The sequence below is a fragment of the Kitasatospora sp. MAA19 genome (genome assembly GCF_029894125.1).
GTDB lineage: Bacteria > Actinomycetota > Actinomycetes > Streptomycetales > Streptomycetaceae > Kitasatospora.
The window spans coordinates 507,004-550,639 of the sequence record NZ_JARXYZ010000002.1 but is presented as its reverse complement, the minus strand read 5'-3'; the positions used below and the strand labels follow the sequence as shown (position 1 = coordinate 550,639).

40 protein-coding genes and 1 other RNA gene (1 of these 41 cut by a window edge) are annotated in these 43,636 nt (G+C 74.9%); 18 read left to right on the top strand and 23 right to left on the bottom strand.

Annotated features, from left to right (window positions below):
• Positions 1-131 precede the first annotated feature (131 nt).
• From P3T27_RS05520 to P3T27_RS05505, 4 genes are all read right to left on the bottom strand, one after another.
• Positions 132-1,061 (bottom strand): hypothetical protein, encoded by a 930-nt coding sequence (locus tag P3T27_RS05520; protein ID WP_280674770.1) that lies wholly within the window; start codon positions 1,059-1,061, stop codon positions 132-134.
• Positions 1,062-1,256: 195 nt separating this feature from the next.
• On the bottom strand, positions 1,257-2,285 hold the full coding sequence (locus tag P3T27_RS05515) for an N-acetylmuramoyl-L-alanine amidase (RefSeq protein WP_280674768.1): 1,029 nt from the start codon (positions 2,283-2,285) through the stop codon (positions 1,257-1,259).
• A 7-nt stretch (positions 2,286-2,292) separates the two neighbouring features.
• On the bottom strand, positions 2,293-3,468 hold the full coding sequence (locus tag P3T27_RS05510; RefSeq protein WP_280674766.1) for a hypothetical protein: 1,176 nt from the start codon (positions 3,466-3,468) through the stop codon (positions 2,293-2,295).
• A gap of 170 nt (positions 3,469-3,638) precedes the next feature.
• The gene (locus tag P3T27_RS05505; RefSeq protein WP_280674764.1) at positions 3,639-4,301 is read right to left on the bottom strand and encodes a class I SAM-dependent methyltransferase; all 663 of its coding nucleotides are present in this window, start codon (positions 4,299-4,301) and stop codon (positions 3,639-3,641) included.
• Between the two features lie 222 nt (positions 4,302-4,523).
• Between P3T27_RS05505 and P3T27_RS05500 the strand changes: the two genes are divergently transcribed.
• Positions 4,524-5,612, top strand: coding sequence for an alcohol dehydrogenase catalytic domain-containing protein (locus tag P3T27_RS05500; protein WP_280674762.1), 1,089 nt, complete (start codon positions 4,524-4,526; stop codon positions 5,610-5,612).
• 73 nt (positions 5,613-5,685) lie between these two features.
• Here P3T27_RS05500 and P3T27_RS05495 read toward each other — a convergent pair whose 3' ends face one another.
• The 6 genes from P3T27_RS05495 to P3T27_RS05470 all read right to left on the bottom strand — a co-directional run bounded on the left by P3T27_RS05495 (position 5,686) and on the right by P3T27_RS05470 (position 15,449).
• Positions 5,686-5,859 (bottom strand): hypothetical protein, encoded by a 174-nt coding sequence (locus P3T27_RS05495; protein WP_280674760.1) that lies wholly within the window; start codon positions 5,857-5,859, stop codon positions 5,686-5,688.
• 166 nt (positions 5,860-6,025) lie between these two features.
• Positions 6,026-7,870 carry an ABC transporter ATP-binding protein gene (locus P3T27_RS05490; RefSeq protein ID WP_280674758.1) on the bottom strand — a complete coding sequence of 615 codons (1,845 nt, stop codon included), beginning with the start codon at positions 7,868-7,870 and terminating at the stop codon, positions 6,026-6,028.
• Between the two features lie 440 nt (positions 7,871-8,310).
• A complete protein-coding gene (locus tag P3T27_RS05485; protein ID WP_280674756.1) occupies positions 8,311-9,966 on the bottom strand; it encodes an ABC transporter ATP-binding protein in 1,656 nt (551 codons plus the stop codon).
• A gap of 169 nt (positions 9,967-10,135) precedes the next feature.
• The gene (locus P3T27_RS05480) at positions 10,136-10,279 is read right to left on the bottom strand and encodes a VenA family class IV lanthipeptide (protein WP_159398410.1); all 144 of its coding nucleotides are present in this window, start codon (positions 10,277-10,279) and stop codon (positions 10,136-10,138) included.
• A gap of 188 nt (positions 10,280-10,467) precedes the next feature.
• Entirely contained in the window at positions 10,468-12,459 is a 1,992-nt protein-coding gene (locus P3T27_RS05475) for an alpha/beta fold hydrolase (RefSeq protein ID WP_280674752.1), read from the bottom strand.
• The gene (locus P3T27_RS05470; protein ID WP_280674747.1) at positions 12,456-15,449 is read right to left on the bottom strand and encodes a lanthionine synthetase LanC family protein; all 2,994 of its coding nucleotides are present in this window, start codon (positions 15,447-15,449) and stop codon (positions 12,456-12,458) included. Before P3T27_RS05470 ends, P3T27_RS05475 begins: the two co-directional genes overlap by 4 nt.
• Positions 15,450-16,318: 869 nt before the next feature.
• Here P3T27_RS05470 and P3T27_RS05465 point away from each other — a divergent pair.
• From P3T27_RS05465 to P3T27_RS05455, 3 genes are read left to right on the top strand one after another with little or no spacing between them, the layout of a single operon-like run.
• Positions 16,319-17,155 (top strand): Nif3-like dinuclear metal center hexameric protein, encoded by an 837-nt coding sequence (locus P3T27_RS05465; protein ID WP_280674745.1) that lies wholly within the window; start codon positions 16,319-16,321, stop codon positions 17,153-17,155.
• 23 nt (positions 17,156-17,178) lie between these two features.
• The gene (locus tag P3T27_RS05460) at positions 17,179-17,922 is read left to right on the top strand and encodes a C4-type zinc ribbon domain-containing protein (RefSeq protein ID WP_280674743.1); all 744 of its coding nucleotides are present in this window, start codon (positions 17,179-17,181) and stop codon (positions 17,920-17,922) included.
• A gap of 4 nt (positions 17,923-17,926) precedes the next feature.
• Positions 17,927-19,066 (top strand): bifunctional RNase H/acid phosphatase, encoded by a 1,140-nt coding sequence (locus P3T27_RS05455; protein WP_280674741.1) that lies wholly within the window; start codon positions 17,927-17,929, stop codon positions 19,064-19,066.
• A gap of 91 nt (positions 19,067-19,157) precedes the next feature.
• Here the strand turns inward: P3T27_RS05455 and yaaA are convergent, their stop codons facing one another.
• Positions 19,158-19,943: a peroxide stress protein YaaA gene (gene yaaA / locus P3T27_RS05450; RefSeq protein WP_280674739.1), complete on the bottom strand. Its 786-nt coding sequence runs from the start codon at positions 19,941-19,943 to the stop codon at positions 19,158-19,160.
• A gap of 215 nt (positions 19,944-20,158) precedes the next feature.
• Here yaaA and P3T27_RS05445 point away from each other — a divergent pair, with 215 nt between their 5' ends.
• The 5 genes from P3T27_RS05445 to rnpB all read left to right on the top strand — a co-directional run bounded on the left by P3T27_RS05445 (position 20,159) and on the right by rnpB (position 24,470).
• Positions 20,159-20,506, top strand: coding sequence for a hypothetical protein (locus tag P3T27_RS05445; protein WP_280674737.1), 348 nt, complete (start codon positions 20,159-20,161; stop codon positions 20,504-20,506).
• A complete protein-coding gene (locus tag P3T27_RS05440) occupies positions 20,503-20,874 on the top strand; it encodes a type II toxin-antitoxin system death-on-curing family toxin (protein WP_280674735.1) in 372 nt (123 codons plus the stop codon). The genes P3T27_RS05445 and P3T27_RS05440 overlap by 4 nt, the downstream gene beginning before the upstream one ends.
• A 61-nt stretch (positions 20,875-20,935) precedes the next feature.
• Positions 20,936-22,393, top strand: a complete 1,458-nt coding sequence (locus P3T27_RS05435) for an RNB domain-containing ribonuclease (RefSeq protein WP_280674733.1) — start codon at positions 20,936-20,938, stop codon at positions 22,391-22,393.
• A gap of 179 nt (positions 22,394-22,572) precedes the next feature.
• Complete coding sequence (locus tag P3T27_RS05430) at positions 22,573-24,060, top strand: MFS transporter (RefSeq protein ID WP_280674731.1); 1,488 nt, start codon at positions 22,573-22,575, stop codon at positions 24,058-24,060.
• A 13-nt stretch (positions 24,061-24,073) separates the two neighbouring features.
• Positions 24,074-24,470: RNase P RNA component class A (rnpB, locus tag P3T27_RS05425), an RNA gene on the top strand.
• Positions 24,471-24,542: 72 nt separating this feature from the next.
• On the opposite strand, the gene P3T27_RS05420 is transcribed toward rnpB, so the two are convergent.
• Both P3T27_RS05420 and P3T27_RS05415 read right to left on the bottom strand, forming a co-directional pair.
• Complete coding sequence (locus tag P3T27_RS05420; RefSeq protein ID WP_280674729.1) at positions 24,543-24,800, bottom strand: Prokaryotic metallothionein; 258 nt, start codon at positions 24,798-24,800, stop codon at positions 24,543-24,545.
• A gap of 101 nt (positions 24,801-24,901) precedes the next feature.
• Positions 24,902-25,300 (bottom strand): ACT domain-containing protein, encoded by a 399-nt coding sequence (locus P3T27_RS05415; protein WP_280674727.1) that lies wholly within the window; start codon positions 25,298-25,300, stop codon positions 24,902-24,904.
• A 175-nt stretch (positions 25,301-25,475) separates the two neighbouring features.
• On the opposite strand from P3T27_RS05415, the gene P3T27_RS05410 reads away from it, so the two are divergent.
• Positions 25,476-26,126: a PadR family transcriptional regulator gene (locus tag P3T27_RS05410; protein WP_280674725.1), complete on the top strand. Its 651-nt coding sequence runs from the start codon at positions 25,476-25,478 to the stop codon at positions 26,124-26,126.
• A gap of 36 nt (positions 26,127-26,162) precedes the next feature.
• Here P3T27_RS05410 and P3T27_RS05405 read toward each other — a convergent pair whose 3' ends face one another.
• Entirely contained in the window at positions 26,163-26,360 is a 198-nt protein-coding gene (locus P3T27_RS05405; protein WP_280674838.1) for a hypothetical protein, read from the bottom strand.
• 43 nt (positions 26,361-26,403) lie between these two features.
• Positions 26,404-26,634 (bottom strand): hypothetical protein, encoded by a 231-nt coding sequence (locus tag P3T27_RS05400; protein ID WP_280674723.1) that lies wholly within the window; start codon positions 26,632-26,634, stop codon positions 26,404-26,406.
• A 426-nt stretch (positions 26,635-27,060) separates the two neighbouring features.
• Between P3T27_RS05400 and P3T27_RS05395 the strand changes: the two genes are divergently transcribed.
• Positions 27,061-27,762 carry a bifunctional DNA primase/polymerase gene (locus P3T27_RS05395; protein WP_280674721.1) on the top strand — a complete coding sequence of 234 codons (702 nt, stop codon included), beginning with the start codon at positions 27,061-27,063 and terminating at the stop codon, positions 27,760-27,762.
• A 66-nt stretch (positions 27,763-27,828) separates the two neighbouring features.
• Here the strand turns inward: P3T27_RS05395 and map are convergent, their stop codons facing one another.
• Positions 27,829-28,674 (bottom strand): type I methionyl aminopeptidase, encoded by an 846-nt coding sequence (gene map / locus P3T27_RS05390; protein ID WP_280674719.1) that lies wholly within the window; start codon positions 28,672-28,674, stop codon positions 27,829-27,831.
• A gap of 104 nt (positions 28,675-28,778) precedes the next feature.
• On the opposite strand from map, the gene P3T27_RS05385 reads away from it, so the two are divergent.
• On the top strand, positions 28,779-29,009 hold the full coding sequence (locus tag P3T27_RS05385; RefSeq protein ID WP_280674717.1) for a hypothetical protein: 231 nt from the start codon (positions 28,779-28,781) through the stop codon (positions 29,007-29,009).
• A 40-nt stretch (positions 29,010-29,049) separates the two neighbouring features.
• Here the strand turns inward: P3T27_RS05385 and P3T27_RS05380 are convergent, their stop codons facing one another.
• Together P3T27_RS05380 and P3T27_RS05375 are read right to left on the bottom strand one after the other, a co-directional pair.
• Complete coding sequence (locus tag P3T27_RS05380) at positions 29,050-30,396, bottom strand: MFS transporter (protein WP_280674834.1); 1,347 nt, start codon at positions 30,394-30,396, stop codon at positions 29,050-29,052.
• A gap of 166 nt (positions 30,397-30,562) precedes the next feature.
• Complete coding sequence (locus P3T27_RS05375; RefSeq protein WP_280674715.1) at positions 30,563-31,168, bottom strand: hypothetical protein; 606 nt, start codon at positions 31,166-31,168, stop codon at positions 30,563-30,565.
• A gap of 46 nt (positions 31,169-31,214) precedes the next feature.
• Between P3T27_RS05375 and npdG the strand changes: the two genes are divergently transcribed.
• Together npdG and P3T27_RS05365 are read left to right on the top strand one after the other, a co-directional pair.
• On the top strand, positions 31,215-31,907 hold the full coding sequence (gene npdG, locus P3T27_RS05370; protein ID WP_280674711.1) for an NADPH-dependent F420 reductase: 693 nt from the start codon (positions 31,215-31,217) through the stop codon (positions 31,905-31,907).
• 116 nt (positions 31,908-32,023) lie between these two features.
• The gene (locus tag P3T27_RS05365; protein ID WP_280674709.1) at positions 32,024-32,215 is read left to right on the top strand and encodes a hypothetical protein; all 192 of its coding nucleotides are present in this window, start codon (positions 32,024-32,026) and stop codon (positions 32,213-32,215) included.
• Here the strand turns inward: P3T27_RS05365 and P3T27_RS05360 are convergent.
• The gene (locus P3T27_RS05360; RefSeq protein ID WP_280674707.1) at positions 32,212-33,027 is read right to left on the bottom strand and encodes a site-2 protease family protein; all 816 of its coding nucleotides are present in this window, start codon (positions 33,025-33,027) and stop codon (positions 32,212-32,214) included. The genes P3T27_RS05365 and P3T27_RS05360 overlap by 4 nt on opposite strands.
• A 181-nt stretch (positions 33,028-33,208) precedes the next feature.
• Here P3T27_RS05360 and P3T27_RS05355 point away from each other — a divergent pair, with 181 nt between their 5' ends.
• Complete coding sequence (locus P3T27_RS05355; protein ID WP_280674705.1) at positions 33,209-36,586, top strand: BTAD domain-containing putative transcriptional regulator; 3,378 nt, start codon at positions 33,209-33,211, stop codon at positions 36,584-36,586.
• 117 nt (positions 36,587-36,703) lie between these two features.
• Here the strand turns inward: P3T27_RS05355 and P3T27_RS05350 are convergent, their stop codons facing one another.
• From P3T27_RS05350 to panB, 3 genes are all read right to left on the bottom strand, one after another.
• Entirely contained in the window at positions 36,704-37,516 is an 813-nt protein-coding gene (locus tag P3T27_RS05350) for an ABC transporter permease (RefSeq protein WP_280674702.1), read from the bottom strand.
• Positions 37,513-38,535 carry an ATP-binding cassette domain-containing protein gene (locus tag P3T27_RS05345; RefSeq protein WP_280674699.1) on the bottom strand — a complete coding sequence of 341 codons (1,023 nt, stop codon included), beginning with the start codon at positions 38,533-38,535 and terminating at the stop codon, positions 37,513-37,515. The genes P3T27_RS05350 and P3T27_RS05345 overlap by 4 nt, the downstream gene beginning before the upstream one ends.
• 145 nt (positions 38,536-38,680) lie before the next feature.
• On the bottom strand, positions 38,681-39,550 hold the full coding sequence (gene panB / locus P3T27_RS05340) for a 3-methyl-2-oxobutanoate hydroxymethyltransferase (RefSeq protein ID WP_280674697.1): 870 nt from the start codon (positions 39,548-39,550) through the stop codon (positions 38,681-38,683).
• Positions 39,551-39,864: 314 nt separating this feature from the next.
• Here panB and P3T27_RS05335 point away from each other — a divergent pair, with 314 nt between their 5' ends.
• From P3T27_RS05335 to P3T27_RS05325, 3 genes are all read left to right on the top strand, one after another.
• Positions 39,865-41,475 (top strand): DHA2 family efflux MFS transporter permease subunit, encoded by a 1,611-nt coding sequence (locus P3T27_RS05335; protein WP_280674695.1) that lies wholly within the window; start codon positions 39,865-39,867, stop codon positions 41,473-41,475.
• 164 nt (positions 41,476-41,639) lie between these two features.
• Positions 41,640-42,290, top strand: coding sequence for a TetR/AcrR family transcriptional regulator (locus tag P3T27_RS05330; RefSeq protein WP_280674694.1), 651 nt, complete (start codon positions 41,640-41,642; stop codon positions 42,288-42,290).
• A gap of 209 nt (positions 42,291-42,499) precedes the next feature.
• Entirely contained in the window at positions 42,500-43,558 is a 1,059-nt protein-coding gene (locus tag P3T27_RS05325) for an endonuclease/exonuclease/phosphatase family protein (protein WP_280674692.1), read from the top strand.
• A 3-nt stretch (positions 43,559-43,561) separates the two neighbouring features.
• Here P3T27_RS05325 and P3T27_RS05320 read toward each other — a convergent pair whose 3' ends face one another.
• On the bottom strand, positions 43,562-43,636 hold the end of the coding sequence (locus tag P3T27_RS05320; protein WP_280674690.1) for an NAD+ synthase. It continues 1,680 nt past the right edge of the window; only the last 75 of its 1,755 coding nucleotides appear in the window; its start codon lies beyond the right edge, outside the window; the stop codon is at positions 43,562-43,564.

Genomic DNA, 43,636 nt, shown 5'->3' with positions numbered 1-43,636 from the left:
AGCTTCCGCGGGCCCTGAGGCGTCCTGTCCTTACGGATCTCGAAGTCCAATGCATCCCCTGAACTGGGGTGTTGCAACGACTCCTAGAACCCAAGGAGATCCGGTCCCGCCCCTTCGTCGTACCGGGGGCGTCAGCCGCGCTGGATGCCCGAGGTGTCGCTCAGCAGGCCGACGTTGCCGTCCTGCAGTTGGGCGACCAGCGCGCTGCCGCGCTGCTCGACCGCCAGGTACCAGGTGCCGGGCACCAGCTCGCCGACCGGGGCGCCCCCCGGGTTGTCCTTCGGGGCCAGCGGACGCGGGGCCGGGACGGCGAACCAGAACGGCGCGAAGTCGGCCGCGGGGGCCGCCGGGGCCGGCTGCTGCTGCGCGACCGGGACCGGCTGCGGGGCCGGGGCTGCCGCGTCCTGCGGCTGACCGGTCTGCACCGGCTGGCCCGGCTGCGGCTGGCCGGCCGCCGGGTAGCCGTAGCCGCCCGGCTGGGCGCCGTACGCCGGGGCCTGGTTCGGGTCCTGGCCCGGGGCCGGGTAGCCGTACTGGCCGGGCTGCGGCTGGCCGGGCTGACCCGGGGCCGGGTAACCGCCCTGGTAGGGGACGGCGGCCGGGCGGTCGGTGACCAGCGGGGCCTTCAGCGCGGGCACCAGCGGCGCGGCCGCGGCCGCACCGGCCAGCACGATCAGCGCGATCAGGCCCAGCCAGGCGCCGAAGCCGTGGCCGAAGCTGCCGCCGGACGGGCCGCCGCCCAGCGACCAGAGCGCCGTCCACAGCGCGATGACGGCGAACGCGATGCCCCACTGGTCCAGCCGCAGGCCGAGCACCTGGCGCCCGGCCGCGGCCGCGCCCTGGAAGCGGTGCAGCAGGATCAGCACCGCGGCGGCGATGCCGAGGAGGTAGATCGAGGGCAGGATGGGGAACAGCTGGGTGCTCCACGCGTTCTGCGACGCACCGTCGCAGTACCGGCCGGTGCAGTCCACCGTCCAGTAAGGCAGGAAGGAGGCGATGAAAAGCAGGACGGCCGCGCCTGCGACGGCGGCGTCTCCCCTGGTGAGAGCGCGCAGATTCACTAACGTTCCCCTCGTTGACGTGTCGTGGACGGCGGTTCGTGCGGTCGGCTGACCGGCCGAAACTCCCGAACGGACCAGAAGCCTAGGCCCAACCGCACCGCCGGTGCACGGCGGGACCGGGAATGGGGCGAACTCGTTGCAAACGGCGCGGGCCGGGCGGGCCGCACACCGCCGGTCGCTCCTGTCCCAACTCCCTTACCGCGTGGTCAGATACGCCGTCAGCGCGTCGGCGATCCCCTGGGCCGCCAGCTGCCGCCACTGAGGATCCGTCATCCGCTTCGCGTCCGTCGAGTTGCGCATGTTACCGCACTCGATGAACACCTTGGGTACCGCGGACAGGTTCAGACCTCCCAGGTCGGAGCGGGTGTCCAGACCCTCGTTCGCGGTGTAGTCCGCGTACGGCTCGCCGGTCGCGGCGCGGAACCGCTCGCGCAGCAGCAGGCCGAGCCGGCGCGAGGGCTCGACGATCGCCGAGTTGTCCGCCTTCCCGGCCACCACCTTCGCCGGCAGGATCACGTGGAACCCGCTGCCGGCCGCCGGACCGCCGTCCCCGTGCACCGACAGCGCCACGTCGGCGTGCGCGGCGGCGCCGGCCCGGGCGCGCTCGTCCACGCACGGGCCCCAGGGGCGGTCGCCGTCCTGCACCAGCACCACCGCGGCGCCGCGGGCGGCCAGGATCGCGCGGGCCCGGCGGGAGACGTCCAGGGTGTACTCGGCCTCGGTGTAGCTGGAGTCGGTCTCGGTGCCGGTGGTGTCGCACTCCTTGCGGGAGTTGCCGACGTCGACCTGGCGGTTGATCTCGGTGGAGTGCGCGAAGTTGCCGGGGTTGTGGCCGGGGTCGAGCACGATGGTGCGGCCGGTGAGCGCGGTGGGGGAGACCGGGGCGGCGGGGCCGGCGGCGGACGGGGTGTCCGACGGGGTGTCCGACGGGGCCGGGGCGGGGGTGCCGGGTGCGGCGCTGTCGGGCGCGGTCCCGGGTGCGGTGGTCCCGGGGGCTGCGGTCTCCGGCGTACCGGTCCCCGGGGTGGGAGTGCCGGGCGTGATGGGGCCGGACTGCGCGGCCGGTGCGGTGGTTGGTGCGGCGGTGCTGCCCGCCGGGCCGGAGCCGTCGAGGGCCTGCCAGCCCAGCCAGCCCGCCAGGCAGAGCGGAACGGCCGCGCCCACCACCGTGGTGGTGCGCAGCAGGGTGGAACGGCGGGGCGGTCGAGCGGTCGGGCCGGTCACGAGCGGGTCAGATCCTGTCCTGGGTGCGCGGGGTGAGGCCGTAGGTGTCGGCGATCGGCTTCCACTTGCCCGCGAAGTCCTTCTTCGCCTGGGTGGCCTGCGGGTTGAGCTCGTCGGCGCGCTTCTTGTCGGCGGTGGTCGGGGCCGAGCCCGAGCAGCCCTGGCCGGCGACCGCCCGCGCCCAGCTCGCGTACGCCCGGTCTATGTCGGCCGACAGCTGCCAGGCGGACTTCAGCGACGCCACCGCGTCCGCGCCGCCCGGCACGTCGGAGGCGCTCAGCCCGGCGAGCTTGCGCAGCAGTTCGTCGCGCTGCTTGGCGCCGTTGTCGAACACCTGCGCCGCGCTCTCGATGTCGGGCTTCGCCGGGCAGCTGATCACCTTGGCGACCGCGCTGCCGATCGGGGCCTTCGCGCTCTCGCCCTGGGTGAGCAGGTCGTCCAGCGCCTGCGCCTGGGTCTTGGCGTTGGCACCGGCGCCCGAGGCGGTGGGGCTCGGGGTCGCGGCGGGCGAGGCCGGGTCGGTGGCGCCCGGCGCGGCGTCCGTGCCGGTGGGCGCCGGGACCGGCTGCGGGTTCCCGCCGGGTGTCGTGGCGGCGGCGGACGGGGCGGGCGCGGCCTGGTCCTTCTTGTCGCCGCCGCCCTTGGCGGCCCACAGCAGGCCGCCGCCGACCGCCACCACCAGGAGCAGCGCGAAGCCGATCAGCAGCGGCGCCTTCCGGTTGACGGGGCGGTCCTCGTCGTCCGGGTCCGCGTAGCCGGTGGGGTAGTCGGGGTGGTCGGCGGGCTGGCCGGGCTGGGCCGGGTACGGGCCGGCGGCCTGGCCGTACGGGGGCTGCGGCGGGCCGGCGGGCGGCTGTGGCGGGTACACGTAGCCGGGGCCGGGGGCCTGCGCGGTCACGTGGGAGGGGAACGGCGCGGGCGGCGGCACGGACGGCGGTCGCGGGGCGGCGGGGAAGCCGGCTGCGGCCGGGGCTTCGTGGCCGGGGGCGGCGGCCAGGTACGGGCGGGCGCCCAGCGGCGGGCCCTGGTCCCCGACCGCGCCGGGGGTGGGCTGCGGTGCGGCGGGCTGTGGCTCGGTGGGCTGGGGTTCGGCGGGGCGCTGCGGGCCGCGGACCCAGCCGCCCGCGCCGCCGCGGGCGGTGGGATCCCAGACCGCCGGAGCGGTGTTGTGCTGGTCCGTCATGTGCCGCTAGCCCCCACCGTCCGCCGATGCTCTGCCTGGTGCTGCGCGGACACCGTACCGTTCGAACCCCCGCCCGACAGCTCCGGCACGACGTTAGAGCATCCGGGCAGGGCTGTGGGGCCGCTCGGAGGATCGGGCGGCCCGGGAGGTTCGGCGGTCGGTGGCGCCCGTCAGTGCCCGTCGGCTCCGGCCCGGCGCAGGACGCGCAGCGAGCCCGTCACCGAGACCTCCTCGAAGCCCTCGGCCAGCGCCCGCAGGTACACCCGGTACGGGGCCTGGCCGCCGTCCGCCGGGTCCGGGAACACGTCGTGCACCACCAGCAGCCCCTCCGGTGCCAGGTGCGGGGCCCAGCCCTCGTAGTCGCCGGTCGCGTGCTCGTCGGTGTGACCGCCGTCGATGAACACCAGGGCCAGCGGCCGTCCCCACAGCGCCGCGATCCGCGGCGAGCGGCCCACCAGGGCCACCACGTGCTCCTCCAGCCCGGCCGCGTGCAGCGCCCGGCGGAACCGCGGCAGGGTGTCCATCAGCCCCACCTCCGGATCCACCAGTGTCGGGTCGTGGTACTCCCAGCCGGGCTGCTGCTCCTCCGAGCCGCGGTGGTGGTCCACCGTCAGCGCGACCGTCCCCGCCTCCCGGGCCGCCGCCGCCAGCAGGATCGCCGAGCGGCCGCAGTAGGTGCCGATCTCCAGCACCGGCAGCCCGGTGCGCCGCGCCGCCGTCACCGCCGCCGCGTACAGCGCCAGCCCCTCGTCCACCGGCATGAACCCGGTGGCCGCCTCGAACGCCGCCAGCACCTCGGGCGCCGGGCGGGCGCTCTCCAGCAGGTCGGACATGCGGTGCTCCTCGGGCTCGGGACGTCCAGGACGTGGGCGGACGTGCTCGCCCCGGACCCTACTCGACGGTAGGCCCGCCGGCACCGGCAGGGCCACGCCCCCACGGCCGGCCTCCGGCGCCGGGGCGGGCGGGGTGTTCTGGAACGTGTTCTAGTCGGCTCGCGCGGCCCGTGCCAGAATCGGCCCCGACCGCGGACACCGAGGCACACCGGGAGCAGTTCCATGCGCGCAGCCGTCCTGCACAAGACCGGCCAGGACACCCTCGACGTCCGGGAGGACGTGACCGCGGTCGGCTTCGGGCCGGGCACCGTACGGGTCCGGATGCGTGCGGCCAGCCTCTGCCACTCCGACCTCTCCGCGATGAGCGGCGTCCTGCCGCAGCCCGCGCCGTTCGTCCCCGGGCACGAGGGTGCCGGGGAGGTCGTCGAGGTCGGCGAGGGCGTGCCCGGCCTCGCCCCCGGCGACCGGGTGGTGCTCTGCTGGATGGCGCCCTGCGGCCGTTGCGCGCACTGCGAGCGGGGCCGCGGCCACCTCTGCATCGCCAGCCTGCGGCGGCTCGGCGTCCCCGGCTTCCGCTTCGATCAGGGCGGCGCGGCGGTCGAGGCCTCCGGGTTCTACGGCACCGGGGCGTTCGCCGAGGAGGTCGTGGTCGCCGCGGACGCCGTCATCAAGGTGCCCGCCGACCTGCCGTACGAGGCCGCCGCGCTGATCGGCTGCGGGGTGACCACGGGCGTCGGCGCCGCCGTCAACACCGCCCGGGTCGAGCCCGGCGCCTCGGTCGCGGTGATCGGCGCGGGCGGGGTCGGGGTCGCCACCGTGCAGGGCGCCCGGGTCTGCGGCGCCGCCAGGATCACCGTCGTCGACCCGGTCGCCTCGCGCCGCGAGCGGGCGCTGGCCTTCGGCGCGACCGAGGCGATCGCCCCCGAGGAGCTCAGGGCGGCGGCGAAGGGCCTGCCCGGCGGCGGCTTCGACTACGTCTTCGAGGCGGTCGGCCGGGCCGCCACCGTCCGGGCCGGCTACGACGCGGCCCGGCGCGGCGGCGCCGTCGTGGTGATCGGCGCCGGCGCGCAGGACGACCTCGCGCAGTTCACCATGGGCGAGCTGTTCTTCAACGAGAAGCGCCTGCTGCCCTCGCTCTACGGCGGGGCGCCGGTGGCGCGCACGATCGCGCTGGTCGTCGACCTGTGGCGGGCCGGGCGGATCGACCTCGACGGCATGATCACCCACCGCGTCGCCCTGCCGGACGTCAACGAGGCGATCGCCCAGATGCGCAGCGGCGAGGCGCTGCGGACGGTCGTGACGCTGGGCTGAGCCGCTTCGCGGCCCGACGGCGTGCGGGCCCGCCAGGGATGTTCCCCGACGGACCCGCACGGTGCGGGTGTACTCAGCCCCGGTCCGCCGCGGCGCGGTGCCGGCCGTGCGGGTCGGCCTCGGGCCTGTCGTCGGCGGCGGACCGGCCGCGGTGCCGGCCGTGCGACGCGCTGTCCTCGGCCGTGCTCTCGTCGGCGTCGGTCCCGTTGGCCGCGGGCCCGGTGGTGTCGGTGAGGGTGTCGGACATCTGAAATCGTCTTTTCCGTGCGGAGGGTGCAGGTCATCGGCGCCCGGCCGGCGCTGTCCGCGCGCGGTCGGGTCCCCGATCGGGCGCTCGGTACGCGCCACAGCCGGTGATCGCGGCCCGTGCCCCGGCCACCATAACGGCCGGAACGGAGGAGATCCTATCGAGATCATGACGCGTGCCCTGCGGTCGAGCCCAGCCAGTGACCCACCAACTCGCGGTACAACGGGGACAGCACTTGCAGATCGCCGTGCCGGGCGAGCAGCCCCCGTCCGCCGTCCAGCAGCAGCACCCGGTCCGCGCGCAGGGCCGAGCTGATCCGGTGCGCGACCACGACGAGCGTCCCGGGCCGGGCGGCGAAGGCCCGCTCGATCCGCTCCTCCGCGCCAGCGTCCAGGTGACAGGTCGCCTCGTCCAGCACCACGACCGGCGCCGGGGACAGGTACGTCCGCACCAGCGCGAGCAACTGCCGCTCCCCACCCGACAGCACGCCCGGATCGCGCAGGACGGCGTCCGGCCCGCCCAGTCGCGCGACCAGCTGACCGGCGCCCAAGGTGGCTACGGCGTCGGCCAGTTGATCGTCCGTGGCCCCCGGGGCGAGCCAGGAGAGGTTGTCCCGCAGCGGCCCCGGGAACACGTACGCCTCCTGCGGTACCAGCGCCACCAGCCGGGCCCGCTCCGCACCTGCCAACCCGGCCGGCGGTATCCCGCCCACCGTCACGGCCCCGTCCGTCGGCGCCAACACGCCGGCCAGCAGGCCCGCCAGCGTCGACTTCCCCGCCCCGCTCACGCCCACCACGGCCACATGCTCTCCGGCCCCGAACCCGGCCTCCAGCCCCTCCAGCACCGCCGCCCCGGCGCCGCCGTGCCCGTACCGCAGCCCGCTGATCCGCACCTCCGGAGCCCGGCCCGCCACTGCACCACCGGGCGGGGCGGGCGGGGTGCCCGTCGCTGCGGCGGGGGCGGCCGGGGCACTGGCCGTGCTTTCCGCGCTGGTCAGCGGGGCGTGCGCCTGCGCACCCGCGCTCGCAGCTGAGGGGCGGCCACCGCCGACGGTCGTCGCGACCGGGGCGTCGCTCGTGGTGCCGGCCAGGCGGTCCAGGGAGACGGCGAGACCGAGTAGCCAGCCGCCGACCGTACCCGCCAATGTCCGTACAGCCGGGTCGAGTTGCTGGAGCAGGTAGGTGGCGACGCCGAGCAGTTCGCCGGGGGTCAGGGCGTCGCGGGACAGCAGCCACGGTGCGGCGGCGAGGACGACCAGTACGGGCAGCCGACCGCCGAGTGCCACGACCAGCGCGCGCAGGGCCGAGGCCCGGCCCAGGGCGCGGGAAGCCGCGGCGCTCGCTCGGGCGGCCTCGGTCAGCGCCTCGGTGACCCGCTCCTGCGTGCCCGTCGCCTGCACGTCGCGCAACCCGTGCAGCGCCCGGTCCGCCTCGGCGGCCAGTCGCTCCTCGGCCAGGACGACCGCCCTCCGCCGCGCCACCAGCGGGCGCAGCAGGCGGGCGAAGAGCAGCCCGGCGGCGAGCAGCGGCAGCAGGACCAGCGGTAGGACGGCGGGCGAGAGCAGCGCCAGGCCGACCAGGGCGGCGGCCAGGGTGACCCCGACGCCGCGCAGGGTGCGCAGCAGGGTGGCGGTCAACTGCCGCGCGGACTCCACCTGTTCGGTGAGCCGGGCGACCTCGGCCGGGTCCGCCGAGGGCCGGGCGAGCGCACTGTGGACCACCCGCTCGACCAGGGCGTCCCGCAGCGGCTCCACCACCCCCGCCAGGTGCGGGAACCCGGCCCGTGCCGCGTACGCCCGGAAGGCCATGGCGGCACCGAACCCGGACAGCCAGGTCACCCCGACCCCCGGCCGCCCCACCAGGAACCCCTGGTCGACGGCGGCCGACACGAGCAGCCCGGACAGCAGCGGTGGCAACGCCTCCACCCCGGACCACGCGAGCAACCGGAGCAGCGGCGCACGCGTGACGGCGAGCTGCCGGAACAGCAGCCCCCACCCGGGGGAGCCGGACACGGGAAGTCGACACCGCCGACTTCCCACGCCGACCCGACGAGCACCCGCCGCTGCCGACTGCGTTGCGGGACGTCGATGCCGCCGACTTCCCACGCCGACCCGACGAGCACCCGCCGTTGCCGACTGCGTTGCGGGACGTCGATGCCGTCGACTTCCCGGGCCGGGCGATTGGCCTGTGCCGCCCCGGCGGCCCCGGCGGATTCCCGCTACCGCCGCTGGTTGCGGCACGGGATGTCGGTGGCGCCGACTTTCGATTGTCGGGCTTGGGGGTGCGGCGGGTTCGGAGGGCTGTATCGGAAGTCGGTCTGGCCGACCTTCTGTGCAGGGCGGTGCCGCAGGTTGGTCCGGTAGCGGCGGCGGGGGCGCTGGGGTGGGCGGCGCCGGAAGTCGCTCGGGCCGACCTTCGGTGTGGCCGCCGGGCGGGGTGCGGTGGCGGGCCATCAGGCGGTGGCTGCTTGGAGGGTGGTGTCGGACAGGGCGGCGCGGTAGTCGGGATCGGTGAGGAGCGCGGTGTGCGGGGCGAGGGCGCGGAGGCGGCCGGCTTCGAGCCAGGCGACGAGGTCGGCGCGGGCGGCGACGCCGGCGCGGTGGGCGACCACCAGGCGGGTGCGGCCGAGGGTGGCGCGGTCGAGCGCCTCGGTGACCTGGTACTCGGTGGCGAGGTCCAGGCCCGAGGTGGCGTCGTCGAGGACGACCACCCGGGCGGGCTGGCCCAGTAACCGGGCCAGGCCGAGGCGTTGCAGTTCACCGCCGGACAGCCTGAGGTCGTCGAGCGGGGTGTCCCAGCCCCGGGGAAGCCGTCGCAGGAAGCCGTCCGCCCGGGCGGCCGCCGCCTCGGCTGGGCCGGCGCCGGCCAGCGCGTCGCGAACCGTACGGCCGACCAGTGCGGGCCGGGCGAAGGCGTAGCCGACGGCGTGCCGCAGCTCGGACGGGGCGAGCGCGTCCACCGGTACGCCGTCGATCAGCACGGCGCCCTCGTCGGGGTCGCGCAGCCGCCCGGGCAGCGCGGCCAGCAGGGACTTGCCGGAGCCGGAGCGCCCCACCAGCGCGACCGTACGGCCGCCGGGGACGGTCAGGTCGAGCGGGCCGAGCAGTACCCGGTCGTTGTCGCGCACCACCACGCCGCGCAGCACCACCTCCCCACGGCCGCCCGCCGGGAGGGCGGCCGTACCGGGTTCGGCGGGCCGGAGCGCCAGCAGTTCGTCGGCCCGGCCTTGCCCGGCCCGCGCGTGCGCCACCCCGACCAGCGCCTCGACCTGCTCGAACAGTCCCGCGCCGAGCGCCGCCCAGCCGGCCGCCGCGGCGAGCGCCCCGGGGGCCAGGGCGCCGCGCGCGAGGAGCGCTCCGGCGGTGGCGAGCACCGTCACCTCGACCACCGCGATCAGCAGGGTGGCTTGCCAGGCGGTGCGCCGCTGCGCCGCCCAGAGCGCGTGCCCGGCGGCGGACAGTTCCGGCAGTGGCGCGAGCACCCGTGCCGCCTCGCGCTGTTCGGCGCCGGCGGCGTGGATGCTGCGCAGTCCGGTGAGGGCGCCGCTCAGCCGGGCGGCGAGGTCGGCCTGGACCGCCTGGTAGCGGGTGAACACCGGCCCGGCCTCGCGCAGGAAGAGCCTGATCAGCACCACGCCGGGCACCACGCCCGCGAAGAAGGCGAGCGCCAGCCACGGCGACAGCAGCCCGAGTCCGACGATCGCGCCCGCCGAGGTGAGCAGCGCGGTGGCTGCGCCGAGGACGGCGGGCAGCCGGCCGCCCGCGTCGCCGGCGGAGCCCAGCAGCCGGGCGGCCAGGTCGCCGGGCGGCGGTCCGTGGCGGAGCCGGCCGCCCGGCCCGAGGGCGAGCAGGTGGCGGACGAGGCGTCCGCGCAGGGCGGCGGTGGCCTCGGCGGAGCAGGCCGGTCCGGCCGCGGCGGCGGTGGCGTTGGCGGCGGCGGCCACGCCCAGCACGAGGGCGAGCCGGACGAAGGCGCCGGGCCCGGGTCGGTGGCCGAGGGCGGCGTCGACGGCCGCGGCGAGGACGGCGGGCAGGGCGAGCGTGGTGGCGGCCTCGACCGGCAGGGCGATGCCGAGTGCGAGGGCCCAACTGGTGGGACGGCGGGGCAAGTCGAAGCTCCCGTCGGGATGTCGGGATGTCGGGATGTCGGGATGTCGGGACGTCAGGTCGGCCGGAGCGGCCGGAGCGGTCGGGCCGTCGGCCGGTCGTGGGAAACGGACGGTGCCGTCCCTGCCTGTCCGGACAGGCAGGGACGGCACCAGCGGCTCACCGCCTGGATCAGCTGTTGGTGAAGATCAGGCAGGTCAGGATGAGACAGGTGTACTGGCAGCCGGCGCCGTGGCCGGTCAGCTCGACGGACTCGGTCTCCGGCAGGTCCTGCAGCGCCGCGAGGTCGGTCTCGAAGTCCACCATGTTCTCCATGATCGGGTTCCTCCCCTGGAACTACGCCCGCCGCGATCTGCCTGCGGGCATCGGGTATCGCTCCCCGGGCGGCTCGGTCCGCCGCACCGGGGTGGTGCCCCGGGCCGTGGGGCCCGGGAGTCTGGGTGTCGAAATGTCGAGATGTCGAGTTGCTGCGGTAGCGAGCCACCGCGGCGCCGGGGCTCAGGTCACCCCGGTCGGCCGGTCCGCAGGAACGCGGCCAGCAGCTCGTGCAGCACGGCCGCGCCCTCCTCGGCGAGCACCTCGTGACCGGAGCCGGCCGCCTCGACGTACCGGAAGTCCGCGCCCTCGACCCTGCCGATCCGCAGCAACTCGTGCCGTAGCGACCGGGATTGGCTGACCGGGACGACCTCGTCCCGGTTGCCGTGCACCACCAGCAGCGGGGCGCTCAGCCGGTGGGCCAGCTGCAGCACGTCGCGCGGGCCCCGGGCGTCGGCGATCGGATCGCCGCCGCCCAGACGGGTGGCCAACGCCCGTACGGGGGAGGCCGCTTCGGCCAGCAGCCGGGCGCCGGACAGGAACGGCGCGACCACCGCGCAGCGGGACACCTGCTCGGCCGGCGCGTGCGCGGCCGCCAGCAGCGCCAGGAACGCGCCGTAGCTGACCCCGAACAGAGCGGGCGGCTCCAGGCCGAGCGCCGCGCGCTGACCCGCGATGCCGTCCAGCAGGTACAGGACGTCGTCCAGGTCGGGCCCGCCCCAGGCGCCCCGGATGGCCATCGCGTGCGCCACCCCGTAGCCGGTGGAGCCGCGCTGGTTCGGCGCGACCACCGCCAGACCCTCGGCGGCCATCCGCTGCAACGCCGGGTCGAACTCCAGCCGCCAGGCGTCCGCCGGGCCGCCGTGCAGCGCCAGCACCAGGCGCGGGCTGCTCAGCCAGGCATCCCCGCCGTACACCACGGCCTCCAACGGCCCGGCCGGACCGGCGAGTTCGAGGCTCTGGGCAGGCTGCCAGCGGCCGCCGTCGCCAGGCTCGGTGCTGCCGTCCACGCGCCAACCCGGTGGCGGGGTCCGGGAGATGCGCGGCCCGCCCGGCTGCCAGGGCAGGGCGGTGTCCCGCCACGGACCGGGCAGGCCGGAGCTCAACGGGGCCAGTTGCAGCGGCAGCGGCATCGGGCCGGACGCGGCCGTCGCCGGGCCGTGCGCCAGCAGCGCGTCCACGTCCAGGGCGGCCAGCGCCGCCGGGTGGTCGGGCGAGGAGTACGGAAGCCGCAGCGCCGCCTCGCCCCAGTGTCCGACCGCGCCGAGCCGACCGGGCGGCACCGGCAGCGGGTCCAGCCGACCGGCGGAGGGCCGCCACAGGGCGAGCGCGGAGCCGGCGCCGTGGTCGACCTGCACCGCCACCCGCGGGCCGTCCGCCGTCCGCCGCAGCGCGACCGGTCGCAGGAACATGCCCGCGACGTGCAGACACTCCGGGAACCGCAGCGGCGCCCCGCCGCCGAGCACGCCCCAGCCGAGCCGGTCGGTGCCCGGCGCGTCGCTGCGCACCATCGCGAACCGGGAGTCCGGGTCGAACAGCACCAGCCGGTCGTTGCTGCGCTCGCCGATCTCCAGCAGCGGGGTGGTCACGCCCCTGCGCAGGTCCAGCACCACGCTGCGGACGAGCCCCGCGTTCACCCGGTCCAGCGACAGCAGCAGTCCGGCGTGGTCCAGCCAGGCGCCGCCGCCGTGCAACCCCGGGATCTCGGCGACCTGTTCGGGCTCGCTGCCGTCCGTCCGCACCAGCCATGCGGTGGTTGCCGGGCGGGTGTCCGTGCCGAGGACGAGTGCCACCGGCGTCCGCGGACCGGCCCCCGGGGCCGCCGGGAGCGGCAGCAGCCGCAGCCCGGGCATCCGGATCGTGGCCAACTGCTGCTCCACGGCGGCGTTTTCGCCGTACGAGAGATGGACCAGGTCGTGCCGCTCGCCGTCGTGCCGGCAGACCAGCACCGAACCGTCCGGCAGTGCGACCAGTTGCGAGCGCAGGCTCTCCGACCGGTTGCCGGACAGCGGCAGCGCCAGCGGCGTGGCCGGACCGCCGTTCGAGGGCAGCCGCCAACTCTCCACGTACCAGCCGCCGTCGGCGGCCGAGGCCAGGCAGGCGGCGTGACTGCCGTCGGTGGCGAAGGTGAAGCTCAGCCTGCGCAGTGCCTGCGCGACGGTCCGGGTGGCCACGTTCACGTCCCACTCACCCCGCTTGCCGTGCACGGGAGTTGGTGCACGACGGGCGACACCGGATCCACCCACGGCCGGGGGCCGCCGTGCCGCAGTCGCAGCAGGAAGGCCAGCGCGCCTGCCGTGCCGGTGCCGTAGCCAGCCGCGCAGCCCGTCCCGGTCTCGTCCGGCAGCACCAGCAGGCCGTCCCGCAGCGCCGATCGAGCGGCGATCAGCTGCGCCAACTCCTCGGCACCGGTAAGGAATTCAGTCTCGCCGAGAGCATTGGCGAGATCGAGCAGGTACTCGCCGTCGCCGGCCAGCCCGTGGCAGGCGCTCACCCCGCCGTGCCAGCGCCCGGCCAGTACGGCCCGCCCGGCGGCCAGCGCCAGGCCGTGCGCCGTGGTGTCGCCGGTGGCCCGCCAGAGCCGGAGCAGGAAGCTGCCCGCACCGGATGAACCGCTGCACCAGTGCGACAGCCGGACGCGCTCCGGGTCGCCCGCGCTCTGGGGCCACCAGGCGCTCTCGTGCGGCGCGTCCCAGCGGACGGTCGCGGCGAGCGTGTGCCCGGCCTCGACGGCGCCGGCCAGCAGCGTCCGGTCGCCGGTCGCCTCGGCGGCGGCCAGCAGGAAGGCGCCCACGCCGGCCACGCCGTGCGCGAAACCGAGATGGGTGATCCCGGCGAGTGCCGAGTCGAAGTCCGCCGGCACCGGCCACACCGTCCCGTACGGCTCGCGCCGGGCGGCGGCGAGCAGGGCGCGGCCGCAGCGGGCGGCGCGGGCCAGGAAGGTCGTATCGCGGGAGTCGTCAGGGGTGAGGCCGTCGCCGGTGATGCCATTCGCTCCGAAATCATCGGCGGCGAAGCGGAGTTGGGTGAATCCGGCACCGGCCGCGCCATGGCAGACATCGGGGTTCGGCCACTCGACGGCGATCCGCCGGGCGAGCGCGGCGGCACGGTCGGCCAGCTCGTCGTCGTGCAGTGCCCGGGCGGCGTCCAGCAGCGCCCAGGCCGTGCCCGACCGCCCGAAGTGCAACCCGGGCAGTATCACCGGCTCGGCGGCCAGCCGCCGCTCGATCCACCCGGCGGCCGTCCGCGCCGTCCGCGCGGCCTCCGCCCGCACCTCGTCCGGCAGCCCGTCCGTTACCGCCGCCCGCGCCAGCACGGCCAGCACCCCGGCGGCGCCGTGCTGCACGTTGCACGGATCCGTCCGCTCCCCGGCGGGCACGACCGGCCACAGCCGGTCCCGCCGCTGTGGCGTGGCGGTGGCGGCCAGGTGCCGCAGGCCGTCGTGCAGCACGCGGTCGAGCACGGCGGTCGGCGCGACCTCGGCCGGGCCGGAGCGCGCGTCGCAGGACCGTTCGCTGGGCGTGATCCGTCGGGTCGGGGCGTGCCACAGGGGAGTGACGGCGGCGGGTGCGTCAGCCGCCGGCCCGCGACCGTCGGCGGCCTGCACGCCACCGGTGGTCGCGGCACGGTTGCTGCCGACCCCGCCGCCGTCGGTCTGTCCGGCGCTTGCGGCAGCGGCTGCGGCCATCGCCGGGACGCCCGGCGCGCTCGTCGCGCTCGGCGCCGGGTCGCCCACCGGGCCGCTGCCCATGGCCTGTCCGCTGTCGCTGCCGCTGCCCGTCGCCGGGTCGCCCACCACACCCCCGCCCGCCAGCTCCGCCCGGACCTGGGCGAGGCTCCACCGCTGTCCCGGCTCCTCTGCCCGGAGGCCGAGGACGGCGGGGGCGAGGCGGCGGGCGGTGGTTCCGGTGCGGGCGGCGAGGGTGAGCCAGCGGCCGAGGCGTTCGGCGACCGGGCGGGCCTGCGGGAGGTCGTCCGGGAGCAGTGGGTCGTGGCCGGTGGCGAGGAGGAAGAGGAGACCGCCGAGGGCGTACCGGTCGACGGCCGGGTCGGCGACGCAGGTCCCGGCGCCGGCGGGGCCGGCCACGAGGGCGAGCCGGCCCGGCCCCTGTTCGGGGGCGCGGTAGCCGGGGGTGCCGGCGGATCCGGCGGGCCGACCGGTCTCGGCGGCGAGTTCGAGGTCGACGAGCCGGAGGCCGCCGTCGGGGCGGACCATCACATTGCCGGGGGAGAGGTCGCGCAGGACGAGCCCTTGGGCGTGCACCTGCTCGACGAGGTCGAGGAGCGCGTGCGCGACCGGCCCGGCTTCGGCCCAATCGACGTCGGGGCTGCCGTCGCGCCGCAGTCGGGTGGCGACCCAGGCGCCGAGCGGCTGCCCGGCGATTCGTTCCTGCACGAGGAAGACGGAGTCATCCTGTTCGATCAGTTCGATCGGGTGGGGGGCCAGCCCCTGTCCTTCCAGCCGGGCCAGCAGCGCGGCCTCGTGTCGCAGCGCGTCTCGGGCGTCGGTGCCGGCCCGGTCGACCTCGATGTGGGCGCGGGCCTGCTTGACCACGACCTCGCCGCCGCCGACGGCCTCCCGGCCGAGGAACACCCCGCCCTTGGCGCTGTGCCGTAGCGCGGCGGTGATCGCGTACCGCCCGGCGAGCAGCACGCCGCCGCGCTTGGTCGCTCCGGAACGGGCAGTCCTCGGCGCGTCCGGAGGCTCCAGCGGGTCCCGCGCCCAGGACGGCGCCCGGTAGGAGGCGCCACGCACGTCCTCGGCCCGCTGCCCGTCCGGCCCGCGCAGCACCGACCGGTACTCCCCGTCGTGGCCCAGCTCGGCGCGGGCCGCGAAGGTGCCGTACCGGTAGTGCACCCGGCTGCCGGGTCGGTACGGGCGGTCGGAGAGCACGACGGGCCCCGGCAGCCCGGTGGTGGCCCGGTCGAGTGCGGCGGCCAGCCGCCGGAACTGCGCGTCGTCGGCCGGGTAGACGGTGATGAACTTGCCCGCCGAACCTCGGTCGCTGTTGCGGGAGTTGAGTTCGCGCAGGCGCTCCTCCCCGGCGGCGAACTTGAAGGTGCACGGGTCGTCGGCGAGGACCCGTGTGACGGCCGCGAGCACCGCCTCACCCACGGCCGAGGCCGCGCTGACGTGGAGCTTCCACCCCTGCCCCGGCAGCGACCCCACATCCGAAGAGCCCACATCCGAAGAACCCGACCCCGAAGAGCCCGACGCGGGCGGCCTGGCCGTGCACCAGAAGCCCTCGACGGCGACCTCCCAGTCACCGCCGCCTCCCCGGGCGCCGGCACCCGCCAGCGCCGCCCGCGTCGTCTCCGGCCACGGTCCGGCCGCATCCGGCCCGTGGCCCGCCGATTCCCCGCCCCCGGCCGTACGCAGCGATGTGCCCGCCTCCATTCGCCACCACATCCCTTCGTCTCGGCCGCCGCTCGCGGATGCCCACCACTCCGGCACCCGGGCGCGCGGCCCGGCCTGATCGGTTTCCTCGGAAGGAGCGGGAGTGCCGCCCCTGAACGGGAGTGCCGTCCCCGGGCTGCCGTCCCTGGGGTGGGAACACCACCCCGGCCGCGCCCGCCCCGGACCCGGTCTCGCCAGGGCCCGTGTCCGGCGGAGCGCCCTCCCGACCCCCGGTCGGGGCAACTTTCGGGGCAACTCCCGTTCGCAGGAATGAAGTTACTTTCGAGACGTGAGTGGCTCAACGCACAGCCGGTCACTTCACTCGTAAGGGTGATCCAGAGGCGTTTTCGAATTCGTACGAGGGCCCGGATGTGAGCAACGGGCGCCGGGCGTGCGGGCGCGCACGGCTCGCGCGCGCCCGCACGGGCGCCCCTCGCCGCAGGTTGACGCGCATCCGTACGCCCCCGGCACCCGCGTCCGAGACCAGACCACCGCCGCACCACCGACGCGCCCTCGACGCAGCGCCGACCCCAGCGCCGACGCACCACCGACCCCACCACCGACCCACCACCGCCGCACCGCAGGCCGGTCGCCGAACGGCCGAGGCCCGACCGCGCCCGCGCGCACGGTAGTCTCGACAGGTGCCGAAACTGTCCGACGTCATCACCGCGCTCGAAGAGGTCTACCCGCCGCAGTGGGCGGAGGCCTGGGACGCCGTCGGCCTGGTCTGCGGGGACCCTCAGGCCGAGGTCGGCCGCGTGCTGTTCGCCGTCGACCCCGTCCAGGCGGTCGTCGACGAGGCCGTCGAGTGGGGCGCGGACCTGGTGGTCACCCACCACCCCCTCTATCTGCGCGGCACCACGAGCGTCGCCGCGACCACCTTCAAGGGCCGGGTGGTGCACACGCTGATCAGCAACGGCATCGCCCTGCACGTCGCGCACACCAACGCCGACCACGCCGACCCCGGCGTCTCGGACGCGCTCGCCGAGGCGGTGGGCCTGCGGGTGACCGGCCCGCTGGTGCCGGACCCGACCGACCCGCTGGGCCGTCGTGGCACCGGCCGGATCGGCCTGCTGGAGCCACCGCTGTCCCTGTCGGCCTTCGCCGCGCAGGTCGCCGAGGGCCTGCCCGCCACCGCCGCGGGCGTCCGCGTCTCCGGCGACCCGGACCGGCTGGTGAGCCGGGTCGCGGTGTGCGGCGGCTCGGGCGACAGCTTCTTCGCCGAGGTGCGGGCGGCCGGGGTGGACGCCTACCTCACCGCCGACCTGCGCCACCACCCGGCGTCCGAGGCCGCCGAGGCGGCGCCGGTCGCGCTGGTCGACGCCGCGCACTGGGCCACCGAGTGGCCCTGGCTCGCCCTGGCCGAGCGGGCCCTGCAGGCCGCCGCCGACAAGCGCGGCTGGGCCGTGGAGACCAAGGTCTCCCAGCGGGTCACCGACCCGTGGACCGCGCACGCCCCCATGTCCTTCACTGCCTGACCCGATTCACAGGAGCCTTCCGCTTGAACGCCGCGCCCGCCGACCAGATCCGCCTGCTCGACCTCCAGGCCATCGACTCGAAGCTCGACCAGCTGGCCCACCGGCGCCGGACCCTGCCCGAGCACGCCGAGATCGAGAAGGCCGCCGCCGACCACACCGCGCTCAAGGACCTGGTGGTCGCCGCCGAGGCCCAGCAGGGCGACACCACCCGCGAGCTGACCAAGGCCGAGCAGGACGTGGAGCAGGTCCGCTCCCGGTCCGCCCGCAACCAGCAGCGCCTGGACTCCGGCGCGATCACCTCGCCGAAGGACCTGGAGAACCTCCAGCACGAGATCGGTTCGCTGGCCAAGCGCCAGGGCGATCTGGAGGAGGTCGTGCTGGAGATCATGGAGCGACTGGAGAGCGCCCAGACCCGGGTCACCGAGCTGACCGCGCGCCTGCAGCACTCCACCGTCGTCCTCACCGAGGCCGAGGCCCGCCGGGACGCCGCCTTCGCGGAGATCGACGGCGAGGCCGACAAGGTCAAGCGGGACCGCGAGGCCGTGGCCAAGGTCATCCCCGCCGACCTGCTGAAGGTCTACACCAAGCTGCGCGAGACGCAGGGCGGCGTCGGCGCGGCCCGCCTCTACCAGCGCCGCTGCGAGGGCTGCCGCACCGAGTTCTCCATCACCGAGCTGAACGCCATCAAGGCCGAGCCGGCCGACAAGGTGGTCCGCTGCGAGAACTGCTCGCGGATCCTGGTCCGTACCGCGGACACGGGCGTCTGAGCCGATGGCGGCTCGCTTCATCGTCGAGGCGGACGGCGGGTCCCGGGGCAACCCGGGGCCGGCCGGCTACGGTGCGGTGGTCCGGGACGGCGACACCGGGCAGATCATCGCCGAGGCCGCCGAGTTCATCGGCCACGCCACCAACAACGTGGCCGAGTACCGGGGCCTGATCGCCGGCCTCAAGGCGGCCCGGGAACTCGACCCGGACGCCTCGGTGGACGTCCGGATGGACTCCAAGCTGGTCGTCGAGCAGATGTCCGGACGCTGGAAGATCAAGCACCCCGACATGCAGCCGCTCGCCGCCGAGGCGCGGACGATCCTGCCGCGCGGCCGGGTGACGTACACCTGGATCCCGCGCGAGCGGAACAAGGACGCCGACCGGCTCGCCAACGAGGCGATGGACGCGGGCAAGGCCGGCCGTCAGTGGGAGCCGCGGAAGCCGCAGCCGGCCGTGGCCGCCGACGAACCGCCGCTGGAGACCGTCGCCCCCAAGGCCGGCTGGGCGGCCGAGGCCGACCTCGGCACCCCGACCACCTTCGTCCTGCTCCGCCACGGCGAGACCGCGCTGACGCCGCAGAAGCGCTTCTCCGGCAGCGGCGGCTCCGACCCGGAGCTCTCCGACAAGGGTCGCTGGCAGGCCGAGCGGGCCGCCGAGGAACTGGCCGCCCGCGGCAGCATCCAGGCCGTGGTGGCCTCGCCGATGCGCCGCACCCGGCAGACCGCCGAGATCGTCGCGGCCCGGCTCGGCCTGGAGGTCCGGTACGAGGACGGGCTGCGCGAGGTCGACTTCGGCGCCTGGGAGGGCCTGACCTTCGCCGAGGTGCAGGAGCGCCACCCGGAGGACCTGGCGGCGTGGCTCGGCTCGGCGAAGGCCAAGCCCACCGGTAGCACCGAGAGCTTCACCACGCTCACCCACCGGGCCGGTGTCGCCCGGGACAAGATCATCGCCCGGTACCCCGGCAGGACCGTGCTGGTGGTCTCCCATGTCAGCCCGATCAAGACGCTGGTCCGGTTGGCGCTCGGCGCCCCGCCGGACGCGCTGTACCGGATGGAGCTGTCCGCCGCCTCGTTCTGCGCCGTCCAGTACTACGCGGACGGCAACGCCTCGCTGCGGCTGCTCAACGACACCTCGCACCTGCGCTGAGCCGCCGAGCCGTGACCGCTGAGCCGCCGAGCCGTGACCGCTGAGCCGGTGGCGGGCTCGTCATCGACCCCGCCACCGCGCTCGACCCCGCTCAGTGCACCTCGGTGACCACCACGTCCAGCTGCCACGGCTTGCGCGCCGTCCCCTCGGCCGCGAGCTCGACCTGGTGGCCCAGGCCCAGCAGCGTGTCCATCAGCTCGCCCGGCGTCTTCGGCTCGGCGCCCGCGACCAGCAGGTCGCGCACCAGTCGGCCCTTGGTCGCCTTGTTGAAGTGGCTGACGACCGTGCGCTTGCCGTTCCGCTCCTGCAGGACCCGGACGGTCGCCGTCCGGGACGCCACCTCGCCGGCCGGCTTCCACGCCGCCGCGTACGCCGAACTGCGCAGGTCCAGCACCAGCCCGTCCGCCACCTCCGGGAGCACGGAGGCCATCGCGCCCCGCCAGTACGCGCCGAGCGCCCCCGGGCCGGGCAGTTTCACACCCATCGAGCAGCGGTAGGGCGGGATCCGGTCGGAGATCCGCACCGCGCCCCACAGGCCCGAGAAGACCAGCAGCGACCGCTCGGCCCGGCCGTACGCGGCGGCGTCCAGCGTGGCCAGGCCCAGGTTGTCGAACAGCACCCCGGTGTACACCTCGCCGGCCGGCCGGGCGCCCGCCGTCGGCAGCCCGGCGTTGCGGGCGATCTCGCCGCGCAGCCCGGGGCTGAGCCCCAGCACCTCGGCGGCGGTGTCCTCGTCGCCCCGGCAGAGGCCGACCAGCGCGTCCAGCACCTCGCCGCGCGCGGCCGTCAGCCCGGGCAGCGACAGCCGGTCGAGCGCCACCGGCACGCCGTCCCCGGACGCGGCCTTGCCCTCCGACGGCGGCAACAGCACCAGCACAGCGGACTCCTCAACAGTTTGTGGCGGATGAACCCCGCCACCCTACGCAAAACCCGTCCCGGGCCGCAGGGCCCGTCCTCGAACCCCAGCCCCCGGAGCGGCGCCGAACCCCAGCCCCTCGCCCACCACCACGGCCGCCCCGGCTGCTCCGGCGGCAATTCGGTGGGCCGCCCCGGCGTTCCCCACTACGGTGAGCAACGAGGAGAGTGAACGTGATGACCCTGCGCCCCCTGGACCTGGTACCCGGCGACGACGACGCCGTGGAGGAGTCCCTGTCCGTCCGCCTGCCCGCCGGGCTGCCGGCGGAGACCAGGCAGGCACTGGAGTTCGCGCTGCGGGCCACCGCGCAGGCGGTGATGGCCGGGCGGGTACGGGTCACCGGTACGGCGGCCGGGTCGGACACCGCCGAGCTGGCCTTCGACGTCCGCCAGTCCGAGGTGCCGGAGTCGCTCACCGAGCCCCGGCCGTCGGCGCAGCCCACTCGGGCCGAGCGGCGGGCCGCGCTGGTCGACCGCATCCGGACGGCCAATGCCGAGACCCTGGACAGGCTGAAGGACCTGTGACCGAGTACCTGGACCTGGAGGACGTCGCCTACCTGGCCGGCGGTCCGCAGAACATCCGCGACCTCGGTGGCCTGCTCTCGGCGATCGCCCGCCCGCAGGCGAGCGTGTTCGGCGGGGACGCCTACCCGGACCTGTGGACCAAGGCCGCCGCCCTCGGTCAGAGCCTGGCCCGCAACCACCCGCTGGTCGACCGGAACAAGCGCACCGCCTTCGAGGCGATGCTGCTGTTCCTGGACTACAACGGTGAGCCGTACACGGACCCGCGCCCGGACGACGCCGTGGCCTTCATGCTGCGGCTGGCCACCGGCGGCTACGACGACGCCGTCGCGCTGGCGGCCAAGGACCTGAGGTCCCTCCTGGGCCGCTGAGCCCGGCGCGTCCGCCCGTGGCCTCCGTCCGGAATCACCCGATTCGCCCTACGCTGCCTGCATGCCTCGCCGAAAACTGCGCGTCAAGGCCGCCGACTCCGCCCGGATCAACACCGAGCTGACCGAGCTCCGCGCCCGCCTGGAGGTCCACACCGGGTGGCCGGAGCCGGTGCTGGCCGAGGCGGAGGAGGCCGCCGAGCGCCCCCGACTGCCCGAGCACGACGCCACCGACCTGCCGCTGTTCACCGTCGACCCGCCCGGCTCGCGCGACCTCGACCAGGCCATGCACCTGCTCCGCCGCCCCGGCGGCGGCTACCGGGTGTACTACGCCATCGCCGACGTCGCCGCGTTCATCCGCCCGGGCGGCGCGATCGACGCCGAGGCCCGCCGCCGGGTCGAGACCCTGTACTTCCCGGACCACCGCGTCCCGCTGCACCCCACCCGGATCTCCGAGGACGCCGCCAGCCTGCTGCCCGGCGAGCCCCGGCCCGCCCTGCTCTGGCAGCTGGACCTGGACGCCGACGGCGCCGTGGTGCTCGCCGACCTGCGCCGCGCCCTGGTCCGCTCGCACCGCCGGCTCGACTACGCCGCCGTCCAGCGCGCGGTGGACCTCGGTGGCGCCGACGAGCAGCTCGCCCTGCTCGCCACCGTCGGCCGGCTGCGCGGGGAGCAGGAGCGCGCGCGGGGCGGGATCAGCCTGCCGGTGCCCGAGCAGGAGGTCGAGGAGACCCTGCACGGCTACGTCCTCGGCTACCGCGCGCTCGGCCCCGCCGACGGCTGGAACGCGCAGATCTCGCTGCTCACCGGCATGGCCGCGGCCGAGATGATGCTCGACGCGGGCGTCGGCCTGCTCCGCACCCTGCCGGCCGCGCCCGCCGCCGCGTACGAGCGGCTGCGCCGGATCGCCGCCGCGCTGGACGTGGACTGGCCGCAGGCGCTCCCGTACCCGGAGCTGATCCGCTCCCTGGACCCGGACGTGCCGCTGAACGCCGCCTTCCTCACCGCGTGCACCGGCCTGCTGCGCGGCGCCGGCTACCACGCCTTCGACGAGTCCCGGGGCCTGCCCGCCCCGGCCGATCCGGGCCATGCCGCGCTCGCCGCGCCGTACGCGCACTGCACCGCGCCGCTGCGCCGGCTCGGCGACCGCTTCGCGCAGGAGGTGTGCGCGGCGGTGGCGGCGGGGGAGGACGTGCCGGACTGGGCGCGCGAGGCGCTGCCGGCCGTCCCGGCGCTGATGGCGAGCGGGGACCGCCGCGCGGCCGAGGTCGAACGGGCCTGCGTGGACCTGGTGGAGGCGGAGCTGTTGTCCGGCCGGGAGGGCGAGGACTTCGCCGCCGTGGTCATCGACGTCGACGGGAAGCGGCCCGCCTCCGGCACCGTGCAGCTGCGTGAGCCCGCCGTCCGGGCCCGCTGTGACGGCGACTCCGCCCGTGGGGCGCTGCCGCTCGGCCGGGTGATCGACGTCCGGCTGACGCAGGCCGACCCGGTCACCCGCACCGTCCGCTTCGCCGCCGTCTGATCCCCGCACCGGCACGCCGCCCGTCCGCCCGTCCGCCCGTCCGCCGCCCGTCCGCCGTCCGTCCGCCGCCGACCCGCCACCCACTACCGGCTCGCCGCGCCGACCCGCCGCCGACCCCGCCACCCGGACGGTCCGCCTCGTAGCCCCGCGCCCGCCGCCGGGGTGGGAGGATCGGTTCCGTGCCCCAATCCCTGACCCTCGCCGCCCCGGGGCGGCGCCGCCGCCTGCTCGTCCTGGCGATCTGCTGCCTGAGCCTGTTCATCGTCGGCCTCGACAACACCGTGGTGAACATCGCCCTGCCGGCGATCCAGCGGGACCTGGACGCCCCGGCGTCCGGACTGCAGTGGATCATCGACGCCTACACCCTGGTCCTGGCCTCGCTGCTGATGCTGTTCGGCTCGGTGGCCGACCGTTTCGGCCGCCGCCGGGTGTTCCAGACCGGGCTGGTGTGCTTCGCGCTCGGCTCGCTGCTGTGCAGCCTGGCGCCGAGCCTGGAGTGGCTGGTGGCCTTCCGCGCGCTGCAGGCGGTCGGCGGTTCGATGCTGAACCCGGTGGCGATGTCGATCATCACCAACACCTTCACCGACCCGAAGGAGCGGGCGCAGGCGATCGGCGTCTGGGGCGGCGTGGTCGGCATCTCGATGGCGCTCGGCCCGTTGCTGGGCGGCTTCCTGGTGGACGGGGCCGGCTGGCCGTCGATCTTCCTGATCAACGTCCCGATCGCCCTGGTGGCCATGCTCCTGACCGTCCGCTACGTCCCGGAGTCGCGCTCGCCCCGGCCGCGCCGGCTGGACCCGGTCGGGCAGGCGCTGATGATCGTCCTGCTGGGCTGCGGCACCGCCGCGATCATCGAGGGCCCGGGCAACGGCTGGACGTCCCCGCTGATCCTCGCCCTCGCGGCCGCCGCCGTGGCCGCGCTGGTCGCCTTCCCGCTCTGGGAGCGGCGGGTGGCCGAGCCGCTGGTGGACCCGCGGTTCTTCGCCAGCGCGCCGTTCACCGGCGCCACCGTCACCGCGGTCTGCGCCTTCGCGGCCCTGGGAGGCTTCCTCTTCCTCAACACCCTCTACCTGCAGGACGTCCGGCACTACGACCCGGTCGAGGCGGGCCTGTGGACGCTGCCGATGGCCGTGCTGATGCTGGTCTGCGCGCCGCTGTCCGGCCGGATCGTCGGCAGTCGGGGCCCGCGCGGCCCGCTGGTCGCGGCCGGGCTGGGCCTGGCCGCGAGCGGGGTGCTGCTGACCAGGCTGACCGCCGACTCCCCGGCGGTGCTGCTGCTGGTGTCGTACGCGCTGTTCGGCTTCGGCTTCGGCATGGTCAACGCGCCGATCACCAACGCGGCCGTCTCCGGCATGCCGCGCGCCCAGGCGGGGGTGGCCGCGGCGGTCGCCTCGACGAGCCGCCAGGTCGGCCAGTCGCTGGGGGTGGCGGTGATCGGCACGGTCGTCACCTCGGCCATGGTCGGCCCGATGACGACCGGCTTCACCCCGGCCAGCCACGCCGGCTGGTGGATCCTGGTCGGCCTGGGCGGCGCGATCCTCCTCCTCGGCCTGGCCACCACCACCCGCTGGGCCACCGCGACCGCCGCCCGGGTGGCCGCCCGCCTCGGCGGCGAGCCGTCCGTGGTCCGCTCCGGTGTACGGGAGGCCCCGCCCGAGCGGCTACGATGACCACTACGGCGGAAGAGCCGGCCGGGCGGTCGCGACGGGTCCCTGACCCGCCGAGGAACGTCCGGGCTCCACAGAGCAGGGTGGTGGGTAACGCCCACCCGGGGTGACCCGCGGGACAGTGCCACAGAAAACAGACCGCCCACCGCTTCGGCGATGGGTAAGGGTGAAACGGTGGTGTAAGAGACCACCAGCGACCGGGGTGACCCGGCCGGCTCGGTAAACCCCACCTGGAGCAAGGTCAAGATCGGTGCCCTCGGGCGCCGTGCGCGGATGATCGAGGGCTGCTCGCCCGAGTCCGCGGGTAGACCGCACGAGGCTGTCGGCAACGGCAGTCCTAGATGGATGGCCGCCTCCCCGGGCCGCGCAAGCAACCCGGGAGACAGAACCCGGCGTACAGGCCGACTCTTCCGCCCCCTTTCCCCGCTGTCCTCCGCGGGGCTCGCGCTTTCCCCGCTGTCCTCCGCGGGGCGCATGCCGACGGTCTACGCGGGGCGCGCGCCGACGGCGTCGCGGATCTGGTCGCCCAGACCGCCGTTGACGCGGGCGCAGTTGGCGCAGCAGAAGAAGCGGCCGGCCACCTCGACGCCGTGGCCGACGATGCGGACCTGGCAGTGCTCGCAGCGCGGCGCGAGTTTCTCCATCGCGCACTCGAAGCTGTCGAAGGTGTAGGTGTCGCCGGTGATGGTCCTGATCTCGAAGGCGAGCCAGTAGTCGTTGCCGCAGGTGACGCAGATGGCCATGGCGGCCGTCTCCTTCCGGTGGGGGGCCGGCGGGCCGGGGTGGCCGCGCAGCCATTCCCAGTGTCGGAGGGCCCCGCGGGGGCGGCCACTCGACGGCGTCGTCAGGCGGACCGGCCGGCCAGCTCCTCCAGCGCCCGGACGGCGCGGTCGGCGTCGTCGGCGCCGACGAACAGGTGGTCGTGGTGGAAACCGGCCACCACGTTGCAGCTGATCCCCTCCTCGGCGAGCCGCCCGGCGACGGCCGCGGTCAGGCCGACGGCCTCCAGGGCGGAGTGGATCTGCAGGGTGATCCAGGCCGCCACGTACTCGTAGCGCAGCCCGAGCGCGTCGGCCTCCTCCTGGGCGACGACCACCGTGACGCCTTCGGGTTCGGCGACGGTCACCACCGGCCGCAGCCCGGCGGGCACCTTGGCGGGCAGCGTGCAGTAGACGTACCGCCCCGGGTTGAGCAGCGGGCGCATCCCGTGCAGCAGCGTCGTGAGGTCTCGTTCACCGGCCATGCCCGTCACCGTAGCGGCTGGGCCGTGGGCGGGTGCCGTGCGCGGTGGCCGTGTCGGAATCCGTTGACGAGCGACAGTCGCCGATATATCGTCGAACTATCGAGACAGTAACTCGACTGGATCGTCGAACCAGGAGGTGGGCGCCATGCGCTCAGGAAGCCGGGGGAACCCGGGCATGCGATTTCGCGGGGAGGTCCCGTACGGCGGTCGGCGTCGTGGGCCGGGGCCGGACTTCGAGGGGCGGGAGTTCGAGGGCCGTGAGGCGTTCGGCGGATTCGGTCCGCCGTTCGGCGGCGGCCCCGGCCGGCCGATGGGCGGCCCGTTCGGGCACGGCTTCGGCGGGCACGGCGGCCGGCGTGGCGGTCCGCACGGCCGGCGGGGCGGCCGGGCCCGGCGCGGCGACGTCCGGGCCTCGCTGCTGGCACTGCTCAAGGAGCGGCCGATGCACGGCTACGAGATGATCGCCGAGATCGCCGAGCGGACCGGTGGGGCCTGGCGGCCCAGTCCGGGTTCGATCTACCCCAACCTCCAACTGCTGGAGGAGGAGGGCCTGATCACCGCGGAGGAGGTCGGCGGCAAACGGCTGGTCTCGCTCACCGAGGCGGGCCGGGCCGAGGCCGAGGCGGGGCCCGCGGAGCCGTGGGCGGAGGCCGGCCGGGAGGTCGACTGGGAGGCCGTCCAGGAGGTCGGCCAGGCGCTGGCCGCGGTCGACCAGGCGATCCGCCAGGTGATGGCGACGGGCACCGAGGCGCAGCGCGCCAAGGGCCTGGCGGTGCTCACCGAGGCCCGCAAGAAGCTGTACCTGATCCTCGCCGAGGATGACTGACCGGCGCGGGGGGTCGGGCACGGGCGGTGCGACTGCTCAGGAGTGGACCGTGAACAGGGCCACGCAGGCGAGCAGCAGCACCGCCCAGCCGAACCAGAGCCAGCCGTTCGGGCCGATCACCACGGTGTAGAGGCAGATCGCCACCAGCAGCGCCGCGGTGATCCCGGCGACCTGTCGGTTGTGGTGCGCGACCGCCTGGGGGCGGCTTCTGGGGTGCCGTACCGTTCTCGCCATGCCGTCCTCCCGGGGAGGCTGGGGGCGGCGGCCGGCGCGGCCGTCAGCCGGACGCGCGGGAGGTGGCCGCCTCGTCGAACTCGTAGCGCCAGAACCAGCTGATGCCCCGCACCTGCTTGGACCGGACGTACACCAGTGTGCGGGCCGGAACGTCGCCGTGCGCGGGGACCGGCACCTTGTACGTCTTCGGCACGCCGAACAACGGCCCCAGGGGGATGGGGAGGATGCGGCCGTCCAGGGGGCCGCCGACGAATTCGGTGTCCGCGCTCTTCACCCCACCAGGGTCTCACCTCCGTACGGGTGACCGGAGTGCAGCGCGGGCGGCCGCGCGCAGGCGGTGTGTCGGCCGGGTGCGGGGAGTGTGACCGGAGAGGCACCGCCCCCGGTCATTCGGAGGCCCCGCGCACCCTTATCCTTCCTGTTACGCCCTCGGGTTCACCCGGGTCAGCGGGCCCCGTACGGGCCGGGCGGGCGCGAATCCGCGTGCCCTCCGGCCGACCTGGCGCGGACAGCGTGCTGCCGCGACTGCGTACCGTGACCCGGACGTCGGCCCTCCGGTGACCCCGGTTCCGGTCGGCAGGGCGCGGACAGCAGGGCCGAGCGCCGCCCCGGGAAGCAGCGGGGGGCGCCGTGCGTTGCGACCGAGTGGTACGTCGAACGCTGTGTCGCACCAGGCACGGCAGTGCGCGGAAGGGGCCCGATGGAAGCCGGCGGCAGGTGGACGACCTGGTGGCAGAAGCGTGATCGTCAGCGGGCCCGGCCGGGTGAACTGGACGGCCCCGCCGCCAGACTGGATCAGCTGCTCGGTGCCGTCCGCGCCGGATTCCCGCTCGCGCCGGCCGCGCATCCGGCCGGCTACCGCTGCTCCTGTGACCGGGTGGCCTGTCCGGCCCCCGCCCAGCACCCGGTGTCCTTCGCCTGGCAGACCCAGGCCACCACCGACCCCGAGCAGCTCGCCCGCTGGCTCTCGCGCGACCCGCAGACCAACTTCATCACCGCCACCGGGCGCGCGCACGACGTGCTGGACGTGCCGGCCGAGGCCGGCCGGCTGGCGCTGGAGCGGCTCACCGAGCTGGGTGTCGAGGGCCCGGTCGCCGCCGTCGGCGAGGACCGCTACCTGTTCTTCACCGCCACCCGGGGCACCCCGCAGGACGAGGACGAGTGGTGGCCGAGCGTCCTCGACTCCACCCCGGACACCATGTCCGAGCACCCGGGCCTGCGCTGGCACTGCCGCGGCTCGTACACCCTGCTTCCGCCGGCCGCGCTGCCGGACGGCTCCCAGGTGCGGTGGCTGCGCGGGCCCGAGCAGCCGCTGCCGGACCCGCTGCGCGTCCTGGACGTGCTCACCGACGCCTGCACCGAGGTCGGCGCGGTCGCCGAGGAGCAGTGGCTCATCGGCTGACCACGCCGCACCGGGGCCACGGCGGCGCGTGGTCGCCGCAGCGTGAGGGGCACCGAAGCGTGAGGGTCACGGCAGGGTGAGGACCTCCGCGCCGTCCGCCGTGACCACCAGGGTGTGCTCGAACTGGGCGGTGCGCTTGCGGTCCTTGGTGACGACCGTCCAGCCGTCCGCCCAGATCTCGTAGTCGTAGGTGCCCAGGGTCAGCATCGGCTCGATGGTGAAGGTCATCCCCGGCTTGATCACCTCGGTGGCCCGCTCGCTGTCGTAGTGCGGGATGATCAGGCCGGAGTGGAACGACGTGTTGATGCCGTGCCCGGTGAAGTCCCGCACCACGCCGTAGCCGAAGCGCTTGGCGTAGGACTCGATGACCCGCCCGATCACGTTGATCTGGCGCCCGGGCTTGACCGCCTTGATCGCCCGGTCGAGCGATTCGCGGGTCCGCTCGACCAGCAGCCGGGACTCCTCGTCCACGTCGCCGACCAGGTAGGTGGCGTTGAGGTCGCCGTGCACCCCGTGGATGTACGCGGTGGCGTCGATGTTGACGATGTCGCCGTCCTGCAGCACGGTCGAGTCCGGGATGCCGTGGCAGATCACCTCGTTGATCGAGGTGCAGACCGACTTGGGGAAGCCGCGGTAGCCCAGGTCGGACGGGTAGGCGTCGTGGTCGCACATGTACTCGTGGGCGACGGCGTCCAGCGCGTCGGTGGTGACGCCGGGGGCGATCAGCTTGGCCGCCTCCGCCATCGCCTGGGCGGCGATCCGGCTCGCGATCCGCATCTTCTCGATCGTCTCGGCGGTCTGCACCTCGGGCCCGGTGTACGGCGCCGGTGCGGGCCGGCCGACGTACTCGGGGCGCGCGATGTGTGCCGGGACCTTGCGGGTGGGGGACTGGATGCCGGGTACGAGAGCCATGGCCGCGAGTCTATCGGCCGACCCCGGCTCACCCGGGCGGTGTGCGCGCGGGCCCGGGCCGGGGAATGATCGGTACGACCCCATCGCGTCGACGGGAGAGCACCATGCCCCTGGGATTCCACCGCAAGCCGACCGGCAAGCCCGGCGAGTGGTTCTACTGCATCAAGCACGGCAAGGTCGAGGAGGGGCCGGAGTGCCCCGCCAAGGACCGCCTCGGCCCGTACGACAGCCCCGAGGAGGCCGCGCACGCCCTGCAACTCGCCGACGAGCGCAACCGGGAGTGGCGAGGCGACCCGCGCTGGAACGACCAGCCGAAGGGCGACGACGCCGAGTAGCCACCCGGCGGCCGCCCCGGCCCGGCCCGCCCGGCAGCCGTCAGTCCGCCGCGGCGGCCGCCCGCTCCCGCTCGCGTTCCGCCCGCTCCCGCTCGCGTTCCGCCCGCTCCCGCTCGCGTTCCGCCCGCTCCCGCTCGCGTTCCGCCCGCTCGTGCTCGACGCGGACGGCGGCCGTGTGCGGGTCGGTGCGGTCGTCGTAGGCGAGCAGCCGGGGCAGCGCGGCGGCGACCGCGAGGACGGCGGCGACGCAGGCGAGGCCGCCGGTCCAGACGGCGGCGCGCACGCCGATCAGCCCGGCCATGGTGCCGGCCCGGACCTGGCCGAGCTGGGGGCCGACGGAGTAGCTGAGCAGTTCGACTCCGGCCATCCGGCCGCGGACCTCGTCCGGGATGGACTGGTTCCACATGGTCGAGCGGGCGAGCCCGCTGATCTCGTCGGCGCCGCCGGCCAGTGCCAGGCCGAGCAGCACCAGCCAGATGCTCCCGGACAGGCCCGCCAGGGCCATGGCCGCGCCCCAGCCGACGGCGGCGACCACCAGCAGCCGCCCGTGCCGGTGGATCCGGGACGTCCAGCCGCTGGTCGCCCCGACCAGCAGGGCGCCGGCCGCGGACGCCGCGTACATCGGGCCGAGCGCCCAGTCCGCGCCCAACTCGGAGGCCAGGAACGGGAAGACGGCCACCGGGAAGGCGAACAGCATCGCGCAGAGGTCGATCGCGTAGGTGCCGAGCAGGTCCTTGCGGCTCCAGGCGTACCGGATGCCGGTCAGCACCGCCCGTACCGACGGCCGTTCGGCGCCGGTGGCCGGCGGCACCGCCCGGATCCGGACGAGCAGCAGCAGGGAGACGGCGAAGGTGAGCACGTCCAGCGCGTACGCGGTCTCCACCCCGGAGAACGCCACCACGACACCGGCCAGCGCCGGACCGGCCACCGAAGCGGCGTTGTGGTACAGGGACTTGAGGGCGAACGCCGCGGTCAGGTGCTGGTGCGGGACGATCCGCGGGGTGAGCGAGTCCAGCGCCGGGCGCTGCAGCCCGTCGCAGGCCGCGACCAGCGCGGCGACCAGATAGATCGGCCAGAGCAGCGGGGACGGCAGCAGCGCGTTGAGCAGCAGCAGTCCGGTGAGCAGGCCCAGCGCGGCCTCGGCGCGCAGCACCAGCTTGCGGCGGTCCAGGGCGTCGGCGAGGGCGCCGCCCCACAGGCCGAAGACGATCAGCGGGACGAGCTCGAAGGCGCCGATCAGGCCGACCGCGAACGAGGAGCCGGTCAGCTGCTTGATCTGCATCGGGACGGCGACGTAGGTCAGGAAGCTGCCGAAGCTGGTGACACAGCCGGAGAGCCACAGGAAGCGGAAGTCGCGGGAGACGCGCCAGGGCGACAGGTCGGGCATCAGCGAGCGCAGCAGCGGGCGCCATCGCCCGGGGGGATGCGGGGGTTCGTCGTCGTTCACGAACCACGATCCTCGGACGGGCACTCCCGCGCCCGCAAAGGGTTTTTCCAGGGCGATAGCCAGGGCGAGGGCGCGGGCGATAGCCAGGGTCGGGGCCGGCCGGCGGCTACCAGCGGCTGATCGCGGGCGGCGCGGTCAGCCGGCCGGCGAGTTCGGCGAGCCGGTCCAGCCCGCCGCGCCGGGCCGGCGGCTGCCCGGCGGCGGCGCTGACCAGGTGCTGGGCCAGGTCGAAGGGCTCCTCGGCGGCCGTGCCGACGGCGAGCCGCTCGTGCGCGAGCCCGCCGAGGCCGCCCGGCTCGCCCGTGGCGGCGCCGTCCAGCGCGAGCACGGTCGCGCCGTGCCGGCGGGCGTCCTGCACCCGCTCCAGCAGCGGGGCGCCGGCCGCGTCCGGGGCCACCACCAGGACGGTGGCGCCGCGCCCGGCCGCGGCGAGCCGGCGCAGGCCGTGCGCCAGGTGCGCCGCGGCGTCGGCCGGCGGGGCGTGCCGCAGCAGGGTGGGTGCCAGCCGGGGGACGGCCGACCAGGCGGCCTCGTCCTCCAGGTGGGCGGCCAGGTGCCAGGGCTCGTACGCCGCGGTGCCGACCAGCAGCAGCTCGCCCGCCCCGCGGCGCGAGACCGAGCGCCGCAGCGACCCGGCGAAGCCGCCGACCGCCTCCAGCCAGCCGGTGCCCGCTAGGTGCTGCCGGAGTGCCGAAACTCTCACCGCGTCCATGCGGCCCAGAATGTCGCGCCCGCCGGGGATTTGGCAGGATCGGCCCATGACTTCCCTCGATTCAGCGACAAACCCGGCCCACGAGCTGCCGGACGTCTCCCAGCTGGTGGTCGGCGTCCTCGGCGGCACCGGCGACCAGGGGCGGGGACTCGCCCTGCGGCTGGCCAAGGCCGGCCAGCAGGTGATCATCGGTTCGCGCGACGCCGCCCGGGCCGAGGCCTCGGCCGCCGAACTGGGTTTCGGCGTGCGCGGCGCCGACAACGCCACCGCCGCCCGGGAGAGCGACGTGGTGATCGTCGCGGTGCCCTGGGACGGGCACGCCGCGATCCTGACCGCGCTGCGCGAGGAACTGGCCGGCAAGATCGTGGTCGACTGCGTCAACCCGCTCGGCTTCGACAAGCAGGGCGCGTACGCGCTGAAGCCGGAGGAGGGCAGCGCCGCCCAGCAGGCCGCCGCGCTCCTGCCGGACTCCCGGGTCACCGCCGCCTTCCACCACCTCTCGGCGGTGCTGCTGCAGGACGAGTCGGTGGAGCGGATCGACACCGACGTGATGGTGCTCGGCGAGGAGCGCGCCGCCACCGACGTCGTGCAGGCGCTGGCCGCCCGGATCCCGGGCATGCGGGGGATCTTCGCGGGCCGGCTGCGCAACGCCCACCAGGTGGAGTCGCTGGTGGCCAACCTGATCTCGGTCAACCGCCGCTACAAGGCCCACGCGGGCCTGCGGGTGACGGACGTCTGAGCCGAACCCCCACGCCGTGTCGGCCTCACCCCTGGACAGGTTCCGGAGGTGAGGTCGGCGACAATGGGTCCGGCCGCAACCCGGCCGACCGCACCCGGCCCTAGGAGCCCCCCGCCATGCCCCGCACGTCCCTCTTCGCCCTGATCGTCGTCGTCCTCGCGCTGGCGGCCGCCGTGGTCTCGCTGACCCAGGGCTTCTGGCTGGGCCTGATCTGGCTCCCGATGGCGGGTGTGGCGAGCAACGTGCTCTGGATGAACCGCCGCCGCGCGAAGATCGCCGAGGCCGCCGCGGCGGCCGAGCAGGGCTAGTTCTTCCAGAAGCTGAACAGGTACCGGCCGAGCGTCGCGTAGTCCTGGTCCACGCCGAACAGGCTCATCAGGTCGTGGATGATCCCGAAGAAGAACGAGTTCACCGCGGGCTGCCAGAGCAGCGCGAACACGGCCAGCAGCCCGTACGGCGCGAACGGCTCGACCGCGCGCCGGGTCTTGTACGACAGCCAGGGCTCGACGATCCCGTAGCCGTCCAGGCCGGGCACCGGCAGCAGGTTCAGCAGCGCCGCGCTGAGCTGCAGGAGGCCGAGGAAGCCGAGCGCGCCGGCGAACGGCGAGACGGTCAGCTCATAGCCGTTCCAGACCGCGTGCACCGTCGGGTCGTCCAGCCAGCCGGCGCCGATCGGGATCAGCAGCACGGCCGCGCACACCAGGTTCACCAGCGGCCCGGCCGCCGAGATCAGGCTGTGCTTGAGCCGGCCCTGGATCCGGTCCCGCTCGATCCAGACCGAGCCGCCGGGCAGGCCGATGCCGCCGAGGATCACGAACACGATCGGCAGCACGAAGCTGAGCAGCACGTTGGCGTACTTCAGCGGGTTGAGCGTGAGGTAGCCCTTGGCGCCGACGCTGATGTCGCCGCCGTGCAGCGCGGTGCGCGCGTGCGCGTACTCGTGCAGGCACAGCGAGACCATCCAGCCCGCCACCACGAACAGGAACACCCCGAACGAGGCGTTCCCGTAGCCGGCGTACACCGCCCAGCCCGAGGTGCCGAGGACGGCGAGGAGCACCCAGAACACCGGGCTGATCCGGCGGTCCTCGCTGCGTGAGCGCTGCGTGGCGGCGAAGGTCATGGTGTGGGTGCTCCGGGTGTCCGAGGAGGGGCGGCCAGGGGATCGATCATGCCGGGTCGGCCGGTGACCGGACAAGCCGTCCACGGTGAACGTCCGAGGGCCCCGCCGGGGTTCCACCGCGGGTGGAGGGGGCCCACACAATTGTGCGGCCCGATCCGCGCCCATCGACCAGAATGGTCCGGTGTACTACGGCATCCTCGGGACCACGACGGCCCACCACGACGACGGAACGCCCGTGCCGCTGGGCGGCGCCCGACTACGGGCGCTGCTCACCGCGCTGGCCCTGCGGCAGGGCCGCCCGGTGTCCGCCGACCAACTGGTGGACGAGGTGTGGGAGGCCGAGCCACCACAGGACTCCACCGCCGCGCTGCAGACCCTGGTCGGCCGGCTGCGCCGCACCATCGGCCGGGACGAGGTCGGCTCCGGCCCGGCCGGGTACTGGCTGACCGGCCCCGCCACCGACCTCGCCGAGTTCCAGCGGCTCGGCACCGAGGGCCGTCGCGCCCTCGACGCCGGGGACCACGCGCTCGCCGCCGAGCGGCTGCGCGCCGCCCTGGCGTTGTGGCGCGGCCCCGCCCTGGCCGATCTGCCGGACCGCGGGGGACCGGCAGCCCGGCTGGAGACCCAGCACGACGAGGCCCGCCGCCACCGGATCACCGCCGACCTCGGGCTCGGCCGCGCGGCCGAACTGGTCGCCGAACTCGCCGAGCTCTGCGAACGGCAGCCGCTGGACGAGCCGCTGCAGCACCTGATGATCCGGGCGCTGCACGAGAGCGGCCGCACCGCCGAGGCGCTGCGCCACTACGAGCGGACCAGGCGCGCCCTCGCCGAGGAGCTCGGCGTCGACCCGGGGCGCCGACTCCAGTCCCTGTACGCCGAGTTGCTGGCCCCGCCGGAGGCCGTGGCGGAGCCACCACGAGCGGTACCGGCGCCCGCCCCCCAACCGGCGCCCGCCCCCCAACCGGCGCCCGCCCCCCAACCGGCGCGCCCCGCCGGCAACCTGCGCGGCCGACTGACCAGCTTCGTCGGCCGCGAATCCGACCTCTCCACCCTGCGCGAGGCCCTGACGGCCGGCCGGATGGTCACCCTGACCGGCCCCGGCGGCTCCGGCAAGACCAGGCTCTCGATCGAGGCCGGCCGCGCCGAACAGTCCGCCGGACACTGGCCGGACGGCGTCTGGCTGGCCGAACTCGCCCCGCTGGAGAGCCCGGAGGCGGTGCCCGCCGCGGTGGTCTCGGCACTCGGCCTGCGCGAGATCGTCCTGCACACCGGCAGCATGGTCGCCGAGGTGATGGAGAAGCGTGCCGAGGACCCGGTGCGCCGCCTGGTCGAGCACTGCGGCCGCCGCCGGATGCTGCTCGTCCTGGACAACTGCGAGCACCTGATCCAGGCCGCCGCCGACCTCGCCGACGTGCTGCTCGCCGAGTGCCCCGGACTGACCGTGCTCGCCACCAGCCGGGAGCCGCTCGGCGTGCCCGGCGAGGCCGTGCTGCCGGTCGAGCCGCTGCCCGACCCGGTGGCGCTGCGCCTGCTCACCGAGCGGGCCGCCGCCGCCCGTCCCGGCTTCGACCCGCGCAGCGACCCGGCGGCCTGCGCCGAGATCTGCCGCCGCCTGGACGGCCTGCCGCTGGCCATCGAACTCGCCGCCGCCCGGCTGCGGGTGATGACGGCGCGCCAGATAGCCGACCGGCTGGACGGCCGGTTCGCGCTGCTCACCGCGGGCAGCCGGACCCTGCTGCCGCGCCAGCAGACCCTGCGCGCGGTGGTCGACTGGAGCTGGGACCTGCTGGGCAAGCGCGAACGCGCGGTGTTGCGCCGGCTCTCGGTGTTCGCCGGCGGCTGGCGGCTGGAGGACGCCGAGGCGATCTGCGCCGACGGCGCCGAGGTGGCACCCGAGGAGGTCGCCGAACTGCTGCTGTCGCTGGTCGACAAGTCCCTCCTGGTGGCCGACCTGGACGACGGCAGCCTGCCGCGCTACCGGATGCTGGAGACCATCCACGAGTACGCGACCGAGCGGCTGGCCGAGTCGGCCGCCGAGCGCGACGCGACCGAGGCCCGCCACCTGGCGCACTTCCGTGCCGTGGCCGCCACCGCCGACCTGAACATCCACGGCCCGCAGCAGCTGCACTGGCTGGCGGTGCTGGAGCGCGAGCAGGACAACGTCCGGACCGCGCTGCGCCGCGCGATCGACCTCGGGGACGAGGAGCAGGCACTGGTCCTCGTCCTCGGCATGAGCTGGTACTGGTCGCTGCGCGGCTACAGCATGGAGGCCCGGGGCTGGTACACCGCGGTCGCCGCCCTGGCCCCGGACCCGTTCGGCCCGGACGTCCCGCCGCCGGTGCCGTTGGAGCGCAACGTCCTCGCGTACGGCCTGCCGATGCCCGCGGGGGTGGTCGAGGAGTGCCGCCGGCTGCTCGCGATGCACCGGCTGATCGGCATGTTCGAGGGGAATCTGGAGGTACTCGGCGATCCGGAGGCGATCGCGGTCGCGGAGCACCTGCTCGACGCCTACTCCCCGGAGCTGCCGCAGTCCTACCGCTTCCCCGCGATGCTGCGGGTCTTCGGGGCGTTCCTGGCCGGCCGGATGGAGCTGATGAAGGACCTGCTGGACGACGCGGTCCGCGGCTGCGAGGTGCACGGCGACCTGAACGACCTGGCGTTCATCCTGCAGATCCGGGCCAAGATGATGAACGACTGGCCCGGCGGGGCCGAGCAGGGCGTCCTGGACGGCGAGCGCTCCCTGGAGCTGTACGAGCGGGCCGGCGACCTCTGGGGGATCTCCCAGGCCCAGGCGGCCCGCGGTGAGGCGCTGGCCAACCGGGGCGAGGCCGAGGCGGCCATCGCCGCGTACGAGCGGGCGATCGCGCTGGCCGAGGAGCTGGGGGCGCCGCAGGAGGTGCCGATCCTGCGGGTGAACCTCGGCGCGACCCTGCTGGAGCTGGACATGGAGCGCGGCGAGCGGATCGTCCGGGAGACGCTGGCCGGGCTGGACTCCCCGGGCGCGAACCAGTCCACCAGCGGCGCGCTGCTGTTCGGGCGCCTGACGCTCTGCGGCATCCACGCCGAGCGCGGCGAGTACGCGCAGGCGCTGGCGGAACTGGACAAGCTGGAGGTGGTCAGCGTCGGCGGCTTCGCCCCGAGCATCGTGGCCGGCCTGCTCACCAGCGGCAAGGGCTGGATCACGGCCCGGGCGGGCGATCCGGAGCGGGGGCTCGCCCTGCTCACCGAGGGCCGGCGGCTGCTCAAGTCGATGCGGACCGCGTCCGGCTTCGGCGAGCAGATGACGGTCATGGTGGTGCCGGCCGTGGTGGGGCTGCTGCGGGCCTTCGCCGAACGCGACGGCGACCTGGAGCGGGCCCGGCAGGCCGCCGTCCTGCTCGGCGCGCACCATGAGCTGAACGGCCCGAAGGGCGGCTACCTGGAGCGCACGGAGCGCGGGCGGTCGGAGGCCGCCCTCCGGGGGCTGCTGGGCGACGCCGCCTTCGAGGCCGCCCACGACGTCGGCCTGGGCATGACCCCGCAGCAGACCCAGGGCCTGCTGGACGAGTTGATCGGCTGACCGGCCCCCGTCCCCCGGTGGCCGGTCAGCCGATCCGTCCGGTCGGCCGACGCCTGTCCCGGGTCGCCGGCCGACCCGTCCGCCGGCCCTCCGTCCGAAGAGGGCCGGCGGTCGTCCTCAGGTCCGCTTGCGGAAGCGGGCGACGGCGAGCGGGGCGAAGATCGCGGTGCAGGCCGCCGACCAGACCAGCACGACCATCACCGGGTGGGCCAGCGGCCCCTCGCCGTTGAGCAGGGAGCGGGAGGCGTCGGCGAGCGCCGACAGCGGGTTGACCTTGGTGAAGGTCTGCAGCCAGCCCGGCATGGTGTTGGTCGGCGCGAAGATCGAGCTGCCGAACTGCAACGGCATCAGGACCAGCATGGCCACGCCCTGGACGGCCTGGGCGCTGCGCAGCGCCATGCCCAGCAGCATCGAGACCCAGACGACCGACATGCCGAACACCAGCGACAGGCCGACGGCGGCCACGACCTCCAGCGGTCCGGTCTTCACCTCGAAGCCGATGCACAGCGCGAAGCCGATCAGGATCACGAAGGAGAGCAGCGCCCGGCAGGTCTCGGCGGCCATCTTGGAGAGCAGGACGGAGGCCCGGCCGATCGGCAGGGTCCGGAAGCGGTCCATCACCCCGGTCTGGAAGTCGCTGTTCAGGCCGGTGCCGACGGCCATCGCGAGGGTGAGCCCGGTCTGCCCGAGCAGGCCGGGGATCATGTACTGCTTGTAGGCGTCCTGGTTGCCGGAGACGGCGCCGCCGAAGACGTAGACGAACAGCACCGTGAAGATGATCGGCATCAGTACGGCGTCGAACATCGACTCCGGGTCGGCCTTGATCCGCATCAGGTTGCGCCGGGTCAGCGCGCCGACGTGGCGGAAGGTGCCGGCCAGGCCGATCCGGGTGTCCTCCACCCGGGCCGGGGCGATGGTGGCGGTGGTCATGCGACGGGCTCCTTGGCGAGGCTGGGGGCGGCGTCCGCGGTGTCGGCGGGCTTGCCGGTGATGGCGAGGAAGACCTCGTCGAGGCTGGGGACCTTGGTGTCGATGCCGACGATCGCGAAGCCGCGGTTGCCGAGCACCCCGATGACGGTGGTCAGCTGCTCGTCGTCGGTGATCGGCACCGCGAGCAGGCCGGTGTCGGTGGAGACGGTGGCGCTGGTGATGCCGCGGTCGTGCAGGCAGCGGGCCATCTCGGGCAGCTCGGCCGGGTGGGCGGCGCGCACCTGCAGGGTCTGGCCGCCGACCTTGGCCTTGAGCTCGGCCACGCCGCCGTTGGCGATCACCCGGCCGCGGTCGATGACGGTCAGCTCGTCGGCGAGCTGCTCCGCCTCCTCCATGTACTGGGTGGTGAGCAGCACGGTGCTGCCCTCGGCGACCATCCGCTGGACCTCGTCCCAGACCTCGTTGCGGGTGCGCGGGTCCAGGCCGGTGGTGGGCTCGTCCAGGTACAGCACCCGGGGGCGGCCGATCATGCTGGCGGCCAGGTCGAGGCGGCGGCGCATGCCGCCGGAGTAGGTCTTGGCGGGCCGCTTGGCGGCCTCGGTGAGCGAGAAGCGCTCCAGGAGCTCGGCGGCCCGGGCCTTGGCGTCGCGGCTGGAGAGGTCGAGCAGCCGGCCGATCAGGTAGAGGTTCTCGTAGCCGGAGAGGAGTTCGTCGACGGAGGCGTACTGGCCGGTGAGGCCGATCGTGCGGCGCAGCTGCTTGGGCTGGCGCAGGACGTCGTAGCCGCCGACGAACGCGGTGCCGGCGTCCGGCTTGATCAGCGTGGACAGGACCCGGACCAGGGTGGTCTTGCCCGCGCCGTTGGGGCCGAGCACGCCGAGCACGGTGCCCTCGCGGACGGTGAGGTCGACCCCGTCGAGGGCCTTGGTGGAGCCGTAGTGCTTGACGATGCCGCGGACTTCGACGGCGTTGCCCGCGGTGGTCCCCCGGTCGTTCGGGGCGGTGGCGATTCGTGTCATGCCCTCAGGCTGTCCGGCCGGGCTGTCAGCGGGCTGTCACCGCGACGGCTGGCCCGGCGCCGCACCGTCAGACCGCTGTCATCGGGGGAGCGCGCATGACAGCGGCCCCGCTCCCGGGGTGGGGGAGCGGGGCCGTCCGGGGGCGTCAGTGGAAGCTGTGCTCCGCCGCCGGGAAGGCGCCGCCGCGGACGTCCTCGGCGAAGGCGCGGGCGGCGTCGCCGAGGACGGTCCGCAGGTCGGCGTACTGCTTGACGAACTTGGGCACCCGGCCCGCCGTCATGCCGGCCATGTCGGTCCAGACCAGGACCTGGGCGTCGGTGTCGGGCCCGCCGCCGATGCCGACGGTCGGGATCGCCAGCTGCTCGGTGACCTGGGCGGCCAGCTCGGCCGGCACCGCCTCCAGCACGACCGAGAAGGCGCCCGCCTGCTGGACGGCCTTGGCGTCGCGCAGCAGCTGGTGCGCCGCCTCGTCGCCGCGGCCCTGGACCGGGTAGCCGCCGAAGGCGTGCACGGACTGCGGGGTGAGGCCGATGTGCGCCATCGCCGGGACGCCGGCCTCGACCAGCAGCTCGATCGAGCGGGCGCTGCGCTCCCCGCCCTCCAGCTTGACCGCGCCGACCCCGGCCTCCTTCATCAGCCGGGCCGCGTTGTGCATGGCCTGCGCGGGGGACTCCTGGTACGAGCCGAACGGCAGGTCGGCGACGATCATTGCGCGCTTGGTGCCGCGGACGACGGCGGCGGAAAGCATCACCATCTGATCCATGGTCACCGGCACGGTGGTCTCGTAGCCGAGGTGGCAGTTGCCGGCGGAGTCGCCGACCAGCAGGACGGGGATGCCGGCCTCGTCGAACACCCCGGCGGTGAGGGCGTCGTAGGCGGTGAGCATCGACCACTTCTCGCCGCGCTGCTTGGCGGCGGCGAGGTCGCGGACGGTGACGCGGCGGCTGGTGACCCCGCCGTAGAGGGTGGCGGTCGTCGCCTGGTTCTGGGCAGGCGAAGGCGAAGAAGCGTTCATCGAACGGACTCCTGAAAGGTTGTCGTCTCGTGGCGCCGTGCGGCGTCCCCGGATCACCTCCATGCTTGCACGCCCCGGCGTGAGCGCAAAGAGGCGTGCAGGTGACCGGGTGCGATCTGCGGCACACCGGCGGCTCGATCCGCGGCGCGCGGGTCGGTTGGGGAACAGGTCGGGGACCGGGCGGGCTTTGCCGCGTTTTTACGAAACGGAGTCGTCTCGTATCGTAATGCGCGCTACTCTGGTGCGGGGGGTTACGAGACGACCATGGCTCGGAATTGCCCGCCAGTGCCACACCATCACGGACGGGAAGACCAATGACCACCGCAGCCGCGCCACCTCGTGTGCCGGAAGCCATCCACCGTCGGCGCTGGGCGATCCTCTGCACCCTGGTGCTCGCCCTGCTCGTCGTCGTCCTCGACAACTCGATCCTCAACGTCGCGATGAAGACCATCGCGACCCCCGCGCCGGTCGGCCTCGGCGCCAGCCAGAGCGACCTGGAATGGTCGATCAACTCCTACACCCTGGTGTTCGCCGGGCTGCTCTTCACCTCCGGCCTGCTCGGCGACCGCTTCGGCCGCAAGCGCGCGCTGCTGGGCGGCATGGTGGTCTTCGGCATCGCCTCGCTGCTCTCCGCGCTGGCCGCCTCGCCCGGTGAACTCGTCGGCTACCGCGCCCTGATGGGCGTCGGCGCCGCGCTCGCGATGCCCGCCACGCTGGCCATCATCATGAACGTCTTCGAGCGCTCCGAGCAGCCCAAGGCGATCGGGATCTGGGCCGGCGCGGTCGGCCTGGCCATCGCCATCGGCCCGATCACCGGCGGCCTGCTGATCGAGCACTTCTGGTGGGGCTCGGTCTTCCTGGTCAACGTCCCGATCGTGATCGTCGCGGTGATCGCGATGGTGATCCTGGTGCCCGAGTCCAAGGACCCGAACCCGGGCAAGCTCGACCCGATAGGCGTGCTGCTGTCGATCATCGGCCTGGTCGCGCTGATCTACGGCATCATCAAGGGCGGCGAGCTGGCCGACTTCACCGCCGCCGAGGCCTGGGTGCCGACCCTGGTCGGCCTGCTGGCCCTGGTCGCCTTCGTCTGGTTCGAGGGCCGCACCCGCTTCCCCGCGCTGGACATCAGCTGGTTCCGGAACAAGGTGTTCAGCGCCTCCGTCGTGGTCGTCGGCGTGGTCTTCTTCGCGCTGATGGGCGTCTCGTTCTTCGGCGTCTTCTACATCCAGAGCGTGCGCGGCTACAGCGCGCTCCAGGCGGGCGTGCTGATGCTGCCGCTGGCCGCCGCCCAGTTGCTGTTCGCCCCGCGGGCCCGGCTGGTGGTCGACCGCTTCGGCGTCGCCGCCACCGCCGCCGTCGGCATGCTGCTGATCGCGGTCGGCTTCGTCGGCTACACCCTGCTGACCGTCAGCACGCCGATCTGGGTGCTGGTCGTGCTCGGCCTGCTGATGGGCACCGGCATGGCGCACGTCATGCCGCCGGTCACCGTCGCGATCATGGCCTCGCTGCCCCGCGAGAAGGCCGGCGCGGGCTCGGCCGTGAACAACACCTTCCGCCAGGTCGGCGGCTCGCTCGGCGTCGCCGTGCTCGGCGCGGTGCTCTCCACCGTCTACCGCGACGGCATGACCGACACGCTGAACCAGCTGCCCGACGAACTGCGCGGCAAGGCCGGCGAGTCGCTGGAGGCCACCCTGGCCATCGCCGAGCGGATGGGCCCCAAGGGCGCCGCGCTGATCGGCCCGGCCGACGACGCCTTCATCAGCGCCATGCATGTGGTGGCCTCGCTCTCCGCCGGCATCACGGTGGTCGGCGCGCTGATCGCCTGGTTCCTGCTGCCGCGCCGCTCGGCCGCCCCCGGTGGTCCGGCCGGGAAGGCCTCCGAGCAGCCCGGTCAGAGCCGCGAGGCCGTGGCCGCGGACGCCTGACCCGCGACCGCGCTGAGCGACAATGGCCCTGTCACCCGGGTGATCCCCGTGTGGCAGGGCCACGCTCCGGAGCGGCGGACCACCACCCGGCCCGGCCCACGGACCACCATCGGAAACCGAACGGCGCCCGCGCGCCACGCGGACAGCGAGGGAGAACAGCGGGGATGAAGACGGACAGCCCGGTCGCCGGGACCGGACAACCCTGCGCCACCGCACGCCGCGGCCGACCGCGCAGCGAGGCCGCCGAGCAGGCCATCCTCGCCGCCGTCGAGGACCTGATGGCGGGCGGCACCACGCTGTCCGAGCTCACCATCGAGGGCATCGCCACCGCCGCCGGCGTCGGCAAGGCCACCATCTACCGGCGCTGGCCCAACAAGGAGGCCCTGCTGGTCGACGTGGTCAGCCGGCTGGAGGTCCCGATGCCCACGGCCACCGGCGGCACCGCCCGGGACGACCTGATCGAGATGATCGACTACATGCGCCGGCGCGGCCTCGCCAAGCGCTCCCGCTGGGTGCTCAAGGCCGCCTTCGGCCAGATGCAGGGCCTGCCCGAGCTGTACAACGCCTACCGCGAACGGGTGATCAAGCCGCGCCGGGAGGCGGCGCTCGCCCTGGTCCGCCGCGCCGTGGACGAGGGCGTGCTCCGCTCCGACCTCGACGTCGACCTGCTCGGCGACATGCTGATGGGTCCGATCCTGTACCGCAGCATCCTCACGGACGACTCCGACCTGGAGGACCCGGAGCTGGCCCGGCGGATGGTCGACTCCCTGCTCGAAGGCCTCGCACCGCCCGTGGCCCGCTGCCCCGGCCACTGAAGCCCGCGCCCGAACCTCCGGTCGGCACCGCCCGGCGTGGTCTGGCTCACCAAACCGGGCCACGCCGGAACCCGCTCCCGGGGCCCCGCGTCTGTCCCGGCATAGGCTGAGCCGGGTATCCGACCAAACCGGCACCAGTCCGGCACCCCGCCCGTAACCGCACGGGCCGGACACCGGACCGGCGACGGCACGAACGACGGGAGCCACGGATGACGCAGGCGGACAGGACCGACCGGAGCACGGCCGGGCCCTGGGGCGAGGAGAGCGCCCCGGCCCCCGCGGGCCGTCCCGGAGGCTTCCTGGGCCTGCGGCACTGGGGCCGGGACGGCCGCGGCGCCACCACCTGGCGGCGCGGACTGGTGCTCGCGGTGCTGGCCGCGCTCACCGCCGCGTCGATGGCCTTCCACGCCGAGGTCCCCAACAGCGTCGGCAACCTCGGCAGCCTGCTGGAGACCTTCCTGCCCGGGCTGGGCCTGGCCGTCCCGGTGCTGCTGGTCCCCGCGCTGCTGCGCCGCTCGGCCACCGCGCTGATCGCCCTGCTGCTGCCGGTCGCGGTCTGGCTCAACCTGTTCGGCGGCCTGCTCACCGACAAGAGCGGCGGCTCCGGCGACTGGACGGTGGTCAGCCACAACGTCGCCGCCGCCAACACCGACGTGCCGGGCACCGTCCGGGGGCTGGTGGCCTCCGGCGCCCAGATCGTCGCCCTCCAGGAACTGGCCGGCAAGCCGCTGCGCGGCTACGAGAGCGGGCTCGCCGAGGCGTACCCGTACCACGCGGTGGAGGGGACGGTCGGCCTCTGGTCGAAGTACCCGATCGGCGGAGTCTCGCCGGTGGACCTCAAGATGGGCTGGACCAGGGCGTTCCGGGCCGAGGTCACCACCCCGCAGGGCCCGGTCGCGGTGTACGTCGCGCACCTGCCGTCGGTGCGGCTGAAGGCCGAGGGCGGCTTCACCGTCGACCAGCGGGACGTCAGCGCGCAGGCGCTCGGCGACGCGATCCAGGCAGAGCAGCTGAAGAAGGTCCTGCTGCTCGGCGACCTCAACGGCACCATGAACGACCGCAGCCTGGCGCCAGTCACCTCGCAGATGCGCTCGGCCCAGGGCGCCGCCGGGGACGGCTTCGGCTTCAGCTGGCCGTCGAGCTTCCCGATGGCCCGGATCGACCAGATCATGAGCAAGGGCGGGCTCAAGCCGGTGGACTCCCGGACCCTGCCCCGGGACGGCAGCGACCACCTCGCGGTGGCCGCCACCTACCGGTACTCCTCGTGACGGTCAGCCGCGGCGCCAGCGGTTGGTGATCGGCAGGCGGCGGTCTCGGCCGAAGTTCTTGACCGAGATCTTCGGGCC

Coding starts and splice junctions, on each gene's coding strand:
- P3T27_RS05510 (WP_280674766.1), bottom strand. CDS start 3,468: ATGACGGACCAGCACAACACCGCTCCGGCGGTCTGGGATCCCACCGCC.
- P3T27_RS05505 (WP_280674764.1), bottom strand. CDS start 4,301: ATGTCCGACCTGCTGGAGAGCGCCCGCCCGGCGCCCGAGGTGCTGGCG.
- P3T27_RS05500 (WP_280674762.1), top strand. CDS start 4,524: ATGCGCGCAGCCGTCCTGCACAAGACCGGCCAGGACACCCTCGACGTC.
- P3T27_RS05495 (WP_280674760.1), bottom strand. CDS start 5,859: ATGTCCGACACCCTCACCGACACCACCGGGCCCGCGGCCAACGGGACC.
- P3T27_RS05480 (WP_159398410.1), bottom strand. CDS start 10,279: ATGGAGAACATGGTGGACTTCGAGACCGACCTCGCGGCGCTGCAGGAC.
- P3T27_RS05455 (WP_280674741.1), top strand. CDS start 17,927: ATGGCGGCTCGCTTCATCGTCGAGGCGGACGGCGGGTCCCGGGGCAAC.
- P3T27_RS05445 (WP_280674737.1), top strand. CDS start 20,159: ATGACCCTGCGCCCCCTGGACCTGGTACCCGGCGACGACGACGCCGTG.
- P3T27_RS05435 (WP_280674733.1), top strand. CDS start 20,936: ATGCCTCGCCGAAAACTGCGCGTCAAGGCCGCCGACTCCGCCCGGATC.
- P3T27_RS05420 (WP_280674729.1), bottom strand. CDS start 24,800: ATGGCCATCTGCGTCACCTGCGGCAACGACTACTGGCTCGCCTTCGAG.
- P3T27_RS05415 (WP_280674727.1), bottom strand. CDS start 25,300: ATGGCCGGTGAACGAGACCTCACGACGCTGCTGCACGGGATGCGCCCG.
- P3T27_RS05410 (WP_280674725.1), top strand. CDS start 25,476: ATGCGATTTCGCGGGGAGGTCCCGTACGGCGGTCGGCGTCGTGGGCCG.
- P3T27_RS05405 (WP_280674838.1), bottom strand. CDS start 26,360: ATGGCGAGAACGGTACGGCACCCCAGAAGCCGCCCCCAGGCGGTCGCG.
- P3T27_RS05395 (WP_280674721.1), top strand. CDS start 27,061: ATGGAAGCCGGCGGCAGGTGGACGACCTGGTGGCAGAAGCGTGATCGT.
- map (WP_280674719.1), bottom strand. CDS start 28,674: ATGGCTCTCGTACCCGGCATCCAGTCCCCCACCCGCAAGGTCCCGGCA.
- P3T27_RS05385 (WP_280674717.1), top strand. CDS start 28,779: ATGCCCCTGGGATTCCACCGCAAGCCGACCGGCAAGCCCGGCGAGTGG.
- P3T27_RS05380 (WP_280674834.1), bottom strand. CDS start 30,396: ATGCCCGACCTGTCGCCCTGGCGCGTCTCCCGCGACTTCCGCTTCCTG.
- P3T27_RS05375 (WP_280674715.1), bottom strand. CDS start 31,168: ATGGACGCGGTGAGAGTTTCGGCACTCCGGCAGCACCTAGCGGGCACC.
- npdG (WP_280674711.1), top strand. CDS start 31,215: ATGACTTCCCTCGATTCAGCGACAAACCCGGCCCACGAGCTGCCGGAC.
- P3T27_RS05365 (WP_280674709.1), top strand. CDS start 32,024: ATGCCCCGCACGTCCCTCTTCGCCCTGATCGTCGTCGTCCTCGCGCTG.
- P3T27_RS05360 (WP_280674707.1), bottom strand. CDS start 33,027: ATGACCTTCGCCGCCACGCAGCGCTCACGCAGCGAGGACCGCCGGATC.
- P3T27_RS05350 (WP_280674702.1), bottom strand. CDS start 37,516: ATGACCACCGCCACCATCGCCCCGGCCCGGGTGGAGGACACCCGGATC.
- P3T27_RS05345 (WP_280674699.1), bottom strand. CDS start 38,535: ATGACACGAATCGCCACCGCCCCGAACGACCGGGGGACCACCGCGGGC.
- panB (WP_280674697.1), bottom strand. CDS start 39,550: ATGAACGCTTCTTCGCCTTCGCCTGCCCAGAACCAGGCGACGACCGCC.
- P3T27_RS05335 (WP_280674695.1), top strand. CDS start 39,865: ATGACCACCGCAGCCGCGCCACCTCGTGTGCCGGAAGCCATCCACCGT.
- P3T27_RS05330 (WP_280674694.1), top strand. CDS start 41,640: ATGAAGACGGACAGCCCGGTCGCCGGGACCGGACAACCCTGCGCCACC.
- P3T27_RS05325 (WP_280674692.1), top strand. CDS start 42,500: ATGACGCAGGCGGACAGGACCGACCGGAGCACGGCCGGGCCCTGGGGC.